Source organism: Tepidimicrobium xylanilyticum (assembly GCF_900106765.1).
GTDB classification, from domain to species: Bacteria; Bacillota; Clostridia; order Tissierellales; family Tepidimicrobiaceae; genus Tepidimicrobium; species Tepidimicrobium xylanilyticum.
In genome coordinates this window covers 1-57671 of sequence record NZ_FNNG01000015.1, presented here as the reverse complement: position 1 = coordinate 57671, position 57671 = coordinate 1, and the positions used below count along the sequence as shown (strand labels likewise).

The window sequence follows — 57671 nt, the reverse complement described above, 5'->3', positions numbered from 1 at the left end:
TGCTACTATACCCATTTCTTGTGTTAAGACTAAGTGGTTTTTCTCCATATTCATAGTCTAAATGCTCATCTAACTCTGCCATTAGCATTTTTTCTTTCTGGTCTTTTTCTTCCCATAACAAAATCCTCCTAGTTAAGTTATTTTACCTTAACCTGGAGGATTTTCATACATAAATTATTTCACAGTCTCGTAAAATTTACTCCATCTTTTTTATACTAACGTGTTTTTACAACTTGAAAACTTACTCCTGTAACTTCGTGTGGTGTTATTACATCCCAAAGTTCTTTAGTACCATCGGAATGATGTTTATAGATATGAACTTTTCTAACTTGATAACTTCTAGCAGTTCTTAATTTATACCAACCAGGCCCTGGAACATTAACGTTAACGTGCGCAACTCCTGAAGTGGATGCTTCACCTAAATTAACAGTAAAACTAACACGTTCTTTTTCTATGGTTACGCTAACATCTAATGATGGACCTGATCCATCTTTCCAGGCAAAAGAACCACCATATGGAAATTCGTAACCATCTCTTGGTTGACCACCAGCATCGCCGTAAGAGCTCATTCCATTTTTAATTGCTACCGTTTCAGTTGAATAATATGAGCGATCTGTTAACGTGATTAAGTTTTGTAAATATTCATCAATTTGTTTCTTGAAATTTTCTTCAATAACTTCATCAGGTAAGTTATAGGTTATTACTTCATTTTGAGTATCTTTTTGAGCATTTACTGTTGCTGGAGATAATCCTATTAATAGCACACTAAAAACCATCAATAGACTTAAAGATTTTTTAATTTTTTCTTTTAACATTTAAATACCTCCTTTTAAGTGTTATAATTAGTGTAACATAAGTATAATAAGAAATTTGTCGGGTTATGAATGTAGTAAAAAATTTTTTTAAGAGTCTAAGTTTAAGCTTTACTTTTGAAAAGTAGCAAAGGTTTAGAATTTGTAGAAATTGATACTTTTATAAATGGATTTGTACTTTTTGATAATTCTTTAGACAGTTTATAGATTTTAATATTTTAAAGCGTGACTATATAGCGCAAATTTGTTGTACAAATTTACTGTGTTGTATACATAAGAAGGTGAAGGAATGGATTAAGGGGAATAAAGGCTATAAAAAGCGTTATAAGGGTTTTCAGGAGTGAAGGCATATAAACCTATTGACGACAAGCAATCAAAGGGGTTTAAAAAAGCAAATTTAAAGCCAGAATAGGGAAATATTATGTCATGGTTTTATGAAAAAACAACCCCATAACTTTATTATTGCTAACACTATGACGGTATAATAGCGGTATATTATTTTTTTAATAAAGAAGGAAAAAAGCAATAAAGGTCGAATATTACAACGGGTGATAATATGACATATGATATAATTTATATGGTTTATGGTGCTAGTGATGTAGCGGAGCAGATAGGGGCAAAAGAATCAACATTAAGGAAATATAGTTTGTTATTAGAGAAGTATGGATAAGAGTTTAATAAAAACGACAGGGGACAGAGGGGATATATAGATAGCGATGTATAAGAATAATTAACAAGTTAGGATATAAAGAAGTATATTAGAATGTTTTAAAATTATGTTTATCGGCTTTGTAAACTAAACATGAAAAAATAGCACAATGTTTTATAGAATTGCTTTAAATTACTTTCAATTTCGCCTTGACGATTATAAAAGTCCGCCTTGAGATTGTCAAGGGTAAAATGAACGCGCTAAAGCGCGTCCTTGACAATCTCAAGGACGTACATTTGAAAAATATTTTGGCGAAATTAAAGCAAAATTTATGCTACAAGAAGATACTTTTTCTTCTCTCTTTCATTTAGATTTAATCCAGCAACTTGGGCTGGAGTTAAACCATTAAGAGATGAATGTGGCCTAACAAAATTATAGAAAATATAAACATGCTGATTAGGTTATTTGCTGATTCAAAAGAATTGAAACCTTGCTTTGTTTTATACCAAGCTTTAAATTGATGGTGGAAAGATTCAATTAGATTATTAGAAATATCATCTTTAAAGCTTTCGACACGAATATGTTTAACATCTTTTCCTAATACAGTTTTTACTGGGACATTGTATGCATTGTAGCGGTCACTAACAATAGCATTAGGTTTCCCTAGATCTTTAACAGAATTAAGCAAAGAAAAAGCTTGGTCTGAATTTCTGTGTGGTGAAAGATGAAACCCTAGGACAAAGCGAGTTTGTGAATCAACAATGAACCATATGTAATATTTTTTATCAGCGATTTTTATAATAGTTTCATCAGCATGCTATTCGTCGGAATTAAAATCTAACATTGGAACAAGTTCCAAAGCAATATTATTAAAATAAGGGGCAAACTTTTTACACCAATTGCTAATAGTAGTATGAGATACCTTAACATTATTTACTACTCTAAGAATTTGAGCAATATTTCTAAAAGAATTTTTACCAAGATAGAACATAGATAAAGCAGTAAAAATAATATGAACAGGATAACGCATACGTTTAAAATCAGTCTTACCAACTAATTTAGACATAGATGCAGGCAATATATTATTTGGTTTAGGAACAAACATAGAATGATTACATTTCTTATCACAACAACGATAATTAGAGTAATATTTATAATCATGATGAAGAAATGTTGCTTTACCGCAAACAGGGCAACGGGGGTATTTAGGCACCTTTTTAGACGTTGGTCTATCAGGAGCAAATTGGTGATTACATTTACGGCAAAGGTATTTTTGATAACCATCTCTATCTTTGCCATAGCGATAAAAAGAATCTTTATTATTGCATTTTGGACACTTAATTGGTAGAATTTTTTGCATGAGGACTTCATCCTTTCTGGGAGGTATTTGTTTTATGACAAAAACATTGTACCACAGAGGATTGAAGTCCTCAATTTTCATTTAAGTTTACAGAGCGAAAAAGTATGAAAGGAGGGATAATTATGAAGCGAGGGACAATTGTAGTAATATGCATGCTTTTAGTTATGTGTTTTTCAATATTTAGTAATGTAGCTTTGGCATCAGAAATACGGGATAGGAAAGAGGAAGTTATTATCGAACCAAATATTATGTTACCAAGAGATAAAACTATATATATCATTTATGCTAGTAAGGAAGAGGCTAAGGATACTTATTATTATAGGGAATATAGTGAAAATGATGAAGGTTGGTGGTCTGGCACGTTATATCTTACTAATCTAGAAAAAATTAGCGGCGGAAGATGGAGGGCAACTTATAAGGGAAAAATTTATTTTAGCTATTAAAATATAACTGATAAGTGTTTTTGAAACTATGTTTGGGGTAAGGGTGTAAAAGTACCATTACCCCATTTCTATTTTTGCTAAATTAAATTAATAATATAAAAACAAAAGTTCCGTTTTTTACTATTCGTACCGTTTTTCCTACCATTCGTGCCATTTTAAACAAATTTAAGGATAAATGTGGTATATTCTTAATAAACCAAGTTTAAATATTTGGAGGGTTTAAATGTTACATAAATTAGCAGAGGATATAAGCTTTTACCTTATAACCAATAAAGTAATAGATATAGAGGATAGGGATATTTATATCTATGGATTAGAATTACTTATTTCTACTTTATTTACATCCATTAGCATATTGATTCTAGGATTTTTAATAAGGGATTGGATTTCAGCGGTAGCATATTTATCTGTGTATTTTTTTCTGAAATCCTACACAGGAGGCTATCATGCAAAACATTATTATGAATGTTATATCTATTCAATATTTGTTTTTATTGTATTAATAATTGCAAAGAATATAATTGTACCTATTTATAGGCCAATTATCGGGTTATTTTCACTGATTTTTTCTATAATAGTCGTATTTAAATTTGCTCCCGTTACAAACAAGAACAACCCAAAGACTGAAGAGGAGATTTTAAAAAACAAGAAAATAGCTAGAAGAAGAATATTAATTTTGAGCATAATGGTAATCTTAGGATATACAGTAAAATCTAAACTGATAGACCTATGGCTTATGCTTGCTTTAACAGAGTTTTCAATTGCATATTCAATACTCAAGGCAAAGTTTTTAGATAAGAGTACTTAATCAAATATAACTTTTGGAAAGGAGATGTTGTGCTGAAAAAGGTATTAGCTATATTGGTTATATTTCTGATAATGAGCATAGTGAGCGTTCAAAATACTAGTGCCAAATTGTTATTAATAACTTAGAAATAAACAACATTAAAGGAAAGGTCTTACAACAAGAAACTGATATTCAAAAAATAAAGATTTGAACATGCGATAAATAGCAGGTTTTTCCAAGATTTTTATAAAGGTTCTATTATGCTTGTTACAAATTTAAATATTGAAAAAGATGAGATAATAGAAAAAGTAGTGTCTTTATTAAATATACATAATAAGGCTGATTATGAGAAAAATTTAAAAGAGTATTCAGATTGGGGAAAATCGAATAGCAGATACCAGTGGTAATTATTAAGTTTAATCATAGAAGCAAACTTACTGACCTATGAAAAACATTAAAACCCTCAAAAATTGAAGCCTTTTCAAAAAGAAAGGCTTATGTAAAGAAGAATTTTTAGAAAGGAGGGAACAATATGAAAAACATGAAGATAAAGGTATTAGAAAATGTTGCTAAATTATCAAAGAAAGCAGTTTCAACGGCAGAAGGAAAGCAGTCCATGTTTATATTCTTTGAACCAAAGAAGCCAGAGAAGAAGTAAGGTAAGATAAGGTAATAGGAGAGTGTGTGGGTAGTTAATTCTTCGATGTTGACGTTAGGCTGGTTATTATATAAAATTGCTATTTATTATTAAGCAATTAATTAATTTTGAAGAAATATAAGATTATCAAGGTAAAAAGTTGTATCCTACTTATTGGTCTTAATAATATTTCCGTATTCATGAGGGATATTCCAGCGTAATAAATAATTTATCCAATATAGAGAATATGAACTTATTATTGACAATACTATATTCCATTCCATTCATAGTACTAGCCTGTTTACTAGCGAAATGTTTCACTTACATGCTAAAACAAGCTGAAATAAAGGGTATTTCAGGGGTATTAGGATTTTTAACATATAATAATAGAAAAACCTCCAGTATCAATCAAGGAGGTTTTTCTATTGCCTACAAATACAGTTTATGGTAGTCTAAAATCAGAATTATCTTTAAGGAATGATAATAATGGTCTATATTGGAATTTGTGATGATGATAGATATTTTATGGATTATATCGGCAGGGAGCTAGAGAGAATTTTAAAGAAAAAAAATATAGACGCTAAAATTTATAAATTTGAAAGTGGAATGGATTTATTAGAGGCTTATGATAATGAGGACAAGCCTTTCGATATCATATTCCTTGATATAGGTATGCCAAGATTAGATGGCCTAGAGGTGGCAGAAATTATTAGAAAAAAGGATGAGGAAACCCTGTTAATATTTTTAACATCCATGGAAGAAGAAGTATATAAGGCTTTTAAATATAATACCTTTAGGTTCATCAGAAAAACCCACATAAATAAAGAATTAAAGGAAGCATTAGAAAGTTCTATTGAAAAGATAACAGATGAAAAGTGTATATTCAAAACATTAAATGGTGATTTATCCATATATACTAGTGATATACTCTATTTTGAATTTATTGATAGAAATGTATATATAAAAACCTTTGATACCAAATACAAAACAACCATTAGAAGATTTAAGGATATAGAAGATAAATTTACCTCTAAAGGTTTCATATTGATATATAGAGGTTGTATGGTGAATATAAATTATATAAAGAGCATAGGGAATCTTGATATAACTTTGGATAATGGCGAAAAACTTCCCGTTAGTAGATATAGGATGGAGGAAGTGAAAAAAAGCTTTATTAAAGTGGCAAGGAGAGGATAAAAAATGCCTCAACTAAAATTATGGATATTATATGAATATGTTCTTTGTTTAGTAGAAGTACTCCTTTTTTATGGTTTTATAAGCACCACATTGGAGAGGCATAAAAGGGTAAAAAAAGGCTGGTATTACCTATCAATTATATTATTGTCCATATTAATATTGATATTGACGGAAATTAAGATTTATTCCATGATACGAACCATATTATTGTATCTGATACTACTCTTTATATCCTATATATTATTTCAGGGGAATATAAAGGAGAAAGTGTTTTCCGTTACCATGTTTTATTTTTTCTTGATACTTAGCGATATTTTAATAGTTAGCATTTTTAGTGCTTTTATTGAGAAGGATATAAAGAATATTATAGAAACTCAAGCCTGGCATAGAATATTATTATCACAGATTTCCAAACTGCTGTTATTCATATTATTAAGGATGGCCAAAAATAATTATAAAAAGGACAATGTAGATATTCCCAGATATTATTGGTATTGGATATTATTTGTTTATTTAATATCCGGAATAAATCTTTTAGCAGTATTCAATATAAGCTTGATTCTTAATGAATTAAATTTGGGAATCCAACATCTGACGATAACAATTAGTTTAGGCTCCTTAGCAATAGTCATTATTACTTATTATATATTCATAAAGTTAAATAGCTTTTATGAGGAGAGAAATAACTATAGAATAGTAGAAATAAAAAACCAAATGCTTAAAAAGGAAATGGAAGAAAAGGAAAGAATGTATGAGGGAGTCAAAAAGCTTCAACACGATTTTAAGAACCATATAGTCTGTATAGAGAAGTTATTGGAGAAGGGGCAATTCCAATTAGCTAATGAATATGTTAAAGACCTAAAAGAAGAAGTTATTGAAACCTATACATGGATTAAAACTGGAAACGATGCGGTAGACGCCATATTGAACCTTAAGAAATCAGAGGGAGCTCAGAAGAAGATAGAAATGGATATGAAAATAAATATTCCAGATAATTTAACCATTAAACCTTTAGACTTATGTACAATTTTGGGGAATGCATTGGATAACAGCATAGAAGCCAACGAAAAACTTAAAAGTCAGGATAAAAGATATATTGACCTGAAGATTAATCCATATAAGGATTATCTATTCATTGAAATATTAAATCCATCATCCATTAATCCAATCGATGAAGATGGAAAGCTTAAGACTACCAAAAAAGATAAGGAAAACCATGGCTTCGGCATGAAAAGTATAGAAGCAGTAGTGGAAAAATATAATGGGATACTTCATTATGAATATAATGATGGAAAGTTTATATTGAATATAATGCTACCTTTATGATAAGAGTTAGGCTCATTAGTCTAACTTTTTCTATTTTTATTCATTCTATATTAGTATGAAAAGAATTATTGTACATAAAATATCATTGTGTTTAAAAGGAAGAATATTGGTAATAAATATATTGAAAATGATTATCAAAATCAGATAATGGTTTTCAAAATATGAATATGGAATTACCTACAGAAGGAGGTAAATAAATGCGTTTTGAAATTTATGATCCAACAGAAATAAAACACTATAGGGTTTTAGACCCCAATGGTGAAGTAGTAACAGAAGAAGATATTCCTCCATTTTCAGATGAGGAGTTGCTATATCTATATAAAACCATGTTGTTTTCAAGAATCATGGATGAAAGAACCCTATCCTATCAGAGACAAGGAAGAATGCTAACCTATGCACCAAATATAGGCCAAGAAGCTGCCCAAGTAGGAAGTGCCTATGCTATGGAGGATAACGATTGGTTCGTACCATCCTTTAGGGAACTAGGTGGATGGCTTGTCAAAGGAGTTCCTCTAAAGAATATCTATCTATATTGGTATGGAAACGAATGGGGCAGCCACATCCCAGAAGGTATTAAGGCACTACCCGTCTCAGTTCCCATCGCTTCCCAATTGCAACATGCTGCAGGCATTGGTATGGCCAATAATATAAAGGGTGAAAAGGATGTAGTGGTAGCCTATGTAGGAGATGGAGGAACATCTCAGGGAGATTTCCACGAAGCCTTAAACTTTGCAGCCGTATTTAAAGCTCCAGTAGTATTTGTGGTTCAAAACAACCAATATGCTATTTCCGTTCCAAGAAAGGAACAAACTGCAAGTAAAACCATTGCCCAAAAAGCCATTGCCTATGGTATGCCTGGCATATTAGTAGATGGAAACGATATATTTGCCGTCTACAATGCAAGCAAGGAAGCAGTAGATAGAGCTAGAAGGGGAGAAGGTCCAACTTTAATCGAAGCTTATACCTATCGATTAGGGGCACACACCACTTCTGACGATCCAACTAAGTATAGGGAAAATGAAGAAGTAGAAAAGTGGAAGCCAAAGGACCCAATCCTAAGATTTAAAAAATATTTACAAAAGAAGGGAATACTAACTGAGGAATGGGAGGAAAAGACCAAGAAGGAATTAGATGACCAGGTAGTATCCACCTTTGAAGAAATTGAAAATAAATCGGATACCCTAATTGAAGATATATTCAAATACCATTATGAAACCATGCCTCCACATTTAGAAGAGCAACTTGAGGAATATAAATCTTTTTTAGAAGGAGGTAAATAATATGGCTAATAAGTTAAATATAGTAGAAGCTGTAAACCAAGCCCTAATGAATGAGATGGAAAAGGATGAAACTGTAGTAGTTTATGGTGAAGACGTAGGAGTTGAAGGAGGAGTTTTTAGGGCTACCGTTAATCTCCAGAAAAAATTTGGAAAGCATAGAGTATTCGACACCCCCCTTGCAGAATCTGCCATTGTAGGAACAGGTGTAGGAATGGCTATAAATGGCTTGAAGCCAGTAGTAGAGCTGCAGTTTATGGGATTTTCCTATCCTGCCTTTAACCAGATAATATCCCATGTGGCCAGGATGAGAAATAGAAGCCGAGGCCGTTATAATCTACCAATGGTCATTAGAGCACCCTATGGAGGAGGAATAAGGGCCTTAGAACACCACTCTGAAAGTACGGAAGCACTATATGCACACATTCCAGGCCTGAAGGTGGTAATACCTTCTACCCCATATGATACAAAAGGCCTTCTTATAGCGGCCATTAGGGATCCAGACCCAGTAATATTCTTGGAGCCAAAGAGAATCTACAGGGCTTTTAGACAGGAGGTTCCAGAGGAAGCCTATGAACTACCCATTGGAAAGGCTAGGATTGTAGAAGAAGGGGAAGATGTTACCGTCATAACCTGGGGTGCCATGGTAAGGGATGTACAAAAAGCTAGTGAAATGGTGAAAGAAAAGGGGATCTATCCTGAAATAATAGATTTACGCACCATTTCTCCTATGGATAGAGAAACCTTCGTTGAATCCGTCAAGAAGACTGGCAGAGCTGTAATTGTCCATGAAGCACCTAAGACTTTAGGAGTAGGAGCAGAAATAGTATCAGTTATTAACGAAAAGGCCTTCTTGTATTTGGAAGCTCCACCTACAAGAGTAACTGGTTTCGACACCACTTTCCCCTTGCCAAGAGGAGAGATGCACTATATCCCATCTCCAGAGAGAATAGCAAAGACTATAGAAGAAGTAGTTAAGTTTTAGGGAGGAGGTAATAGTATGAAATTTGAATTTAGGTTTCCAGATATAGGTGAAGGAATTGCTGAAGGAACCCTTATGAAATGGCTGGTTAAGGAAGGGGAAGAAGTTGAAGAAGGCCAATCCCTGGCTGAAGTAGAAACCGATAAGGTTACTACAGAAATACCTTCTCCAAAAACGGGAAGGGTATTAGAGTTAAAAGCAGAAGAAGGAGATGTAATTAACGTAGGGGATGTGTTTATTACCATAGATACTTCAGGTGAAGGAGAAGCCGATGAAGTGGTTAAGGGTGAATTGGATGAAAAGGAAGAGCTAGTAGAAGAGGAAACTGCTGGAGTAGTAGGAGAGGTAATAGCATCTTCTGAGGAAATTCCTCCAAGCACAGAAGGGCAAGTTGTTCCTACCCAAGAAAAGCCTAAGAAGTCAAAGGTATTAGCCACTCCCGTTGCAAGGAAACTTGCTAAGGATTTAGGAGTCGATATTACCAAGATAAAGGGTACAGGGCCTAATGGCAGGGTAATGAAGGAAGACATCTATAGGACCAAGGAGGAAATGACCAAGGAAGTAGAAAAACCAAAATTGCCTGAAGTAGTAGAGCCAACAATATCAGGAGAGGAAGAAAGAATAGAAAGGATTCCACTAACAAGAATTAGAAAGACCATAGCAGAACAGATGAAGGCATCCAGATTTACAATCCCTCATACTACTGCCATGGATGAAATAGATATAACTAAATTATATGAATTTAGGAAGAAATATAAGGAAAAGCTAAAGGAAGAAGGCATCCATCTAACCTTCCTACCCTTTATCGTTAAGGCAGTAATTGCAGTATTAAAACAGTTACCAGAGTTTAACTCTTCCTTAGATGAGGAAAGGGAAGAGCTGATGCTTAAGCATTACTACCATATAGGAATTGCTACCGATACCGATAGGGGCTTGATGGTGCCAGTATTAAGGGATGCTGACAAGAAGAGCATAATTGAAATAGCTAAGGAAATAGAGGATTTAAGCAGCAGGGCTAAAGAAAATAAAATAGAACTCCATGAACTAAGGGGCAGCACCTTTAGCATAACCAATTATGGCTCCATTGGTGGGCACTTTGGAATTCCAATCATCAATTACCCCGAGTCGGCCATTTTAGGCGTAGGCAGAATCGTTAAAAAGCCGATTGTAAAGGACGATGAAATAGTAATTGCCAGGGTATTACCTTTATCCTTATCATATGACCATAGAATAATTGATGGAGCTAGCGGAGCAAGGTTCTTAAATATGTTAGCAGAACTACTAGAGGATCCAGAAGTGCTCCTATTAAAATCATAGAAAGGATGAAGGTGATAATATGAAATACGATGTGATAATAATAGGGGGAGGCCCTGGAGGCTATGTGGCTGCCATAAAGGCAGCCCAGCTAGGGGGTAAGGTTGCAGTAGTAGAAAAGGATAAGTTAGGGGGGGTATGCCTTAATTGGGGCTGTATTCCCACCAAAACCCTTTTAAAAACTGCTAAGCTATATAGGGATATGCTAAGGGGCAAGGAGTTTGGAATAGTTGGGATCGATGATTCAAAGGTTAAAGTAGATTGGAACCTGCTATTAAAGCGAAAAGATAGAGTTGTAGACAGATTAGTAAAGGGGATATACACACTATTTAAGAGGAATAAGATAGACCTATATGAAGGAGTAGGAACGGTTCTAGATAAGAATAGGGTTGAAGTTAATGGAGAGGTTATTACAGGGAAAAATCTAATAATAGCTACAGGAGCAAAAGAAAACTTCCCTGAAATTGAGGGGTTAAAGGAAGCTTTAGAATCTGGAAGGGTTATAAATAGCAAAGGAGCCTTACAGTTGAGGGAAATTCCTAAGGAGTTAGTTATAATTGGCGGTGGTGTAATTGCCGTTGAGTTTGCAACTCTTTTTAACACCTTGGGTTCCAACGTAACATTAATCCAGAGGTCTAAGCGAATACTATCAAGCGTAGAAGAGGAGATGGCTTTAACTCTTCAAAAACAATTAATTAAAGAAGGAATAAATATTGTAACCGATACTAAACTGAAGTCCATTACTGAAAATGGTATCTTAATTGACCATAAAAGGGAAGAAAAGCTATTTAAAGGGGATAAATACCTTATATCCCTTGGGCTTAAACCCCAGCTAAAGGGAATAGAAGGTTTAAATCTTGAATTGGACTCTAAAGGTTTTATTAAAACCAATAAAAGGTTAGAAACCAGCGTAAAGGGAGTATATGCTATTGGGGACTTAAATGGGAAATTTGCTTTAGCCCATGTGGCCTCGGCTGAGGGGATTGTAGCAGCGGAAAATATAATGGGAATAGATAGCATCATGAACTATAATATAGTTCCCACCGGCATTTATACCTTCCCTGAACTGGCATCCGTTGGGCTAACAGAAGAAGAGGCTAGAAAAAAGGGTCACGATATTACAGTAAGTAAGTTCCCGCTGGCTGCCAATGGTAAGGCCTTAGCGGAAGGAGAAGCTACAGGTTTTGTAAAAATCATATCCGATAATGAATACGGGGAAGTTATAGGAGTTCACATTATGGCTAGTAACGCCACAGATATGATTTCAGAGGCCATAGTTGCTATGCAATTGGAGTCAACGGTTTATGATATTGCCAAAGCCATCCACCCCCATCCTACCCTATCGGAAGCAGTTATGGAAGCGGCCTTTGGTTCCATAGATAGGCCTATACACATGTGATAAAGTGTAAGAAAAGTTAGGTTGACAGACCTAACTTTTCTTTTTGCTATTCGTACCGTTTTTCCTACCATTCGTACCGAATTCCACAAAATATAAGATAAATATGGTAAAATAGCAGTAAAAGGGAATAGAGTTTATATTTGAGGATTAAATTAAAAAGAAGGATAAAGGGTGATATTTTTAACAGTTTAACGATAAAGAGTTCGTGGTCTGAACGTATAGATTGTGATACTAGATACTTGCCATTATTTTTTATGGTAAATACCAATCGCTATGGTGAAGCTGATGGTGAATTTAGTGCTGAGTTAAAGTATAGAATACGTACTTATACACCAAGAGTAGGAGCATTTACTTATTACCGTAAAGCTTATGCTAACAAATCATTTAGCGTAAAGTTTTAATGAGGAGAGATAATGAAAAGAATTATAATATTAATAATTATCATTTTGTGCTTATTGAATTTTTCATTTCTTATGGAATTAAGAAAACACAATAATAGAGCAAATCAATTCCAAAAGTTTATTTTAGATAAAATAACTATATACTTACCTAGAGATTATGTTTTGCCAGTGCTATCTCAAGAGCCAATTAAACTTGAAGAACTTTATGCTGTGGATGGATATATAGATTCAACAAAAGCTTATTTTGAATATGTATTTGGAATTGAAGAAACTAATATTAGCCAGTACCTTTATAATACAAGGAATGGAATTAAAAAGCTAATTAAATTAATTGAAAATGATGGTGATACAACGGAAATAGAGAACTTGAAAAATGAACTTATAGAAATTCAAAGAGATACTTTAGATAGACACAGTAAACGGGAATATAATTGATATAAAGCAATAAGATAAAAAGTAGGATTATTTTTATTATATCAGAAGCAGCCTTTGGTTCTATAGATAAGCCTATACACATGTGATAAAGTGTAAGAAAAGTTAGGTTAAGAGACCTAACTTTTCTTATGTGCTATTCGTGCTTTTTTTCCTACCATTCGTACCGAATACAACAAAAACTAGAATAAATATGGTATGATAACTATATATTTAGCAAAAACTGAAATAAATTTGCCAAAGTTTAATTGTCTTTTTCGTTATAGATATATGAAGGGTAAATAAAGGGGAGGGAGAAATGATAAAAGATAGCAAAAAGTTGATAATAATATACATAATAGGCATAATGCTAATACTGTGGATAGGGGGATTTGTGCCAAAGCAGATTGGAAAGTTTTATGCAATAAATTATGTGAAGAAAAATTACCCTCATAAGGATTTGATTTTTCACGATATCGATTATTCTCCTATTCATGAAAGCTATTTTGTTTCATTTAAAGATTCTAATGGCAAGGTGTATAGCTTTGAACTATATCCTAGATACTTACCAGTAAGTATTCAATTTGATCCTTTCAACTTCGTAGAAGGATAAAGAAAGTTGTTCTAAAATCGTATTTTAGAACAACTTTTATTATGATATAATTATAATAATCATCATAATTTTCAAACTAAAGTAGGTGTAAATGTGAAAGATCAATATGGAAGGAAGATAAACTATTTACGCATTTCCGTAACCGACCTATGTAATTTGAGATGCATATATTGTATGCCAGAAGAAGGAATACCTAAAGTAGACCATAAGGATATATTATTTGTTGAAGAAATAGAGGGAATAGCAAAGATATTTGTAAAATTAGGAGTTAATAAAATACGGCTTACAGGAGGAGAACCTCTAGTAAGAAAGGGAATATTGGATATAGTGGAGAGAATAGGCAAATTGGAGGGAATAAGGGATTTTGCTATGACCACCAATGGCCTATTGTTAAAGGAATATGCCAAGGACTTAAAGGTCTTAGGCCTTAAGAGGGTAAATATTAGCTTGGATACCCTGGATGATAAAAAATATTCATCTATAACTAGAATTGGGAGTTTACAAAGGGTAATGAAAGGGATTGAAGCTGCAAAAGAAGTGGGGCTTACTCCAATTAAGATTAACACAGTTTTAGTAGGTGGATTTAACGATGATGAAATAGAGGATTTGGTAAGGCTAACGGAAAAGGAAGAAATCGATGTTAGGTTCATTGAATTAATGCCCATAGGGGAAGCCATAAAACTGAAAGCAGACCATTTCCTATCCAATGAAATAGTATTACAGAGGGTACCCAACTTAATAAAAATAGATGGAGAAGACCCATCCTCCCCTGCAGTCTATTATAAACTGCCCAATGGTAAGGGCAAAGTTGGGCTTATAAACCCCGTATCCTGTAAATTCTGTAAAAACTGTAATAGAGTAAGGCTAACATCCCAGGGGAAACTAAAACTATGCCTGCATTCGGATGTTGAAATAGATCTAAGGGAGGCCTTAAGAAGGGGCCAAGCCATAGAAAAAATTATAATGGATGCTATATCTAAAAAGCCTGAATCCCATAACTTAGAAGATGGAGTATATGTATCAAAGAAAATGTACCAGATAGGAGGTTAATATGAAGTTTACCCATTTTAATAAAGAAGGTAGAGCTCGTATGGTAGAGGTGGGAGAAAAGGAGGATACCAAAAGGCTGGCAGTAGCCTATGGCAGGATAAGGATGAAGGAGGAAACCATAAAGCTGATTAAAGAAGGGCTGATAGAAAAAGGGGATGTACTCTCTGTAGCCCAAATAGGCGGTATTATGGGCTCTAAGATGACTAGCCAGCTAATTCCAATGTGCCATAATATATTTATAAGCGGTTCTGACATCAACTTTAATATATTGGAAGATGCAATAGAGATAGAGGCACAAGTAAGAACTGTTGGGAAAACTGGGGTAGAAATGGAAGCCTTAACAGCCGTATCCATAGCTGCACTTACCATCTATGATATGTGTAAGGCAGTAGATAAAGATATGGTCATTGAAGAGATTAAATTGATTAAAAAATCAGGTGGCAGATCGGGAGAATATATCAGAAAAGAAGCCCAGTAGGAGGAAGACATTATGAAGAAAATTGGAATGGTTTTAGATATAAATGTTTCTGAAAAGAAAGGAGTAGTAAAAAAGCCCGTAGAAAAGGGAATATTTAAAGAGGATTATGGGCTAGAAGGAGATGCCCACGCCGGGAAATGGCATAGGCAGGTTAGCCTTTTAGGGATTGAGAGTTATAGAAAGATGAAAGATTTAGGAATAAAAGGATTAAGCCATGGAGATTTTGCAGAAAACATAACTACAGAGGGAATAATTCTACATGAACTTCCTGTTGGTACAAGATTAAGAATTGGGGAAACCATCCAAGAGGTGACTCAAATAGGAAAACAGTGTCATACAGGCTGTGCCATATCCCAACAGGTGGGGAAATGTATTATGCCTAAGGAAGGCATATTTACAAAGGTTGTAAAAGGCGGAGTAGTAAAACAGGGAGATATTATAGAGGTGCTTGAATGAAAGTTTTATCCTTGTTTATTAAGAGGAAAAAAGGTGGGAAGGTTGAAAAAATCGAAGAAGGTCAGCTTAAGGAGGGACATGGGCTAGTTAGCAATGTAAATGGAGGAGGTAGTAGAGAAATTTCAATAGCTACCCTTAGGGTAAGGAAATATTTAGAGGATAAAAGCCTTAAGGGGATTTGTAGCTATAGATTCTATGAAAATATTACCATTGGAGGTTTGAATGTAGAGGAACTTAAGCTAGGACAGAGAATTATTATAGGAGATACAATCCTTGAGATTACCTCCATAGGAAAGAAATGTTTTCCAGAATGTAATTTGTTCATATCGAATAATTTATGTCCTCTTACTAAGGATGTATTATTTACTAAGATTATAAGAGGAGGCTTTATAAAGATAGGTGATAGAGTGAATTTAATGGAGCCCACCGATTTTATATGGGTTAGGTGATTAGAATGGATTATAGGGAATATGTTAATAAGGTTATAAAGAACATACCCTTAGGGATAGCTATTACCGATGGGGAAGGGTATGTGAAAAATGTTAATAATAAGCTATTAGATATGTTTGGATACAAATATGCAAACATTGTAGCAAAACCCATATTCATCCTATTTAAGGAGCCTAACGAGATTAAGAAACTTCTTATGGATAAAAAAAGCATAATAGATGAAGAAGTGTTCATCAATGCCAAGACCAATAGGATTAGATTTACCTTATCGGCCTATCCCATATATAATGCTAATGGTGAAAAAAAGGATATTATATACATCTTTGATGTTACTAAAAAAGAGAGAAAAATGGCAGATAGGATATCGCAAAATAAAGCCATATATACCTTTGATAAGATAATATCTCAAAATGAACGTTTTATTCGACTAATTCATTTTGCCAAGGAAATATCTGATTCTAAATCCACTATCCTTATTACAGGAGAATCGGGTACAGGGAAGGAAGTATTTGCTCAATCCATTCATAATTACAGCAGCAGAAGAAATGAACCTTTTGTTGCCATCAATAGCGGTGCTATCCCTAAGAGTTTGATTGAATCGGAATTATTCGGCTATGAAGAAGGGGCCTTTACTGGAGCAAAAAAAGAAGGCCGTCCTGGGAAATTTGAATTGGCACATAGAGGAACCATATTCCTAGATGAGATTGGAGAAATGCCTTATGATATGCAGACGAGACTTTTAAGGGTAATAGAAGAGGGTACAGTTTCTCGAATTGGAGGATTAGATCAAAAAGTTGTGGATGTTAGAATAATCGCAGCAAGCAATAGGGATTTAAAAGAAGAAGTGGAAAAGGGGTACTTTAGGAAGGACCTATTTTATAGATTAAATGTTCTCCCCATAAGAATTCCTCCCTTAAGAGAAAGAAAGGATGACATACCTTTATTAGTCGATTATTTCATGGAGAAGATTTCATTAAGATTAAATAAGAAAAAAATCTCTGTATCTAAAGAAAAGATGGATGAATTAATGAACTATAATTGGCCTGGTAATGTTAGGGAATTGGAAAACTTCATTGAGCTATCAATAAATTTAGGTTATATGCCTAAACTGGAAGGGGAGAAAATTGAATTTAAACCAAAGGATATAGAGAATTATAAATATGAACATCTTATGTTAGACCATGTGGAAAAGATGCATATAATAAAGGTTCTGAAAATATTTTCCTATAATATTACCAAAACGGCAAAAGCCCTTGGCATTGGGCGGAATACCCTCTACAGGAAGATGACCAAATATGAAATAGACTGTGCCGAATCGGAACACTGTTCCATAACAGAACAATCTGATTAGAGTGAACTGTTCAAGAGTAGAACAGCTTAAATAAAAGCCTTTAACAAACGTTCATATTAGGGCTTTTATTTTTTTGGCATAAATTGTGCATATTTAAAATGATAGCAGATCAAATACTAATAAAGGGTAAGGAGGAATGAGTATGGGTGGATATATGGGGAAAATCCTTAGGGTTAATTTAACGGAAGGAACTGTGAAAGATGAACCTCTAGATTTAAAGGTTGCCCAAAAATATTTAGGCGCCAGGGGCTTAGGGGTTAAGATTATGATGGATGAAGTTACAGCAAATGTGGAGCCATTTAGCGAAGAAAATAAATTGATAATAGCAACAGGAGCATTAACTGGAGCGCCAGTTCCAACTAGTGGAAGGTATATGGTCATTACTAAATCTCCACTAACTGGGGGTATTGCTACAGCTAATTCTGGTGGATTTTGGGGTCCCAAATTCAAATCAACTGGATATGATGCAATAATATTTGAAGGCAAAGCTTATAAGCCAGTATATCTGTATATTGAGGATGATAAGGTTGAAATTAAAGATGCTTCCCATATCTGGGGTAAAAAGGTATCAGAGGTTACTGAAATCCTAAAAAAAGAACATGAAGGGGCTAACATATTATCTATAGGTCCTGCTGGGGAGAAGCTATCCTTAATTGCATCAATTATGAATGATTTAGATCGAGCAGCAGGTCGTGGCGGTGTAGGTGCAGTAATGGGCTCTAAAAACTTAAAAGCTGTAGTTGTAAAGGGAAGCAAAAAAGTACCTTTATTCGATGAAGAGAGGACTAAAAAGGTTTCAGCAGAAAAGGTGAAAATATTAAGAAATGATCCTGTTGCAGGAGAAGGATTACCTTCCTATGGGACAGCAGTCCTAGTAAATATTATAAACGAGTCGGGAGTATTTCCAGTAAAGAATTTCCAATACTCTTATACTGAAAATGCAGATTTAATTTCCGGAGAAACTCTAGCTGAAAAACATTTGGTGAAAAATGCTGCTTGCTATAGATGCCCAATAGCTTGTGGTAGGGTAGTTGAATTAGCCGATGGTTCTGTTGTTGGAGGCCCAGAATATGAGACTATATGGGCTTATGGAGGAGATTGTGATGTATATGACCTTGATGCAATAAATGAAGTTAACTATCTATGTAATGAATACGGAATAGACACTATTTCCGCCGGAGCCACTATAGCTGCAGCTATGGAACTCTACGAAAAGGGATATATAAAGGATGATGAGATAGAAGCAGATGGATTAAGCTTAAAATGGGGAGATCCAAAGGCCATAGTTGGCTGGACTAAAAAGATTGGGTTGAGGGAAGGATTTGGAGATAAATTGGCCAATGGCTCATACAGATTAGCCGAGTCCTATGGAGTCCCTGAGCTATCCATGACAGCTAAAAAACAAGAACTACCAGCCTATGATCCAAGGGGAATTCAAGGGCATGGAATAACCTATGCGACTAGCAATAGAGGTGGCTGCCACGTAAAAGGGTATATGATTAGCCCCGAAATATTGGGTTATCCTGAAAAATTGGATAGACTTACTCTAGAAGGAAAGGCTGCTTACGCTAAACTATTCCATGATTTAACAGCAGCTATCGATTCTATGGGATTATGCATATTTAGTACCTTCGGATTAGTATTACCCGATTATGTAGACATGTATAATGCAGTATGTGGGGATGTATATGATGATAACTCTTTACTTGAAGCTGGAGAAAGGATATGGAATCTCGAGAAGCTATTTAACTTACGAGAAGGAATAGATAGTTCTCAAGATACACTACCTAAGAGATTGATAGAAGAACCAATAAAAGAGGGTCCATCTAAAGGCCATGTACATCAATTAGGCAAACTACTTCCAGAGTATTATGAAGTAAGAGGTTGGGATGAAAATGGAGTACCCACTGAGGAAACTTTGGAAAGATTAGGTCTTGAAAAATATAAAAAGTATATAGGATTTGCAACTAAATAGAAAAGGCCCCAAAAAGGGCTTTTTCTATTTGAAGTGGGTTCTTCAAATTAGACCATTGATATGGAAAGGTTTATTATTATATAATAAAACAAAGGGAGTGTGGCTATGATTAAGGTTGAAGTTAGGTTGTTTGCTCACTTTAGAGAGGGAAGATGGAAAAGAAAAGTTTTAGAGTTTGAAGAGGGAACTACTCTTTCAGATATAATAAAACATTTAAACATAGATGAAAATGAAGTAAGCATGTTATTACTTAATGGAATAGATGGCCCTGCTAGTCGTAAGCCAAAGGATGGAGATGTTGTATCCCTATTTCCACCTGTAGGAGGAGGCTAGAATGTATCAAAAAGATTGCTTAGGCAATCTTTTATTATTTTCATTTCCATTTATATTTTGAAGAATAATACAATATGGTATAATGGATAAAATTGTATTGGGAGCGAATAAAATGGATTTAAAATATCTGAAAAAATATATCAATAGGTATAAAAAACAGTATTTTATAGCAACTTCCATAATATTCCTTGAAACCTTAGTGGATGTAGTTAGTCCAACTATAATGTCTCTGATTATAGATAAAGGTGTAAGGAATAGGGATATGGACTATATTTTTAAACTAGGTGGATTAATGATCTTTATTACTTTATTAGGAGCAATTTTTGCTGTTACCAGAAATATATACTCCTCTAAAGTCTCCCAAAGTTTTGGCGCTGATTTGAGGGAAGATCTCTACATTAAAATCCAAGGGTTTTCTTTTGATAATATAGATAGATTTCAAGATGCTTCTTTAATCACAAGGCTGACTAATGATGTAAACCAGGTGCAGAATTTCTCCCATGGAATGATGAGAATATTTGTAAAGGCTCCAATCCGTTTAATTGGAGCAGTAATAATGGCATTTTTACTGGATTATAAGATGGGATTAATATTAATTGGAACCATTCCCATAGGCGGAGCAGTCATAATATTGAATTTAAAATTATCCTATCCTATATTTAAGAAGATGCAAATTGCTTTAGATAAAGTTAATGGAGTTATGAGAGAATATTTAGCTGGGATTCGAGTAGTAAAGGCTTTTAATAGGTTCAATTATGAAAGGAACCGCTTTAAACAAGTTAATGATAATTTAAGGGATAGTACTCTTAAAGGAATGAGGATAGTGGCAGTTTTTAATCCCCTAGTGGGGTTGATAGCAGACATTGGGATTTTAGTTATCTTATGGGTTGGAGGAATTAGGGTTAACAATGCAAATATTGAGGTTGGCAAAGTTATGGCCTTTGTAAACTACATGTTAATGGTGCATTTTTCCCTTAGAATGATGACTAGGGTTTTGAACATGTATACAAGGGCTAGGGCATCTGCAGAAAGGATTGGTGAGGTTTTTGCTGAAAAGAATACCATTTTTGAAACTCCAAGCCCCGTTAGATTAAACAATATAAAAGGTCATGTGGAATTTGAACATGTATACTTTAAATACCACTCTAATTGGAAATATGTTTTGGAAGACATAAATTTTTCCATAAATTCAGGAGAAATGCTTGGGATAATCGGCTCTACTGGTTCTGGGAAAACTTCTTTAATCAATTTAATTCCCAGATTTTATGATGTAAATGAAGGAAAGGTAAAGATAGATGGTATAGATGTAAAGAAAATGGACTTAAATCAGTTAAGGGATAGTATTGCTATAGTGCCCCAAAAATCTCTGCTGTTTACTGGTAGCATATTGGACAATATAAAATGGGGTTATGAGGAGGCTAGTTTTGAGGAGGTAGTTAAGGTATCTAAGATTGCTCAAGCTCATGATTTCATAACTTCCTTTAATGAAGGCTATAATACCTATGTAGGTCAGGGAGGAGTAAATTTATCAGGAGGACAAAAACAGAGAATTTCAATAGCTAGAGCCTTGATAAAAAAGCCTTCCATACTTATATTAGACGATAGCACTTCTGCAGTAGATTTGATAACTGAAAAGGAGATTAGAGAAGGATTAAAGGGGTTTCTAAAGGATACTACCACCATACTTATAGCCCAAAGGATAACTACGGTAATGGATACTGACAAAATACTGGTCATGGATAATGACAGGATAGTGGGAATAGGAACTCATGAGGAACTCTTAAAAAATTGCCAAGTATATATGGACATCTACAGCTCACAGATCGGGAAGGGGGAAGTTATTTATGGATCCTAGGCGAAGAAGAGGATTAGCAGGAATTTCTGGTGGAAGAAATGCTATTTTCCCAGTAGAAAAGCCAAAGAATATGAAATATACCTTGAAAAGGCTTTTGGGTTTTTTTGAAGGAGAAAGAAAGGGGCTATTTATAACCTTCTTATTGATATTGATATCATCTGGGTTAACTTTACTTGTACCCTTCCTAATTGGAAAAGCTATAGATGCCATGGTTCCGGGGGCACAGCTTGTAGAATTTAAGGATTTAAAGGTCTATTTATTGATTTTATTACTGGTATATCTTTTTAGCAATGGCCTTGTATTTTTTCAGGAGTTTATAGTTGTAGGAATTGCCCAGAGGGTAGTACATAAGATCAGGGAAAAATTATTTGATAAGCTTCAATCCTTACCCATTTTATATTTTGAAGTCAAGACTCATGGAGAGATAATGAGTAGACTATCTAATGATGTGGATAATATAAGCACTACCATCTCCCAGTCTATCATACAGCTTATGACTTCAGTAATAAATATATTGGGTTCTTTAGTCATGATGATATATTTAAGCTGGCTCATGACTTTAGCCAGCTTAATCACTGTACCTTTGGTCTTTTTGCTGACTAAAACTATAGCTAACAAGACTAAGGCTTTATTTTTAGAACAACAAAGGGCGTTAGGGAAGTTAAATGCTCATATTGAAGAGTCTATATCTGGGATCCAAGTGGTAAAGGCCTTTAATAATGAAGAAAAGGTATTGGAAGAATTTAAAAGGCAGAACCACGTATTAAGGGATGTGGGAGTTAAAGCTCAAATCTGGTCTGGATATTTGATGCCTTTAATGAATGTTATAAGCAATATTGGGTTTGCTGTAATTTCTATATTCGGTGGCAGTTTAGCTGTAAGGGGTATTATTTCTGTGGGAATTATTGCCAGTTTTATATCCTATTCGAGGCAGTTTACCATGCCACTAAATGAATTGGCAAGTACATTTAACATGTTACAATCTGGAATAGCAGGAGCTGAAAGGGTTTTTGAGATACTGGATGAATTAGAAGAGAGGAAGGATAGAGAAGATGCTATTCAAGCAGACCATATTAAGGGAGAAGTGGAGTTTAGAAATGTTTCCTTTGAATATAAAAAGGGAGAAGAGGTTTTGAAGGATATATCATTTAAAGTTAAGCCTGGGACCAATGTAGCTTTGGTAGGGCCTACTGGAGCTGGTAAAACAACTATAGTAAATTTGCTAACGGGTTTTTATGAAATAAATAAGGGAGAAATATTAATTGATGGGATTAATATTAAGGACTATAAGAAGGATAGTTTGAGAAAAATGTTTGGAATGGTGCTTCAGGATACCTATCTATTTTCCGGAACTATAAAGGATAACATTAGATATGGTAGACTTGATGCAAGGGATGAGGAAATAGAAAAAGCTGCTAAAATGAGTAGAGCCAGTGAATTCGTTGAAAGGTTACCAAAAGGATATAATAGTATGTTGTTGGAAGGTGGCATAAATTTAAGCCAGGGGCAAAGACAGTTATTGGCTATAGCAAGGGCTATTCTTGCCAATCCTTCTATATTAATACTAGATGAAGCTACCTCTAATGTGGATACTAGGACTGAATTTCAAATACAGGAAGCCATGATAAATCTAATGAAGGGAAGAACAACATTTATAATTGCCCATAGGCTTAGCACCATTAGGGATGCAGATATTATTATAGTAATAAAGGATGGCAAAATAGTGGAAAAAGGCAATCATAATGAGCTTATAAATAAAAAAGGAGCCTATTATAAGCTTTATATGAGCCAGTATGAAGGAAACTATAAAGAAAATTGATAATAGAACAACTAACTATAAGAAAATTTAATTGGCCTCCCTTTGAACATATATAATACAATTGACTGTGTGACTAGTTAGTAGGGTAATAAATAGAATAATTATATTGGGGAGGAAAAGTTATGAACAAACGAATTACCATATTGCTTTGCCTCATATTAGCTTTTTCGCTAATAGTAGCTGGCTGTAGCAATCAAGAAACGCCATCTTCAGAAAATGGAGAAGTTGCTGAGAAAGCGGGGGAAAATGGGGATTTTAAAGCTCAAATTACCTTTAGTGGTTCTTCTACCTTAGCACCTGTAATTTCAGCAATAGCTACAGGCTTTATAGAAGAACACACAACTTGGAATAATGTAGATTCCAGTTTTCCTGAAGAAAATATAATCATATATGTTTCTGCGGGCGGTTCAGGAGCAGGAGCTAAAGCGGTTATAGAGGGAACCAGCGATTTTGGTATGTTAGCAAGGGAGATTAAGGATGAAGAAAAGGAAAAAATAAAGGATATGAATGCTTTTAAATTGGGAGTAGATGCTCTAACTATATCCGTTAATCCAGAAAATCCATTATATACTATAAAAGATGATTTGAGCTCTGAAGAGATAAAGAAGATTTTTTCAGGGGAATATAAATACTGGGATGAAATAGACAGCAGTCTGGCTCATGAAGAGATAGTCGTAGTTATAAGGGATATTGGTGGGGGAGCTCATGAAGTATTTCAAAATGCTATAATGGGAGATACTCAGGTAAGGGAAGATGCAATTCAAGCCCCTTCAATGGGTGCATTGGTGACTAAGATAATAGAAAACAAGAATGCTATTGGATATGCTTCTTTCGGAATGGTAAATCAAAATGAAGGAAAGCTAATACCATTAAAGGTGAATGGAGTTGAACCTACAAAAGAGAACATCATAAATGGTTCCTATAAAATATCTAGGCCATTAATAGTGGTTAAAAGCGGCGAATTAACTCCAGCACAACAAGCCTTTATGGATGCTATTATGTCTGAAAAAGGATCACAAATCATAGAAGAAATGGGTTATGTACCAGCAAATTAGATTCAGGGGCTAATGCCCTTGAATTTTTTTGAGGTGATTATATGCAGAGAATAGGGGAGAAAGCTTTTAAATGGATAATAAAGCTGCTTACTTTCTCATCCGTATTATTACTAGCTTTTATAGTAATATTCATATTCAATGAAAGTCTAGTATTTTTTAAGGAAGTTCCAATATGGAAATTTATTGGGGGTAGAAGCTGGAACCCATTAGGGCCACCAGAGAATTTGTCAATATTGTCAATCATAATGGGAACCATTTACGTTTCCATAGTGGGAATATGTATATCCCTGCCTTTAGGGGTTGGTATTGCAATAATATTATCATCTTATACAAATGATAGGATAAAGCGGTTTATAAAGGGGATTATAGATATTTTGGCTGGTATCCCTTCGGTAATATATGGCTTTATTGGGCTACTGGTGGTAGTTAAATTCTTTGAAATTAAATTTTCCTTTGCAGCAGGGGAATCGGTTCTGGCTGGTGGTATAGTACTTTCGGTTATGTTGCTGCCCTTTATAATTTCCACCTGTGATGAAACCATGGATAAGATATATGAAAAATACTCCCAAGCATCTCAAGCACTGGGAGTATCCAAATCCTATATGATAAGGAACATAATATTACCAGCAAGTAAAAGAGGCATTGTTGCCAGTGTAGTATTAGCCTTAGGCAGGGGAATGGGTGAAACCATGGCCACTATGATGGTTATAGGCAATGCCCCTATAATGCCTAAATTATTTGGGAAAGCTCAAACTATACCTTCTCTTATAGCCTTAGAAATGGGAATGGCAGATATAGGAAGCTTACATTATCATGCACTTTTTGCATCGGGCTTTGTTCTTATGATAATGTTACTTTTAGTAAATATACTAATATATTCTATTAAGGCAAAGATGGATATTTAAGGTAAGGACTGATATTTTATGGTTGAAAGAATTAAAAATTGTCTGTTTAAGATTTGGCTCCTATTAAGTGCTCTTATAGTATTATCAATAGTAGTTTTTCTATTCGGGTATATTTTAGTAAATGGAATTAATTCAATAAATATGGAGTTTCTATTTAGCGAACCAAGGGGCATTCCCATAGGAGCAGAAGGCGGTATATTTCCTGCTATTGTAGGTAGTTTACTCCTCATGCTAATTGCATGTGTATTTTCTTCAATACTTGCTATTTCAACTGCAATATATGTAGTATTCTATTGCAAGTCGGATAAGATTAAGAGGCTTATCCATTTAATAATACAGTGTATGTCAGGAGTTCCTTCCATAGTTTTGGGACTGTTTGGATATGCTTTATTGGTATTGTACTTAGGATTTGGAAGGTCTTTATTATCTGGGGGAATAACTTTGGGAATTATGATATTCCCCTTTATCCAGATAAGGGTGGAAAAGACGTTAACAGAAGTGGACAAGGCCGTAATTACTTCCTCCTATGCCCTTGGAGTATCGGAAGTATATACACTGTTTAAAATAATACTTCCCATGTGTAGGGCAGATATAATATCTGCAATTACTTTAGCAGGAGGTTTTGCAATGGGGGCTGCTTCACCTATTATATTAACTGCTGCTGTAATGTTTGCACCTATACCTGAATCTTTATTTTCACCAGTAATGGCTCTTCCCTTCCACCTATATATTTTGACTGGAGAGGGCATATCTTTAGAAAAAGCCTATGGGACTGCATTGGTCCTTATGTTACTCCTTCTTATTATAAATATAATATCTATAATGCTAAATTTAAAGAGAAAGGAATATAGATAGATGAATGTACTTGAAATTAAAAATCTATCGGTTAGATATGGGGATAAGGTAGTAATAAAGGATCTTTCCATGGACATTAAGAGGAATAAGATAACAGCCATAATAGGGCCTTCTGGCTGTGGAAAGTCCACTTTGCTAACTACTATAAATCTATTGTTAGAGGAAAATGGTGGGCAGTTTACAGGACAAATACTCTTTAATGGGAAGGACATACTGTCCTACGAAAAGAAGGATGTTAGAAGGATGATAGGAATGGTATTTCAAAGGCCTATTCCTTTCCCTTTTTCTATATATAAAAATTTAACCTATGCTCCCATGTATTACGGCATAAGGGATAAGGATAAGTTAAACAATATAGTAGAAAACACTTTAAAAAAGGTGGGCCTTTATGATGAGTTAAAGGGTGATTTTAATATGCTTGCTACCAAATTGTCTGGAGGGCAACAACAAAGGCTTTGTATAGGGAGGGCTCTTACCGCAGAGCCAGAAATATTATTATTAGATGAGCCTTGTTCAGCTTTGGATGTTAAAAATACTGCAAATATAGAGAAATTGTTGAAAGATCTATCCAAAGACTATACCATAATTATAGTAACCCATAACCTTTCTCAGGCTAAACGGATATCTGATTATGCTGCCTTCATACTGGATGGAGAAGTGGTAGAATATGATGAAACGGAAAAAATATTTTCAAATCCAAAGGATAGGAGAACTAAAGAATATGTTGAGGGAATATTTGGCTGATTGGAGGTAATATACTATGCTAATATATGAAATACCAGGTAGAAGTACTATAAAAGTAGAAAATGTAGTGTTAGATTATAATGGAACTATAGCAGTGGATGGAAGGATAATAGATGGAGTGAGGGAGCTATTATTGAAGTTAAAGGATTATGTTAATATATATATTTTAACTGCGGACACCTATGGAACTGTAGAGAGGGAATGCAGTGGTTTAGATGTAAAGGTTTTGACCTTTCCCAAGGAAAACGCAGGGGCATCTAAAAGGGATATAGTAAGGAAATTAGACGGTAGTAAAACCCTCTGTGTAGGCAATGGCTATAACGATATTCCCATGTTTCAAGAATCCATTTTATCCATAGCCGTTATAGAAGGAGAAGGGGCTTCAGGCAAGCTTCTAAGCCATGCAGATATAGTGGTTAGATCCATTTTGGAGGGCTTAGGAATAATATTAAATGGAGGCAAGATGAAAGCAACACTTAGAAATTAACAGATATAAAATATTATTTTAATAGGCAGATGGGTATACTTATAGGGCAGAGCATGCAAAATTCTACTCTATTCGAGGAGGTGTACCCATGACTGAATTTGCTGTTCAAATTGATGCTAGAAAATATGAGCCAAAAGATAAACATCCTACAATCTTTAGGGCCTTTGAAGGGTTAAAAAGGCAGAAAAGATGGAGCTAATAAACGATTACGATCCAAAGCCTTTGTATTATTAGATGTCAGCAGAAAACAAGGGAGAATTTGAGTGGGAATATTTAGAAGAAGGCCCTGAAATCTGGAGAGTATCTATAAAGAAGTTGATTTGAGTATGCGTGTGAATGAACTACTTGATATTGAGGTAGTTCCTTTTTTTATCAAATATGAGGAGATGAAAAAAATGATAGGCAATTTAATTTTTATTATTTTATTTTTCTTATTAAGTTTTTTTGGATTAGGACCAGTATTAATGGCAGATGGGACATCTAGGGAAAGAATGATTACATTGGTTGTAGTTTTATTGCTCTATGGAATATTAATTTATATATTCTATCGTTGGAAGAGGAGAAATAGACCTAGGGGGTAGTACCTGAAAAATTATAAGAGGGTCAGCTAATTTAGATGGCCTTATTTTGTGTTTCATGTTTTTTAATTGCCAATTAACATATAAATTGTCAGGATAGTATTTTTTTAAGCTTGGTAACGCAAGTTACAGAAAAAATATTATAATAGATGTAACATATTCTTAGTAAGGTTTTTAGGAGGTTAGAGATGAATAAATATTTTAGTATAAAGGACAAGGTATATGATATAACGGAAAAGTATCCCGAAACCATAGATGTTTTCGTAAGCCAAGGCTTTACCCAATTGGTCAATGAAAAGATGAGAAAGCTTATGGGTAAGACAATTACCTTAGAAATGGCACTGAAGACTAAAAAGGTAAATGTAGAGCTATTCACCCAAAAATTGATTGAAGTAATAGAACAGAATAGAAAATCGATAGATGATAGTTTAACTTTACAAGAGGAAAAAAAGGAAGCAGACGTAAGGATAAGTGGAGTTCTTCCCTGTCCAGTAAGAATTCCTCTAATGGACAGCTTTAACAAATGGATGGAGGAAGAGGGAAAGAGTTTAAATGTTAGCCTGGCCCATGAATTGAAGGCTGCCTCTTCTGGTGTCGATTGGTTAAAGGATGAAATAGAAAGGGCGGAAACGGAAGAATCTCTTTCGGACATATTCATATCGGCAGGATTTGACTTATTTTTTGATAATAGCTTGATGAAGAGATTTAAGGATAAAGGCATCTTTGAGGATATAACGGGATTGGAAAGATTAAATGAGGATTTCCAAAATGAAAATATAGACCTGCAAGACCCTGATAGGGAATACTCCATAATTGGAGTGGTGCCAGCAGTATTCTTAATAAATAAGGAAGAAGTAGAAGGAGATAAAATCCCTACCAGCTGGGCCGATTTATTAGAACCAGAGTTTGAAAACAGGGTTAGTCTTCCTATTAGCGATTTCGATTTATTCAATGCAATTCTATTAAATATCTATAAGCTATATGGGGAGGAAGGAATAAAGAAATTAGGAAAATCCCTATTTAGGGGAATGCATCCTTCAGAAATGGTAAAGTCCCATATGAAGTCAAAAAGACCTGCTATTACCATCATGCCCTATTTCTTTACTAAGATGACAAGAGAAGGAGGGCCCATGCAGGCAATTTGGCCAGAAGATGGGGCCATTATAAGCCCTATATTCTTGTTATCCAAGAAATCTAAAAAGGATATATTAAAGCCCTTCGTACAATTTTTTGCTTCCAAGGAGGTAGGGGAGATTCTATCCCATAATGGCAGGTTCCCAAGCACTAACCCGGAAGTGGATAACGGCATCTCGGAGGATAAAAGGTTTATATGGCTAGGCTGGGATTTTATCAAGGAAAATGATATAGGAAAATTGATAGAAGAATGTGAAAGGATATTTAATGAATCCATTTAGGAGGAAGGTATATGAATTTAGTTACAGTTTCAGGTCCACCCTCATCGGGGAAGACCTCGGTCATATTAAAGGTTATAGAAGCGTTAAAAGAAAGGGATATCAGCGTTGGAGTGGTAAAGTTTGACTGCCTCTATACAGACGATGATATATTATATGAAAGGGCAGGGGTTCCTGTTAAAAAGGGCTTATCCGGTTCCCTTTGTCCCGACCACTACTTCGTATCTAATATTGAAGAAGTAGTTCAGTGGGGGATAAGAGAGGATTTAGATTTTCTAATTACCGAATCTGCTGGATTATGTAATAGGTGTTCCCCCTATATAAAGGACATAAAGTCCATCTGTGTCATAGATAACCTATCAGGAATTAATACCCCTAAGAAGATAGGACCTATGCTTAAGGCGGCAGATATTGTAGTAATAACAAAGGGGGATATAGTATCCCAGGCGGAAAGGGAGGTATTTGCATCCAGAGTGAACTCCGTCAACCCCAAAGCAATTACCATGCATGTAAATGGTTTAACTGGACAAGGAGCTTTTGAGCTAAGTACCCTGTTATACGATGAAATGGAAGATGTAGAAACGGTTCAAGGAAGGAAACTTAGATTTCCTATGCCTTCTGCCTTATGTTCCTATTGTTTAGGAGAAACCAGAATAGGGGAAGCTTACCAATTAGGAAATGTAAGAAAGATTAAACTAGGTGATGAAGATGAATAATATTAAAAATATGACCATAGGGCAATTGCGGCAAAAATACCCATTTATAATAAATTATTTTGAAGAGAATAGATTGAATGTGGAAGGCTTTGAGGATAAAACCTTTGTAGAATATTTAGACCATTTTACAGAAGAAGAAAAGGAAGAATGGGCCATAGATACCCATAAGCTTTTAGAGGACTTATCTTCTTATATAATCCAGATGATAGGGTTTCTAGGCTTAGAAGATGATAACAGGATTGAATCCCTGACCATATTGCCGGGGACAGACAAGGATGGAAAAAAAGAAGGATTTCATGAACTTACCATCCATAAATCGGAGATAGTATCCATAGTAGGGCCTACAGGTTCTGGCAAGAGTAGGCTTTTAGCCGATATCGAATGGACAGCCCAAAAGGATACTCCAACGGGCAGGACTATACTAATAAATGGTGAAATACCCGATAAAAAATGGAGATTTTCCTCTAACAATAAGCTAGTAGCCCAGCTTTCTCAAAATATGAACTTTGTAATGGATTTAACGGTAGAGGAGTTTATTAGGCTCCATGCAGAAAGTAGGATGGTAGAGAATATAGAAAGGGTAGTTGAGGAGATAATAGAAGCAGCCAATAATTTAGCAGGAGAAAAATTCGAACTAAATACCCCTATAACCAGCCTTAGCGGTGGACAATCCAGAGCTTTGATGATAGCCGATACGGCTATCCTAAGCTCTTCGCCCATAGTATTGATAGACGAAATAGAAAATGCAGGAATAGATAGGAAGAAAGCATTGAATTTACTAGTTTCCAGCGATAAAATCGTCCTAATGGCAACCCACGACCCCATTTTAGCCCTTATGGCAGATAAGAGGATTGTAATAAAAAACGGGGGAATAGAAAGGGTTATTGGAACTAGCCAAGAGGAAAAGGAAGTATTAATACAGCTAGAAAAGATGGATAGCATAATTCAAAATATGAGGAACGACTTAAGAAAAGGCCTTACTATTACTAAGGAAAAGTTTTTAATAGATAATCAATAGAAAGGGTGGTAATCATGCATGAAGGTTGTTCAGGAAGCTTTGAAAATGGCAAACAAGTGGTAGATAAAATTAGGATGATGGGTTTTGCTAATCAGCCTATGGTAATGCCTCTTAACATTAAGTGTGAAGAGTGCGGGGAAGAATTCATAATGGAAACCCATGAAGGAAAATGTCCTAAATGCCATATGGTATATGGAGTTACCCCCTGCCATGCCTTTGATCCAAATAATGTAATGGCAGCAGGGAAAAACTATTAGGCTTGCGCCAATTGTGAATTTTAAATTGAAAATTAGGGAATGGCTTCTTTGCCATTCCCTTTACTATTCAAAACATGTATTGAGAATTATTTTCAATAATTTTTGTTTCTGTAACATAGGTTACCGATTCAGTAGGAATTAAATATTAAAATATAATCATCAATGAAAAACGAGGGGGTTTTATTTATGTCAATGTTTTGTTTTCAATGTCAAGAAACAGTTGGCGGAAAGGGTTGTACAAAAGTGGGAGTTTGCGGTAAGACTGCAGACCTTGCAAATCTACAAGACTTGATGATCTACACCTTAAAAGGAATTTCAGAATTGGGAGTTAAAGCCGACGAAATAGGCTATGAAATGCCTGGACTTGATAGATTTATCATGAGTGGTTTATTTATGACCATTACCAATGCAAACTTTGATAAGGAAAGATTTTTAAAAGAAATTAAAAGAGGCCTTAGACTAAGGGAACAATTAAGGAAAGCCCTACAGGAAAGAGGAGTAGACTTAAGAGATTTAAAGGATGCTGCTACTTTCTCCGTTAACTCCGATGATGATATAGTATTTAAAGCTAACAACGATAAGGAAAGGGTAGGAGTATTAGCCACAAAAGATGAAGATATCCGTTCTTTGAGAGAATTAATTACTTATGGATTAAAGGGAATGGCAGCTTATGCAGAACATGCCGATAATCTAGGATACAATGATCCAGAGATTGCTAAATTCATGAGGAAAGCTTTAGCAGCTACATTAGACGATAGTTTAACTGTAGAAGATTTAATTAACTTAACAATGGAAACGGGAGAATATGGTGTTAAAGTAATGGCTTTACTAGATGAAGCCAATACATCAACTTATGGCAATCCAGAAATTACAGAAGTAGAAATTGGGGTAAGAAACAATCCAGCAATACTCATATCAGGCCACGATTTAAGGGATTTAGAAGACCTATTAGAACAAACTAAGGGTACTGGAGTAGATGTATATACCCATGGTGAGATGCTGCCAGCTCACTATTATCCAGCCTTTAAGAAATACGATCATTTTGTAGGTAACTATGGAAATGCTTGGTGGAAGCAAAAAGAAGAGTTTGAAAAATTCAACGGACCAATTCTATTTACAACTAACTGTTTAGTACCACCAAAGGAATCTTATGCAGATAGAGTATATACTACAGGTTCAACAGGATATCCAGGATTCAAACATATTCCAGATAGAGAAGATGGAAAAGCAAAGGATTTTTCAGAAATAATCGAACATGCTAAGAGATTACCAGCTCCAACTGAAATAGAAAGTGGAAAGATTATTGGTGGCTTTGGGCATGCCCAAGTATTTAAATTAGCTGATAAGGTTGTAGAAGCAGTAAAATCTGGAGCAATTAAGAAGTTTTTCGTAATGGCAGGCTGTGATGGAAGGATGAAACAGAGAAACTACTACACAGAATTTGCTAAGGCTCTACCAAAGGATACGGTAATACTAACAGCAGGATGTGCTAAGTATAAGTATAATAAATTGAACCTAGGAGATATAAACGGAATTCCAAGAGTATTAGATGCTGGCCAATGTAATAACTCCTACTCCTTAGCCTTAATAGCATTGAAACTAAAAGAGATATTCAATCTAAATGATATAAATGAGCTGCCAATTGCATATAATATTGCTTGGTACGAACAAAAAGCCGTAATAGTATTATTAGCGCTGCTGTACCTAGGAGTTAAAAATATCCACCTAGGACCAACCCTACCAGCTTTCCTATCTCCAAATGTAGCTAAGGTATTGGTAGAAAACTTCGGAATTGGAACTATATCAAATGTTGAAGACGATATAAAGATGTTCATGGAAGCTTAATAAAAAACAATAAAATATAAAAATTTACGTGAAAGGGTATCATCTAAAAAATAGATACTTTTGACTGAAGATTTGATGAATACTTATTATTACTTCAAAATCTAGACATGGTACTAATCGAACTTAAAACAATTGGAGATGTCCCTTTAAGCATAAATTCCATAAACCCTTACAGAACTGTTATGGTTTTTGTAAGGGTTTTGTAATGTCTAAAGTATAAGATATATTGAAATGGAATCATATGAATATATGAAGAAAGGAGAATATATATGAGTGCGATATTGATATGATACCTCCAAAGTAGACAATCTAATTAATTTAAATTAGATTGTCTACTTTGGAGGTTTTTTAATGATAAATATTCGTGATGTTTTATTAAACTATACTTCTGTTGGTTTAATGTTCATATGATTTTACCATTCGTACCGTTTTTCCTACCATTCATACCATATCAAACAAAACGTAGTTAAAATATGGTATTTTAATATTAGATAATATTTTATTCTTTCAAAAAAGGGTATTTGGGGTGGTTTTATGACTAGAATAATGATTGTTGAAGGCGAACTATTAATATCCGAGGAATTAACAGCTATAATAAATTCTATAGATAGCAACATAGAGACGACCATGACCAGTGATGCAAAAGAAGCTATAAGCTCTGCTAGAAATAGTTACTATGACATTTTTTTAGTCGATGTTCAATTATCGGGTTATTCAGGGTTCGAATTGGCTAAAGAAATAAGAAATATATATAAGTATAAATTAACTCCTATTATATTTATCACAGCCATTCCTTCGAAAGAATTGTTGGCTTTCAAGGAAATACTTTGTTATGACTACATAATAAAACCTTTAAAAGAAGATAAAGTAAGATCTGTATTAGAAACTACAATCAATTATGTCATGACGAAAAAAGAATCTTATCTTAAATTAATCCAAAAAGGACATTCTTACCTTGTGGAACAGGGTGGAATCCTTTATATAGAATCTAGAAATAAAAAAATATATGTAATAACCATGGAAGAAGAAATAGAACTATCCTCCTATACACTAAAAGAATTATTAGAAAAGTTAAGTGCTGATTTTATCCGCTGCCATAAAGGATACATAATTAATATTAAGCATATAGAAAAAATTGATAAAAGCAATAACGATATCTATATTAAACATATAAAAAAAACTATTCCAGTAGGGAGGAAGTATAAAGACTATCTTAGGGGTAGGGGGCTATGGGTTTAAAAGAATTGCTATGATGGATCGACAGTTATTGGAAGACATACTAAGGAATTCCAAACATTGAGGATACTATTTATTAAGTTATATATTTTATGAATAGAGAGGAAGCTTTATATAAGAATTACAAGCAATTATTATAATTATTACCGAATAAAGGCACATGTAAACACAAAAAAAAGGATAAGCATTAACTAAGACTCAATTTAAAGATACATCAGTTGAAAAAGAGCTATATCAATCATCTAATAGCAGAGTTTCGGGACGTTGGATTACAGTTGAAACAGGATAAAATTCTCTAAAAGTTATATCAATCTTTTTTCTAGAAGATTTAACTTGAAATAGTTTACTAAGCAGTCATAAATATAGTAAAGAACAATGATGAAAGTTTTATCAATTCTTGTTAAAATTGTATGGGCAATTATAATATTTTTAAAGCCTAATCCATTAATTTGAAGGGAATAGTGGTAAAAAATGACAAAAAATAATGTTAGCTGACTTTGTAAGCTGGGGGAGATTGACAATGATATATGTAATTAATAATAGTAATGATCCATTTTTTAATCACGCTGCTGAAGAATATTTAATGAATAATTTTGATAATGAAGTATTTATGCTATGGGTAAATAAACCATCTATATTAATCGGTAGAAATCAAAACACTATATCTGAGATAAATCTAGATTATGTAAAAGAAAGTGATATAGCAGTAGTCAGAAGGCTTTCTGGTGGAGGTACAGTTTATAATGATTTTGGCAATATAAATTTTACTTTTATTACCTATAGAGATTTAGGTGTAAAAAATGGTTTTGAAAAATTTGCATTACCAATAGTAGAAGCACTCAGGTCTTTAGGGATAGATGCCCAATTTACAGGGAGGAATGACATAACTATAGAGGGAAAGAAAGTTTCCGGAAATGCCCAATATTATAAAAGAGACAAGTTACTTCATCATGGGACTCTTTTATATAATGCTGATATTACAAAACTTTCTTTGGCCCTTAAAAGCAAATCTATAAAATTTGTTGATAAGTCAGTAAAATCAGTAAATTCTAGGGTTACAAATATTGCAAAATATATGAAGGAAAGTATGGACTTATTGGTGTTCAAGGAATACTTAAAAGCATATGTAATGAAAACTTATAATATAGAAACCGTATATGAGTTCAGTGATAAAGATTTAAAAGAAATTCACAGGATAGCAAAGAATAGATTTGAAACTTGGGAGTGGAATTATGGAAAAAGTCCAAATTATAAATATTTAAATTCAGTTAAATATCCCAGTGGAGTTATAGAATATTATTTAGATGTTGAAAATGGGAAAATATCAAATGTTTCCATCTATGGCGATTTTTTTGGTGAAAAGAATATAGCTGAATTAGAGGAAAAGTTGCTTGGAGTTAAATATAATATGAAAGATTTGCAAGATAGATTACAAAATGTAAATATAGATGAATATATTCTTGGTATATCAGTTGAAGAATTTATCAAGGGACTGCTTGGTGTAAAGTAAAAATGGAGGTGTAGTAATGCATTTAAAAAAACCAGAGTGGATTAGAGTAAAGATACAAGGTAGTAGCACAATGAGTAAGGTAAACTCTCTAATATCAAGTCTTTCTCTAAATACAGTATGCAATGAAGCAAATTGTCCTAATAGAATGGAATGTTATGAAAGAGGAACTGCTGCATTTATGATATTAGGTAGAAATTGCACTAGAAACTGTACTTTTTGCAATGTAACTAGACGAAAACCTGATAAAGTAGATCCAATGGAGCCTGAGAATGTTGCTAAGGCTGTAGTCAAGCTAAAATTAAAGCATGCAGTTATTACATCGGTGACTAGAGATGATCTTGCGGATCAAGGAGCTAACCAATTTGCAAGAGTCGTAGAACAGATAAGAAAATTGGCTCCCCATGTAAGTATAGAGCTTTTAATCCCAGATATGCAAGGGAACAAAGAACTAATCGATATTATATTAAATTCAGAACCAAATATATTGAATCACAATGTGGAAACTGTCCCTGAGATATATGATAAGGTTAGGCCTATGGCAGTGTTTGAAAGGTCCATAGAGCTTTTGGATTATGTGAAGAAAACTAGGCCTCACATAAAAACTAAGTCTGGGATGATGTTAGGGTTAGGTGAAACTAAGGAACAAGTGTTGAATGTGTTTAAAAGATTGAGGGAAGTAGATTGTGACATGCTTACACTAGGTCAATATCTACAACCGACTAAAGCGCATATACCGGTGGTAGAATATGTTACACCAGAACAATTTGAAGAATATAAGGAAATAGCCTTATCTTTAGGATTTAAGAAAGTAGCTTCGGCACCTCTTGTTAGAAGCTCTTATCATGCTGAAGATTTTTAATTATAGAATTAGATTGTGAACAATAGTTTAAGTATTTATTCATTTTTAGCATTTGCTCTAGTTAATTGGATAGTAGATGCAGTAAAGTCAAGAGTTAATAATTAACTGAATTAATGCTAATTTAGCTACAAATTCAATATCTTTAATAATATTGAAAACTAGATCCATCAATACCAGGTAGTTTTTTACTTCTCTTGTTGGTTGGGGAAAAGGGATGTGGAGATGAAACTTGCTATGATTTGTTTTTAAAAAATGGCCGTGATACAAAATATGAAGTGGAAACAGATTTAGACTATATACACTTATTAATAAGTTGTAGCCCATAACAATTATATACCTAGTATTATAAAAGTATTAATTTGAATTGAATATACATATTCGATTTGCTATAATTAAATCCAAAGTAGCTTCTTAATTTTATGTAAAATATATAATTGATGGGAGTGTATTAGTTGGGGGATGTAAATATACCTAAGACACCTAGGGGTCAAGAAACCATGGACAAAATATGTAGGGCCTCTGAGGAATTGTTTAGCCAAAAGGGATATTACAATACATCAATAACGGATATTGCCCAAAGAGCTGAAGTGGCACCTGGTACAGTGTACATATATTTTAAGGATAAGAAGAGCATCTTTAAATACTTACTGGAAGACTTAAACCGTACTATCAGAAAAGAAATTGCTATTGCGACTAAGGACTGTAAGAGTAGGTATGAGGAAGAAAAAATAGGCTTTAGGGTATTCTTTGATTTTGCACGAAAACACATAGGCCTATATAAGATCATATGGGAATCCCAATTTGTAGATGGAGAGCTTTTTAAAGAATACTACGATAATTTTGCCAGTAGGTATATGAAGAGGATTAAATTGGCTCAAAAAAATGGTGAAATAACTGATATAGACCCTGAGATATTAGTTTATTGCTTAATAGGTATAACCAAATAGAAAATAAGTTTGGAATAAAACAAAAGCATAGGGCAGGAAAAGATGAACTAGTTTCAGATATGGCTATTAAGGCCTGTCAAAAGATATTGGAGAACTTTGACCCAATGGATTTAGATTTAGTAGTATATTGCGGCAGCGAACATAAGGATTATTATCTAATGAATATGGCTGCAAAAATTCAATATGCAATTGGTGCTAAAAATGCAAATTCTTTTGAAATACATTCCTTATATTCTGCAGGTGTTATCTCTTTGCAGATATTGAAGAATATAATGTTAAGTAATTCAGATATAAATAATGTATTATTAGTATCCTCTTCAAAGGAAACCTCCTTAATAAATTATAAAAACGAAAGGTCCAGATTTATGTTTAACTTTGGAGATGGAGCTGTTGCAGTCTTATTACAGAAAGGGTATTCAAAAAATATAATATTGGAAACCCATATGATAACGGATGGAAGCTTTGCTGATGATGTAGCAGTTTATAACATAGGAAATAATATAGTAGATTTTAAATTAACAAATGATGGGCCTGTAATGCTGGATGTAAAGGATCCTCAATCTATGAAAGAAAGGTTAGACCCTATAACCTTGGATAATTTTATATCCGTAATTACTAAATCTATTGAAAAAAGCGGATATACCGTTGAAGATATAGATTTTATAGCTCCAATTTTTATGAAAAGATCTATATTGCTGAATATTTTAGAACAGTTTAACTTAACAGAAGAAAATTCTTTTGTATTAGAAGACTATGGCCATTGCCAGTCTGCTGATGCCTTTATAAGTATTGTTGAAGGCAGGAGGCTAAATAGGATAAAGGACGGAGATTTAGTAGTGATGCTAGGGGCTGGTACAGGATATACTTGGGCAGCAACAACTATAAAATGGAGTGAATATGATGAGGTTAGCTAATAAGGTAGCCATTATTACCGGTGGCGGTAGTGGGATAGGAAGAGAGACTGCAATTAAATTTGCTAAGTAAGGAGCTAAAGTAGCTGTTTGGGATTTGAACTTAATTGAGGTTGAAAAAACCGTTAATGAAATAAAGAATAATGGCGGTGTAGGAAAAGCTTATGAAGTTGATGTTACTGATAGAAAACAGGAAGGAGAAGCTGTGGAAGATGTATTAGAAGAATTTTCAAAGATAGATATATTAGTAAATAATACAGTGATAACTATGGATTCTATTTTAATCAAGATGACAGAGGAACAGTGGGATAGAGTAATAGACGTGATCTTAAAGGAGTGTTTAACTGTGGTCAGATACTAGCAAAGTATATGGCAGAAAGGGAAAGTGGTGTAATTCTTAATGCTGCTAGTGTAGTAGGATTATATGGTAATTTTGGACAGACCAATTATACAGCATCTAAATGGGGAGTAATAGGAATGACTAAGACTTGGGCAAAGGAACTGGGAAGGAAGAATGTAAGGGTAAATGCCGTAGCACCCGGTTTTATCTCAACTCCTATGATAGAGAAGATGCCAGAAAAGTAATTCACATGATGAAAGATAAGGCCTTATTGAAGAGATTAGGCACTCCAGATGAAGTAGCCAATGCATATCTATTTTTAGCTTCCGATGAAGCAAGCTTTATTACTGGAACGGTTCTTAGCGTTGATGGTGGAGTTGTGTTATAGAATTACAGCCATTAAGAAGGAGATGATATTAGTAATCATCTCCTTTTTTTATTAATTTTTATTATAATTAACTCTACATTGATGAAAATATCTAATTTAACTTATTTAATGATTGATGATATACTACCTAATGGTGCAAATAGTAAGTAGCTTAAAATGATTTGATTATCAATTAGATTGAACTGGATAGAAAGGAAAGTTTATATGGGAAATTATATTAAAAAACGTACTATAACTGGAGTATTAACCATAGTTTTTTCCTTTTGTTTGACATTTTTTCTAACAAGATGTGCACCGGGTAATCCTGTAAAGGTTTTAGCAGGGGCGGACAACCCCAATCCTGAACTTATTGAACACCTTACTATAAGATATGGTTTAGATAAGTCACTCCCGGTGCAATTTGTAAACTACGTGAAGGATGTATTTAAGGGGGATTTGGGATATTCATATATTAGTAATCGCCCTGTAACAACATTAATAGCAGAGAAGATATTTCCTACAATTTTACTTTCTTCAACAGCAACTTTATTATCAGTTGTTATAGGAACTATTTTAGGAATCTATGCTGCTAGAAGAGCAGGTTCTATATTAGATAGAGTTATGTGTGGTATATCTTATGTTTTTGATTCACTACCAGGGTTTTGGCTGGGATTAATACTTATACTTATATTTGCCTCTGGTTTAGGTTTGCTGCCAACATCTGGTATGTATGATGTAAGGGAAGATTATGAAGGGTTGCCAAAGGTTCTAGATATTATGAGACATATGATATTACCCGTTAGTGCTTTGCTAATAATACAAACTCCTGCGTATTTTAGAGTTGCGAGATCTTCAGTTATACAAACTATGTCTGAAGATTTTGTTTTGACCTTAAGAGCTACTGGAATGAGTGAAAACAAGATATTTAATAAATATATACTTAGAAATGCCATAATTCCTACAGTAACTATATTCAGTTCAGATTTAGCTTTCATGGTAGGAGGGGTTACATTTGTTGAAATCGTTTTTGCATGGCCAGGTATGGGGCGGCTTATTATGGAGGCAATTACAAGAAGGGATTATCCATTATTAACAGGCATATATTTGATGATTTCAATATCTATCTGTATAGTTATGTTAATTACTGATATTGTTTATGCTTTTATAGATCCTAGAATTAGACTTAGATGATTTAGACAAGGAAGTGTTCATGTGAAGGAACTAAAAATTGGACTAGTAATGTTGACAATATTGATTTTAGTGGCGATATTTGCTCCCTATATTGCTACAAAGGACCCATATTTACTAAATGATGATTTGATTGCAGAACCTTCAGCTAAGTATATATTTGGCACTGATGGATTAGGTAGAGATGTATTCAGTATGGTGATATATGGTACTAGAACTTCATTAAAAATAGGTATATTTGTTGCTGCTGTATCCTCAACTATTGGAATATTGATAGGGGGCGTAGCTGGATATATAGGTGGTAAAGTAGATAGGATTATTTCTGAGATTATAAATATATTTTTAATGTTGCCTACGTTTTTTATCACTTTAATCACTATTGCCATCTATGGCAGTAGTTTAAGAAATATAATTATTGTAATGGCTCTAACCAGTTGGACAGGCACTGCCAGATTAATGCGTTCTCAAGCAATATCTTTAAGGGAAAGAACTTTTATTAAAAGTGCCCAAACTATTGGGGAATCAAGTATTAGCATATTATTCAAGCATATTATACCCAATGGCATTTTTCCGATCATAACCAATTCCACTATGATAGTCTCTTCAGCCATACTATCAGAAGCAGGTTTATCTTTTTTAGGATTAGGCGATCCAAATGTTGTTAGCTGGGGTAAAATAATTGCTCATGGCAAGACTTATCTTCCCAGGAGTTGGTGGATATGTACTTTTCCGGGCTTAGCTATTGTATTCACTGTATTATCCTTTTATTTGATTGGTGAAGGGGCTCATAAACTTCTAAATCCTAAAATACGGACGAAAGGCTAAGGTAGTTAAAATGACATTATTAAAGATGCAACATTTAAATATTACTTATAAAACTCAAGAAAAAGCAATTAAAGCTGTAAGGGATTTCGATTTAAATATAGAATTGCAGGATTCAATGGGGATAGTTGGTGAATCTGGTTCTGGAAAGTCTACTTTAGCTATGGCGGTTTTACAATTATTACCCAAAGACATAACAGATATTTCAGGAGAGATAATATTCAATGGAATAGATCTATTAAAATTGAATTCTGAAGAATTGAAAGGAATAAAGTGGAAAGAAATTGCCTATGTCTTTCAAAAATCGATGAACTCATTAAGTCCAGTACATAAAATAGGATACCAATTAAGCGATGTTTACAAAGTACATGAACCAAATGCTAATAAAAGGCAGATAAGGGAAAGGGTATGCGAGTTATTTGAACTTGTTAATTTGCCTAGTAGGGTTTATGATCTATACCCGCATGAACTATCAGGAGGAATGATGCAAAGGGTGAGCATTGCTCTTAGCCTAATATATTATCCAAAAGTATTAATACTAGATGAGTCTACAACAGCTCTTGATGTTGTAACCCAAAGGCAGATATTAGAAGAAATTATGAAACTCCAAGAAAAATTAAACTTAACAAGAATAATGATAACTCATGATGTCTCCATAGTAGCTTCAACCTGCAATAAAATTGCAGTAATGTATGCAGGCTATTTACTTGAATCTGGTTATGTAACCGATGTTTTACATTCACCTAAGCATCCATATACTGAAGAACTTTTGAATTCTTATCCATCCTTAAGGGGAGAGAAGGGTTATTTAAAAGGAATTCCAGGATATCTTCCAGATTTAAGTCAGGAACATAAGGGATGCATTTTTGCTGATAGATGTAGAAAAGCTATGGAGAAATGCTTTTATAATAGACCGGAAATGGTAGAATTTTCTAATCAATGGAAAGTTGCTTGTCACCTAGCTGGGAGTGAGTATAGTGAGTAGCTTATTAGAAATAAAGGATTTAACCAAATATTATGTGAAGAAAAAAGCTAAAAATATATCTAGAAACAAGAAAAAAAGGCAAATAATAAAAGCAGTAGATGGAGTGAGTTTTTCCCTTGAGAGTGGAAAAGTGATGGGGATAATTGGTGAGTCAGGATGTGGTAAGTCTACTCTAGGGAGACTATTGATTGCTCTTGAGGAACCTACCAGTGGTATAGTTAAATTTCAAGGAAAATCTATCTCCAGCAGAATTAAGGAGGATCGATTAAAATTTAGAAGGGATTGTCAAATGATTTTTCAAAATCCCTTTGATACTTTTGACCCTAGAAACAATATTAAAAGGATTTTAACTTCTGCTTTAAAGATACATAATATAGGAAGTTCTAAAGAAGAAAGATTAGATATTTGTATAAAGTATATGGAAAATGCTGGTGTGATCCCAGCAAAAGATTATCTTAACAGATATCCTCATGAATTATCTGGCGGGCAACTTCAAAGAATATCAATTATTAGGTCCATGCTATTGAATCCTAAACTAATTATTGCAGATGAACCTGTGTCCATGCTTGATGTATCAGTGAGGGCAGATATAATAAATTTGCTTCTTGAAATTACAGAAAAACAAAAAGCCGGTTTAATCTTTATATCTCATGATATTGCTACTACTAGCTATATATCGGATAGTATAGCAGTAATGTATCTAGGTAGGATAGTTGAAATTGGGAGAACCTATGATATCATCAATAATTCAAAACATCCATATACAAAGGTGCTAATTTCAAATTGTATGTCTATAGATCCTTTTGAAAATAGTAAAGTAATAAAAATAAAGGGAGAACCAGTAACACCTATGGATGCAGGTGAAGGGTGCTATTTTGCTCCTAGATGCTATAAGGTATCAGAAAAATGCAAAGAATCATATCCTCCTATGATAAAGGTAGGAGAAGGACATTATGCATCATGTTTTTATTTATTTGATGGAGAAAGCTACCTTTTTACTCAATAAAGAAACACATGAAAGGAGGGAAATAGAGGGAATATTATACCAAGTATTACATAAAGCATTATAAAATAAAACATTATAAATATATAGATTCATAATTGGAGGGGAAATGAATGAAAAAATTAAGAAAAATATCATTATTATTAGCTATAGCCTTGATTCTAGGAGTGTTTATAATAGGCTGTACTAATAAAGCTGATGAAGTAGGAAATAATGATGGGGTTGATGAAGTAGTAAAAACGGGAGAAGCAGGAGATGATAGGGCCAAGGAAGGAGGAACGTTTGTTGTATCCATGGGAAGAGAGCCACAGACATATAATCCTAATGCTTATAATGATGATGGCGCATATATAGTTATTCAAAATATTTTTAATAAGCTGGTTAAAATAAATGGTTATGATGAGATTGTTCCAGATCTTGCAAAAGAATGGGAGTTTTCAGAAGACGGAACAGAAATAACTTTCTACCTTCATGAAAATGTGAAATGGCATGACGGAGAAGACTTTAGTTCTGAAGATGTTAAATGGACCTTTGAACAAATTCTTAAAGAGAAGGGGTTTGCTTCTGGTTCTTTGTCGGATATTGAAGGAATTATATGCCCTGATGAGAATACAGTAGTTATGAAGTTAAGTTCACCTAATTCAGGTATTCTTGGATATATTGCATGGTTTGGAACATATATAATGCCAAAACATATATATGAGGGTACCGATTGGTTAGAGAATCCAGCAAATCATAAACCAATAGGTACTGGACCATTTAAATTTGTTGAGCACAAAAGTGGTGAGAGTGTAACTATAGTTCGAAATGATGATTACTGGGGAGACAAGCCATATTTAGATAAGGTAGTATTTAGGATAATTCCTGAGCAAAGTACAGCTTATCAAGCATGGTTAAATGGAGAAATTGACCACACTCTAAATGGGGTACCTGCTACTGAACTTAGCAGATTTGAAAATGATGATAACTATTTAATATATGATAAACTTTGGCCAAATAGAGGATATATACTTTTTAATATGAAGGAAGGTAAATTTTCCGATTTAAAAGTAAGACAAGCAGTAGCCTATGGCATAGATAGGGATGAAATATTTACAAAAGCTCTTAAGGGAATTGGGTTAAAGGCTGAATACTTTATATCTCCACTTTATGAATGGGCTTTAAATAAGGATGTAAAGCTTCCAGAAAGAGATATAGAAAAAGCAAGGGCATTATTAGAAGAAGCAGGATATACAGCCGATGAAAATGGGATATATTTTACTACTACAATAGATACCTATCCTGGATTTGATGATATTGTTGAAGTATTGCAATCTAATTTTAGAGAATTTGGCATAGATTTGCAACATAATGCAATGGACGATCCGACTTATGATGAAAAGGTTTGGTTTGGTCGTGATTTTGAAATAACAATGCTTGGCGGATACCAGGGTCCAGACATATCGGCTATTGGCAATCGATTTGGTGCAGGTAGTGTAATGAACTTGGGAGATTACAATAACCCAAGAGTGGAAGAATTGTTAAAGGAAGGTGTAATCTTTTCTGCAAAGGAAGACAGAGCAGTTGTATACAAAGAGATACAAGAATTGTTAGCTGAAGACCTGCCAGCAATTTTCCTATATGAAAAAGGAGCAAAAATAGTTGTAAATTCTTATGTAAAAGGATATCCAGCGTCAGCTGAAGCTGTAGAAAAAGCCTCAGAATCAGAGTTTACTTATGTTTGGTTGGATAAATAAACAAAATCAAGCCTAATTAGGCTTGATTTTGTTTATTTATCCAACTTTACTGTAGAGACAACCTAATAGGTCTGTGGTCAGATATGTCGATGGGTAATACACTACTTTTTATATTACAATTTGCAAAGCCTCTTATAAAGAAAAAATCAATTTTTGGATTGCTATTATCATGGAAGCAGTTAAAAGTACAAATCCCTAGGGGGCCAACATCTATCATAGGGAAGCATTGATTTAGCATTATATAATAGGTATTAGAACCCTCTTTATCATTTAGGTCGCCACCAAGGATTATTCTTTTATTAAAAAACTTATAATCCTTTAGAACGTTCTTTATTGTTTTTGCTTGAAAAGATTGATCCCCTTGTAACCCTAAGTGGAATGTACCTATATACATGGGCAAATTTTCCACATAGACCTTTGTAAGAAGAAAACTGCGATCTTCTTTGCTATTTATTCTAGGTAAAGGGATTTTTAAAATAGTTGTCATGGGATAATAACTGAGAATTGCATTGCCGTAATATCCAGGTTTCATTTTCCTTGAAACAATATATTCATAGTTCCAAAGCTTTCCAGTTATCGATCTAAGCTTGTTTGCAATATATGAGGCTTGATGGATTTTTATACCAGAACGCAGAGTATATGCATCTACCTCCTGAAGGCATGCTATTGAAACTTTGGAATCCTTAATAATATCAACAATCCTATCCAAATTTTCAGTTTTTGGAAGAGGATAACTACCATCTTTATTTTGTCCTACTTTAATATTCCATGCGAGTATATTCATGCTCATTATTTACACCTTAAATTTTATTTTCAATTCTATTCTATGCAGAGAAGTAGTTCTTGTACATGAAGAATTTCCATTCTTATATATGATAGTATAATGTATGAACAAAGCCTTAATTCTTTTAAGGGTTTTATACTTTGTTTATTTATAAAAAATGTCGTTTATACCGATAAGAGTGCTGTTTGTCCAAAATTATTGTATTGAAGAAAGTTGTATGATAGCATATTAATAGAAATTATTGGTAGTAGATTTTTAGGTAGAAAAAATGAATACTTTAGCTATATTGGTATTCCAATAATGTATAATAGCTGAATTTCTCAAGTGAAATAAAGAATGTTGTTCTATTACATATATTTTTAATGTGAAGTAAAAATATAAAAAAATTTTAAAGAGAAATCTAAGTTGTAGTAATCTAATTTTTATATATGAAAATAAATGTTTAGCAAAATATATTATTATAAAATTGGCGTTGTGTTTTAATTATTAGTATAACATAAAGGGAGGGATTCCATTGGTTTAATTGATTTATATTGTAATTGCTGAACTGTTATTTTTAAAAAATTTAAACAAGGGGTGTGGGAATAAGTGAAAAACAAAAAATTAATTATTATCATAATAGCGGTCATGGTGTTAACAACAAGTGTTGTATTTGCAGGAACTATACCTAGAGCATTATATGATCATAAAAATACAACATCAAGCCTTAAGTATCTTGGAAGGGGTCGCCATACTTTAGAGGCACAAGCGGTAAATAGTTCTGGAACTGCATATGCAATGAAGGTTATTAAGTTGTGGCCAGACAAGGCAGTGGCTTCTGTCTATGTTTCAGGAAACAAAAAAGCAACAGATACTTTTGAAGCTCAAGATAAGACTGATGATGGAGTAAACCAATCATATTATATTAAGTGGGAACCGGTTGGATTTGGGAAAGCATATATATCAATATATGATTAAATTTTTCAACAAAGTGGGGTATACCCCACTTTGTTGAAATTATTGATAGAGGAAGTGAATTACATGAAATTATCAAAATTTTATTTTAAAATATATTTGAAAAATATAATATTCATTTTTATATTGCTGTCTGTAGGTTTTTTTTCCTTTTATAATAGGGAAACCTTAATTATATCCATTCTAGAATTTACAGTAGGATCTACATATGCTTTATTTTGTACTACTGCGGGGCTGATGATACTTGGTGCATATATTTCAGGGAAAGATTATGAAATAATAGATGTATTGGAAACAAATAAGTATAAGGCTTATTTGTCCAATATAATAACAGGTATTAAAATTATTACTTTACTTCTGTTAATACCAGGAATAATGATATTATTGTATTCTAATATATTAAATATTAATTATTATCAAATTAAAGAAATGCTGCATTTCATTATAATATGGTATGTTTCTAACATTTTTACATTAGTATTAGGAGCAACTATTGGCTTTTTTGTTAAAAGCCTTCTAAGATATATAATATGCATATTTCTATTTTTACCTCTAACGTCAGGATTGAAACCTGTAAATTTACTGAAATATAGGCTGTTAAATATATTTGAAGATAAGATAACTGCTCCAGTAAACTATGGGTCACCAGTAATATTCAATTTATTTTATGCACTAGATAAATTATTTATAGTTTCGATAATTTTATTTATGCTTGTAGTTACATATTTAAAAGCTAAGAAAAAGCCTTATAAAAACTACATTTTTGTAATATTTATTTTAGTCTTAGTTGAATTTCTCATAATTCAAGGTTCAGCTAAATCAAGAACCGTAATTTTTAATAGTATGGACTATGTAGAAAATGCAGAAAAAGAAATTAATACAAGTTATTCCATAAGCAACTATAATATGAATATAAATTTGAACAATAAATTTAGCAATAGATGTTCAATTGAGCTAGTTAAAGAAGCAGATAAGTTGGAATTTTATTTAAGTGAAATATTTAAAATAGAGGAGATTTTAGTTAATGGAAAACAGGTGAAATATTCAAGAGATAAGGACTTGGTAAGTATAGAAGATTTAGATATTCAAGATGAGGATTTGATTTTAGATATATATTATTCTGGAAGGGTTTATATAGAAAATGGCTTAGGCACTAATATATGCTATGTTAGCAGTAGAGATATTTCATTAATGGACAATGTTTTTTATTGGTATCCTGTTATAGCTAGTAAAAATGAGTCTTGTAATTTTAATATAGTTGTAAATAGCAAAACTAAGATATATAGTAATTTACCAATACTCAATATGAAAAAGAAAGAGGGCAAATTCTATGTATCCACTTTAAAAGGTTATAGCAAGGGGGTTAATATATTTTCCGGCAACCTTGTGGAAACTAAACATGGAGATATAAATGTAATATATCCAAGGGGACTAGATGAGGAAAGGATAGTATCTTTTGTTGAGGAGGAATTAAATAGCGATATCTTTTCAAAATTAGATATTTCTAAACTAAGGCAAATTATAATTACTCCTTATGACAATATTCCTATTAGAGTATATGGAGATACCGTTATGATGCCATCAAGGTTTATTTAATGAATGTATGAGGGGGAGTAAGATGGGAAATAGGCTAAGTGTAAGCAATATAAAATTTTATTATTTCAATAAGGAGGTTCTTTCTGGTATTACATTTGAACATGATGACAATGGAATAATTGCCTTGTTAGGGCCTAATGGGGCCGGGAAAACTACTTTGATGAGAATATTAGTTGGTTTAAAAAAAGCCAAGACTGGTAATGTATATTATAATGGGGAAGACCTATTAAATAACCGTAATAAACTTATAAAAGCTGTAGGTTATTTACCACAGAATTTTGAAATCTATAGCAATGTATCAGGACTAGATTTTCTATCCTATGTATGTGATGTTAAAATGTTAAACGAAAAGGAAAAAAAGGACAACATAGAATTTGTAGTTGAAAAATTCAATTTAGAAAGAGTAATAAAAAAGAGGTTTGGAAGTTATTCAGGAGGCTATAAAAGAAGGCTTGGAATTGCTCAAGCAATGATCGGTAACCCCCAATTTATTATAATTGATGAGCCAACAGCTGGCCTTGATCCAGAGCAGAGATTTGAATTTAGACAATATCTAACCAATATTGGGAAGGATAAAATAGTTCTAATTTCTACCCATATAGTAGAAGATATAGCTTTTTATTGTAGTAAAGTTATAATTTTAAATGAAGGAAAGATTACTTTCGATGGTACACCAGATGAACTGATTGGATTAGTAGATGGTAAAATTTATGGTGGTACAATTAATGTAGAAGAGTACGGTACACTTAAAGGACAATTAAATATAATAGAACAATCAGGCATGGAAGATGGGAAAATCAGTTTAAAAGTTATATGTGAGGACAAAGCTCCTCATGGATTTAAAAAAATAAAACCAACTTTGGAGAATGCATATGTGTACTTTCAGAAGGGATAAAATAAATTTAAAAAGAACTATTAGTATAACTGATAAAAACAAATATGTATTTAAATCCATCTTGATAATATCCATATTCCTTATTTTAATGAGCATTTTAAATAGTGGGTGGACTTCGCCTTATGGATTGTCCATCGGTCAATGGTATGCAAGAAGCGGTCTGTTATGGAAAGATAAGTTTTTTGAGGCATATGTTCCTTTATTGACCTCTATCATTATTTCTACTGGATTTTATAGAGATTATGAAAGCAATATATATGAGATAATGACCTACTATAATAAGGGAAAATATAATATTAGTGTATTTATAAGATGGGCTTTGTATACAGTTTTGATGTTAATAACAACTTTTATTGCAATAATTATTCAATATATAGCTTGTTTAGAATCTCCTATATCAATTTTAATATTAGTAGCAAGGTTTTTCCCACCAGTATTATTTATGAGTTCATTATCTTTGGCAATAACGGTTATTTTTAAAAACCCTCTATTAGCGAGTATAGTGACAACAATATATGTAATATTAGATGTTTTTTCAACTGGCAGGTTATTTAAGATATTTACTTTAATGGGGAATTCGTTTGTTTTAAGTACGCCAAGTGCTTTCTATATAAATAGATTTACTCTTGTAATGTTTTCGATAATCTTTGCCTATGTTACTTCTAAGAAGTCCATAGAAGTATAGCAGGTATTATAAGCTGACTACAATCATATATGGGTAGTGAAATGATTTAATTGACATGTTTTTTTTTACAATTTCTTTAGGCCATTCAGCTACTAATAGTTTGTAGTGGATAATATATTATAAGCAGAACAGTATATTGCTTTTATGATATAATATTGAAAATAGATGATGATATATTGAGCTTAAATACAAAATTTAAAGGAAGCAACAATGGCTGAAAGAAATTTTGATAAACTATTAGGTATAAGTACTGTTGGAATTTTTAAAAAGGTATTTATAATATATTAGAATCACTAGAGAAGGATAGCCATCTAGCAGATATTATACTTTATTATCCAATGCCTAAATATAAACAATTTCTTAAAAGTCAAGATTCATTTAGAATACTAAATAAAATTAGAGTACTAGGAGCAGATGATATAAGAGAAAAGTTCATCATTTATAGGTATGGGTAAGAGCTATTATCCCGATTTTTGTTTGTTTTCCCAGACAATATTACATCAAGGGTCTTTCCTTTTTTCATTTTTCTTATGACAAATGTGTTATTTCATATCATATTTAAGAATGAGATCAACTTTTACCTTGGTCATATTTTATTCTAGGAGAATGTAAAATTCTATTTAAGAATTAAAGTATTAAAATATCCCCATTTATAAAAGGTGGGGATGTTTTTCTATTTATGGACATATTATAAAAAGTTAATATATCTACTCCGAGGTTTGGTAAAATTCACGTCAGACTTATGGTATAGTATCTGCAACATCTTAAATTGTCACTTACAGTTATAGGTATAAATAACATATTATCAAAAAATGTCGTTCATACCGGTAAGAGTGTTGTTTGTCCAAATCTATTGTAATGTACAAAATGGTATGATAACCTTTTTATAAAAAGTACTAATAGTATGGTAAGTATTAGAGAGAAGGTGTTTTAATTGAGGTGGTGGTATTAATTAATATATAGCTTTAGTTTTATAGTTTGAATCACAGTGAGATTTGGTGGAAAAATATTAAGTATCTATCCTGAAAAGATAACTATATAATAATTAAACATTATTAAAATAGAGATTATCAAAGTAGAAGCGTATATTACAATGAAAGGGAGGAGAATAGAGATGAAAAGGAGAGTAGTATTATTTTGCATAGTTACACTATTAATTATTTCTGCAATCCCAGTATTTGCAAATGGTACTATTTATAGTTTCCATGATGGGAAATCGGGCAGAGGCTTTATGATTGTGAAAGCAGAAGATGTTCTACCAGATGATTCGGCTTTTTATCCAGCTAAGGTAGATGATAGATATATTTACAACAAAGATGGAGAAAGAGTAGGTTATTGGCTAGCGGGAAAAAGAAGCGGAGAGGTGATTTCAGAGTACAAACCATATATTGGAGAAGGTAAGGCTTCTGTAAAGAATGGACTGGGAGTGGTTGATGACGGTGGTTGGGTTACAGTCGGTGATTGGAGTAGAGCGGCAGCAAAATGGACAATTAGGGGAATAAATAAAGCATATTATGATTACAGATAGTTTATCAGGAGAGAACATAGAAAATCTTTGATAAATAAAATGAGATAGTATTTCGTACGCTTCTACTTTGATATAGATTCTAAAAGAAAAAATTTTTTTAGGTTTCTTCTTATAGAAAACATCAATTATAAAAGGGGAGAGTTTGTATTTGAAGAGGATTCTTAATTTGTTGATGTTAATTTTAGGTACTTTATTCTTATTTATAATTATAGAGTTTTCAGAATTACATTATGTAAACAAGTTAATGTACAAAAACAGTTCAGCATTTACATTGATATGCGACCAAAGTATTCACTCCGAGGAAGAGATTCTTTACCATTTGAATAAAATTAGTGAGGAAGAAAATATATATTTAGCTAAATATACTATGGTAAATTCTGATGATATATATATTTATTCAACGGATACGACATTAGACGGAAAAGTCAGTTTAAGTTCTGGAAAGTTTCCTCAAGATGGTTCCGAGACATATATCTGTGATAAATATTATGATGCCCCTAACCAAATTGGAACATTTAAAGCTTTTTTAAAAGAGGATACAATAAGAATATATCCAATCAACAATTTGTCAAAGGTAGGTGGATATGGTGGTTTATATTATATAGGTACAACAGATCAGGAAATTTTAAATAGGGTAGTTGAATATTTAAATAATTATTTAGGCAAGACAGAAATCTTTGAGGTTTACAATCCAAACCTATTAGAATATTTTTTGGATATTTTAAGTGAAAATTTTATGTTAATAGGATTTACAGCATTGCTTTTTGTTGTACTATTCATCTTTAGTTGTATACGATTTGCCATTTCTCAGTGTAAAAATATTACTATTTTAAAGTTGTGGGGATACAGTGTAAGGAGAATATTTTTATTTTATTTAGAGGGATTTAAATTTTCGATATTGTTAAATTTCGGAATTCTATCAATGGGGGTCACCATATATTTGAAAAGCATTGGAAGAGTTAATTATCTTTCCGAATTTTTATTTGCAATTATGTTATTTCTAGGAATTATGTTATTGTTTTTGCTTGTTGTGGTTTTATTAGTCTCGTCTTTTCAAGGGAAATATTATAGTAAGTATGAATTGCTGAAAAATAGGAAGACTTTTAATATTGTATATAAATTACAGCTTGCATTAAAGTGTATTATTTTAATCTTTATAATATTTATTTTTACATTTTCCAAAGAGATAAATGACAAGTTAAATAAATTTTATTATGGAAATGAATACTGGAGCTATGCTGAAAACATTTATGGAACTCGGGCGTGGTTTCTAACTGAAGATCCAGTAGCCTTTAGAGAATATGAATTGAAGTCCAAAGAATTTTATAGAGAATTAGAAGATGAAATGAATATGTTTTTTATTAGAGCTTTTAATTATCACAAGTTATCATCTGGAGTATATATTTATGATGCTAATACAGATGGGGAAATTGAACTTCTTTCACCTTCAGGAAAGTCGATAATGGTAAATGAAAATTATTTGAAAAGACATCCTATAAAGGATATACATGGTGAAGATGTTGTAAATAGAATAATTAAAGATGAATTAATACAAAATATTTTAGTTCCAATTTCATTAAAAGAGCATGAAGATTTTATTAAGGACAAGTTTATTGAAGGATTTTATTTTTTAAAAGTAAGGGTTGCTGACATATACAATGAGAAGATGAACATGCCCCCTGAAGAAACAAAGATTGAAGACTTGGATATCAATATCATTTATGTTCCTGATAATTTAAGATACTTTACATATGATCCTGATGTAGAAGGAGAATATGGTAACTGTGTTGAAAACCCCATTGTAGTGATAGATACTTTGAACTTAGATCCTTCTAACTATTATTCATACTTAACTAATTGTTGCTATATTGAAGGTGATATTAAATCCACTGAAAAATTCATTTCAATTTCAGAGAAATATGGATTAACTAATATATTCAATACTCTATCACCTATTTATGATTTACGTGCAGAAGAAATAAGAAATCTGAGAAACCTTACTCGTATAACAGAGATACTACAATTTATATTGATTATAGGCTTTGGAGTATCTACTATTTTATTTAATCTATCCTATTATGAAAGTAAAAAATATAAATTATATTTAAAATATTTATTTGGATATAGTTTTGCTAGGAGAAGCATGCATGTTATATTAATTAACACAGCTGCAATAGGAATAATACTGACATATTATAGTGTGCCGTTTATATTTATGCTTTTAATATTGTTAGCAGATTTGCTGGCTATGATTCTGCTTTCTGCGTTAATAAGTAGAAAGTCCATAAGTTACATGATGAAAGGAGGGCATTAGAGTGATAGAATTATTAAACATTTCTAAATCATTTGGAGACAAACTTATCTTCGAAGATGTAAATCTTACAATAAAAAAAGGTGAATTTGTTATAATTACAGGAGAAAGTGGAAGCGGTAAAACAACTCTTCTGAATATAATGTCTTTAATGGAACAACCTGATAAAGGAAACATATTTATAGAAGGTACTAAAATTAATAGTTTAAAAGGAAAACAGAGGTTTTTTAGAGAAAAGGCAGGGTTTATATTTCAAAACTATGCCTTAATGGAAGAAGAGACAGTTTTTAATAATATAAAGATATCATTAGCATATAAGAAGTGCAAGGATAAAGGAGCTGTTATTAAAGACTCTTTGAATAAGGTTGGTTTAGATAATTATCAAAACAAAAAAATTTATCAATTAAGTGGTGGGGAACAGCAAAGAGTATCTTTGGCAAGGTTGCTAGCTAAAGATTCCCAATATATATTTGCAGATGAGCCTACTGGCAATTTAGATGGAGATAACAGTAGAAAGGTTTATGAGATTTTAAAAGAACTCAATAAAAAGGGTAAGACAGTAATTTTAGTAACACATGATGAAAGAATTGCCAATATTGAAGGATGTAAAAAGTTAGTTATAAAAAATCGTAAGATTATTGCATGAGCGGAGATGGTATTTTAGGATCCTATACAAGGGTTAGTTAATATTCATAAACCCAGCAAAGGCTGATTTTCTAATATCCACACAATTATATAGGTCTAGTTTTTGAAGGAGGATAACTACTATCTTTATTTTGCCCTACTTTAATATTCCATGCGAGTATATTCATGTTTTCCTTTACACCCTAAATTTTATTGTCAATACTATTTTATGCATAGGAGTAGTTCTTATATATGAAGATTTTCCATTCCTGTATAGGATAGTATACTGTGCGAACAAAGCCTTAATTCTTTTAAGGGTTCTATACTTTGTTTATTTATAAAAAATGTCGTTTATACCGATAAGAGTGCTGTTTGTTCCAAATTATTGTATTGAAGAAAGTTGTATGATAGCTTATTAATAGAGATCATTGGCTAGGCGGGTAAGTGGCTAAGGTCTAACAGAGAAGCTACAAAAACTTTTAAAGCTATAGTTGAACTTGAAGATGGAACAAAACAATCATATTATATCAGTTATTAAAGTATTAGAAGCAGAGTATCTGAAAGGCAGGGGAGGAGAGTGTTAGAGGATACTGGGAATAATATTTTAGAAGTAATACCTGAATATATGATGATATCGCTTATTTCATCCAAAATAAAAGCATTGGTGGTAGGCGGAGGGACAGCAGGTTTTATAAAGGCAAAATCCTTTGCTAACAGGGGCTGTAAGGTGGTCGTGGTATCAAAAGAGTTTTGTAGTCAATTTGAACAATTAAGCGGCCTCAAGAATTTAGAGCTGATTAAAGAGTCTTATGATACCAGATTTATTCAAGATAAACATTTGATTGTAATTGCTACCAATGATCAATGCTTGAATCAAAGGATTAAAGAGGAATGTGACAAAAATCATAAGATTTATTTGAACTGTGATGATTTTAAGCAAGGATTATTTGTCACTCCGGTACAGAAAAGAACAGATTATATACATATTGCCTTACATACGATTCTTGGTAGTCCAAAAACCTCTAAATTTTTGTTAAATCGGATGAAAGAAGAAATAAATCAATATGATGAATTTGTATCTTTTCTTTGTGCGTTTAGAAATACAATCGGAGATGAACCGGATAAAAATGAAATCATGGATTTTATGAATACAAAAGATTTCTATGAGTTTTATCAGGCAGGCAAACATCTTTTAATTTTGAAGATGTTTTATCCTGAAATAGCATTAATTACAACCAAAAAGGAGATGGGATATTAGACTCAACATTGAAGAATGTTGTCGTCCAATAATGAGAGAGGACTAAATTGCCTGTTAGGGTAAATTTGTTTAAACAGAAGGAAGTGGAAAGATGGGGAAAGTATATTTAATTGGTGCAGGACCTGGAGATGAAGAATTGCTAACACTAAAAGCGGCACGAATTTTATCAACATGTACTGCTGTGATGTATGACAGATTAGTAAACAGCAGTATACTGCGGCATTTAAATAATAATTGTGAAATCTATTACTGCGGCAAGGAGCCGGGATGCCATTATAAAACTCAGGAAGAAATCAATGAAATGCTGGTGTCCCTTGCAAAGAAAGGTCATATTGTGGGAAGAATCAAGGGAGGAGACCCTTTTGTATTCGGTAGAGGTGGGGAGGAGATACTCCATTTGAGGAAAGAGAATATTGAGTTTGAAGTGATTCCTGGAATTACTTCAGCCCTTTCAGTGTTAAACTATGCTGGGATACCAGTTACTCATCGCAAGATTGCACAGAGCTTTCATGTATTTACTGGGAAAAGTGCAGAAGAATTGAATATTGACTGGAATTCCATTGCAACATTGAAGGGGACCTTAATTTTTCTGATGGGACTTGGGAACTTACAGCATATTTCTTTTAAATTAATAGAAAGCGGTATGGAGCCAAATTGCCCATGTGCAGTGATTATGCGTGGGACTACGGCAAAACAAAGAAAAGTTGTCGGAACCCTCCAGAATATTGTAGAAAAGGTTAAGGAGTCAGGTTTACAATCACCCTGCATTATAGTTGTAGGGAATGTGGTGAATTTTCAGAAGCAATTTGCTTGGTATGAAAAAAAGCCATTGTTTGGTAAGAATATATGTGTTACTCGTTCGAAAGGGCAAGCCAGACAGCTCCGTGAAAAATTGCTGGACATGGGGGCTGAAGTAACTGAAATAAATAGTATACAGATAAAAAATAGGGATGAAAAATTGAATTCATACCTTCAGCATCTAGAACAATATAACTATGTAGTATTTACCAGTGTAAATGGAGTCAACATATTTTTTAACAAGCTATTGACGGAAGGGATTGATATCAGGAAAATTAAAGCGTCGTTTGCAGCCATAGGTGCTGCGACAGCAGAAGCCATAAGAAGTAAAGGAGTCATTCCAGAGATAATTGCAGAGCAGTTTGTAGCAGAAGCTTTATTTGATAAGCTTACTAAGTACGTGAAGCCGGGGGACCGTATTTTAATTCCCCGTTCCAAAAATGCAAGACCTTATCTTCGTGAAGCTTTAACGGAATTTGGATGCCAGGTGGATGAAGTTCATATCTATGAAGTCATTCTAGGGGAACTAAAGGATGAGAGGGGTTTTGATGAGGTAGACATAGTACTGTTTACCAGCCCATCTACCGTAGAAAATACTATTGCCATGGTTGGAATTGAAAAGGTAAAAAGCAAAGAGTGTATAGCAATAGGACCTATTACTCAAAAAGCATTAATAGAAAAAAATATTCCATGTAAAGTTTGTGATCAATATTCTGTGGAAGGAATTATTAAAAAATTGTTGGAGATAAGGGGGGAATAGAAAATATTTGAAAATATTGGTAGTGTAAAATAATTTGTGCTTTTAGGAAATAAAATTCTCTTTTCTGGCAAGAATCTAAATAAGACCAAAACTAGAAAGGAGAATTTTTTATGGCAACTTTACCAAAGGAAGTTTTAAGAAATATGATAGTAGATGGAGATTTAAAAACAGTAAATGATCTCCACACATATCTTAAAGAAATGTTTAAAGATGCACTACAAGAGATGTTAGAGGCAGAATTAGAGGTAGAATTAGGATATGTAAAAGGAGATAAAAAGAACAAAAATACAGATAATCGTAGAAATGGTACTACGAAAAAGACTGTAA

Annotated in this window: 54 protein-coding genes and 3 pseudogenes (1 of these 57 running past the window's edge); 53 read left to right on the top strand and 4 right to left on the bottom strand. The window is 33.2% G+C overall.

The annotated features are described in order from the left end of the window. The 3 genes and pseudogenes from BLV68_RS13085 to BLV68_RS13075 all read right to left on the bottom strand — a co-directional run. A pseudogene (locus BLV68_RS13085) lies at positions 1-82 on the bottom strand (IS256 family transposase) (it extends 1013 nt beyond the left edge of the window). A gap of 133 nt (positions 83-215) precedes the next feature. Then, positions 216-815, bottom strand: coding sequence for a hypothetical protein (locus BLV68_RS13080; RefSeq protein ID WP_093754561.1), 600 nt, complete (start codon positions 813-815; stop codon positions 216-218). Between the two features lie 975 nt (positions 816-1790). Beyond that, positions 1791-2821 (bottom strand): annotated as a pseudogene (locus BLV68_RS13075) (IS6 family transposase). A 122-nt stretch (positions 2822-2943) separates the two neighbouring features. Here BLV68_RS13075 and BLV68_RS13070 point away from each other — a divergent pair. The 43 genes and pseudogenes from BLV68_RS13070 (at position 2944) to BLV68_RS12860 (ending at position 45151) form a co-directional block, all read left to right on the top strand. After that, positions 2944-3264: a hypothetical protein gene (locus BLV68_RS13070; protein ID WP_093754559.1), complete on the top strand. Its 321-nt coding sequence runs from the start codon at positions 2944-2946 to the stop codon at positions 3262-3264. 223 nt (positions 3265-3487) lie between these two features. Next, complete coding sequence (locus BLV68_RS13065; protein ID WP_093754557.1) at positions 3488-4072, top strand: accessory gene regulator ArgB-like protein; 585 nt, start codon at positions 3488-3490, stop codon at positions 4070-4072. 239 nt (positions 4073-4311) lie between these two features. Beyond that, positions 4312-4458 (top strand): hypothetical protein, encoded by a 147-nt coding sequence (locus BLV68_RS15510; RefSeq protein WP_159428702.1) that lies wholly within the window; start codon positions 4312-4314, stop codon positions 4456-4458. Between the two features lie 125 nt (positions 4459-4583). Next, on the top strand, positions 4584-4709 hold the full coding sequence (locus BLV68_RS15285) for an AgrD family cyclic lactone autoinducer peptide (RefSeq protein ID WP_143035288.1): 126 nt from the start codon (positions 4584-4586) through the stop codon (positions 4707-4709). A gap of 465 nt (positions 4710-5174) precedes the next feature. Continuing rightward, positions 5175-5885, top strand: coding sequence for a LytR/AlgR family response regulator transcription factor (locus BLV68_RS13060; protein WP_159428701.1), 711 nt, complete (start codon positions 5175-5177; stop codon positions 5883-5885). A 3-nt stretch (positions 5886-5888) separates the two neighbouring features. Next, entirely contained in the window at positions 5889-7211 is a 1323-nt protein-coding gene (locus tag BLV68_RS13055) for an ATP-binding protein (RefSeq protein WP_093754552.1), read from the top strand. Between the two features lie 197 nt (positions 7212-7408). After that, complete coding sequence (gene pdhA / locus BLV68_RS13050; protein WP_093754550.1) at positions 7409-8491, top strand: pyruvate dehydrogenase (acetyl-transferring) E1 component subunit alpha; 1083 nt, start codon at positions 7409-7411, stop codon at positions 8489-8491. 1 nt (position 8492) lies between these two features. Beyond that, positions 8493-9473 carry an alpha-ketoacid dehydrogenase subunit beta gene (locus BLV68_RS13045; RefSeq protein WP_093754548.1) on the top strand — a complete coding sequence of 327 codons (981 nt, stop codon included), beginning with the start codon at positions 8493-8495 and terminating at the stop codon, positions 9471-9473. A gap of 15 nt (positions 9474-9488) precedes the next feature. Next, positions 9489-10787: a dihydrolipoamide acetyltransferase family protein gene (locus tag BLV68_RS13040; protein ID WP_093754546.1), complete on the top strand. Its 1299-nt coding sequence runs from the start codon at positions 9489-9491 to the stop codon at positions 10785-10787. Between the two features lie 19 nt (positions 10788-10806). Next, entirely contained in the window at positions 10807-12183 is a 1377-nt protein-coding gene (gene lpdA / locus BLV68_RS13035) for a dihydrolipoyl dehydrogenase (protein WP_093754544.1), read from the top strand. Between the two features lie 413 nt (positions 12184-12596). After that, positions 12597-13019, top strand: coding sequence for a hypothetical protein (locus BLV68_RS13025; protein WP_093754540.1), 423 nt, complete (start codon positions 12597-12599; stop codon positions 13017-13019). A gap of 295 nt (positions 13020-13314) precedes the next feature. Further along, on the top strand, positions 13315-13608 hold the full coding sequence (locus tag BLV68_RS13020; RefSeq protein ID WP_093754538.1) for a hypothetical protein: 294 nt from the start codon (positions 13315-13317) through the stop codon (positions 13606-13608). Between the two features lie 93 nt (positions 13609-13701). Next, positions 13702-14658, top strand: a complete 957-nt coding sequence (moaA, locus tag BLV68_RS13015; protein WP_093754536.1) for a GTP 3',8-cyclase MoaA — start codon at positions 13702-13704, stop codon at positions 14656-14658. Position 14659: 1 nt separating this feature from the next. Continuing rightward, the gene (gene moaC / locus BLV68_RS13010) at positions 14660-15136 is read left to right on the top strand and encodes a cyclic pyranopterin monophosphate synthase MoaC (protein ID WP_093754534.1); all 477 of its coding nucleotides are present in this window, start codon (positions 14660-14662) and stop codon (positions 15134-15136) included. Positions 15137-15148: 12 nt separating this feature from the next. Further along, complete coding sequence (locus BLV68_RS13005) at positions 15149-15592, top strand: MOSC domain-containing protein (RefSeq protein WP_200773792.1); 444 nt, start codon at positions 15149-15151, stop codon at positions 15590-15592. After that, complete coding sequence (locus BLV68_RS13000) at positions 15589-16041, top strand: hypothetical protein (RefSeq protein ID WP_093754532.1); 453 nt, start codon at positions 15589-15591, stop codon at positions 16039-16041. The genes BLV68_RS13005 and BLV68_RS13000 overlap by 4 nt, the downstream gene beginning before the upstream one ends. Before the next feature lie 5 nt (positions 16042-16046). Further along, entirely contained in the window at positions 16047-17393 is a 1347-nt protein-coding gene (locus tag BLV68_RS12995; protein ID WP_234949928.1) for a sigma-54 interaction domain-containing protein, read from the top strand. Between the two features lie 142 nt (positions 17394-17535). Further along, on the top strand, positions 17536-19368 hold the full coding sequence (locus tag BLV68_RS12990; protein WP_093754528.1) for an aldehyde ferredoxin oxidoreductase family protein: 1833 nt from the start codon (positions 17536-17538) through the stop codon (positions 19366-19368). Positions 19369-19473: 105 nt separating this feature from the next. Continuing rightward, positions 19474-19701 (top strand): MoaD/ThiS family protein, encoded by a 228-nt coding sequence (locus tag BLV68_RS12985; protein ID WP_093754526.1) that lies wholly within the window; start codon positions 19474-19476, stop codon positions 19699-19701. A gap of 112 nt (positions 19702-19813) precedes the next feature. Further along, positions 19814-21556 carry an ABC transporter ATP-binding protein gene (locus tag BLV68_RS12980; protein ID WP_093754524.1) on the top strand — a complete coding sequence of 581 codons (1743 nt, stop codon included), beginning with the start codon at positions 19814-19816 and terminating at the stop codon, positions 21554-21556. Next, positions 21546-23375: an ABC transporter ATP-binding protein gene (locus BLV68_RS12975; protein WP_093754522.1), complete on the top strand. Its 1830-nt coding sequence runs from the start codon at positions 21546-21548 to the stop codon at positions 23373-23375. Before BLV68_RS12980 ends, BLV68_RS12975 begins: the two co-directional genes overlap by 11 nt. Positions 23376-23497: 122 nt before the next feature. Then, entirely contained in the window at positions 23498-24430 is a 933-nt protein-coding gene (locus BLV68_RS12970; protein WP_093754520.1) for a phosphate ABC transporter substrate-binding protein, read from the top strand. Between the two features lie 41 nt (positions 24431-24471). Further along, positions 24472-25335 carry a phosphate ABC transporter permease subunit PstC gene (pstC, locus tag BLV68_RS12965; RefSeq protein ID WP_093754518.1) on the top strand — a complete coding sequence of 288 codons (864 nt, stop codon included), beginning with the start codon at positions 24472-24474 and terminating at the stop codon, positions 25333-25335. Between the two features lie 18 nt (positions 25336-25353). Then, positions 25354-26190 carry a PstA family ABC transporter permease gene (locus BLV68_RS12960; protein ID WP_093754516.1) on the top strand — a complete coding sequence of 279 codons (837 nt, stop codon included), beginning with the start codon at positions 25354-25356 and terminating at the stop codon, positions 26188-26190. Further along, a complete protein-coding gene (locus BLV68_RS12955) occupies positions 26191-26934 on the top strand; it encodes a phosphate ABC transporter ATP-binding protein (RefSeq protein WP_093754514.1) in 744 nt (247 codons plus the stop codon). 16 nt (positions 26935-26950) lie between these two features. Beyond that, positions 26951-27421 carry an HAD family hydrolase gene (locus BLV68_RS12950; protein WP_093754512.1) on the top strand — a complete coding sequence of 157 codons (471 nt, stop codon included), beginning with the start codon at positions 26951-26953 and terminating at the stop codon, positions 27419-27421. 395 nt (positions 27422-27816) lie between these two features. Continuing rightward, a complete protein-coding gene (locus BLV68_RS12940; RefSeq protein ID WP_159428700.1) occupies positions 27817-28002 on the top strand; it encodes a DUF6954 family protein in 186 nt (61 codons plus the stop codon). Between the two features lie 185 nt (positions 28003-28187). Next, a complete protein-coding gene (locus tag BLV68_RS12935; RefSeq protein WP_093754508.1) occupies positions 28188-29414 on the top strand; it encodes an ABC transporter substrate-binding protein in 1227 nt (408 codons plus the stop codon). Between the two features lie 11 nt (positions 29415-29425). After that, complete coding sequence (locus BLV68_RS12930; RefSeq protein WP_093754506.1) at positions 29426-30127, top strand: GTP-binding protein; 702 nt, start codon at positions 29426-29428, stop codon at positions 30125-30127. Further along, positions 30120-31145, top strand: coding sequence for an ATP-binding cassette domain-containing protein (locus tag BLV68_RS12925; RefSeq protein WP_200773790.1), 1026 nt, complete (start codon positions 30120-30122; stop codon positions 31143-31145). The genes BLV68_RS12930 and BLV68_RS12925 overlap by 8 nt, the downstream gene beginning before the upstream one ends. 14 nt (positions 31146-31159) lie before the next feature. Continuing rightward, positions 31160-31402 carry a hypothetical protein gene (locus tag BLV68_RS12920; RefSeq protein WP_093754502.1) on the top strand — a complete coding sequence of 81 codons (243 nt, stop codon included), beginning with the start codon at positions 31160-31162 and terminating at the stop codon, positions 31400-31402. 186 nt (positions 31403-31588) lie between these two features. Continuing rightward, positions 31589-33247, top strand: a complete 1659-nt coding sequence (gene hcp, locus BLV68_RS12915; RefSeq protein WP_093754500.1) for a hydroxylamine reductase — start codon at positions 31589-31591, stop codon at positions 33245-33247. A 534-nt stretch (positions 33248-33781) separates the two neighbouring features. Beyond that, entirely contained in the window at positions 33782-34486 is a 705-nt protein-coding gene (locus BLV68_RS12910; RefSeq protein WP_093754498.1) for a LytR/AlgR family response regulator transcription factor, read from the top strand. A 517-nt stretch (positions 34487-35003) separates the two neighbouring features. Then, a complete protein-coding gene (locus BLV68_RS12905; protein ID WP_093754496.1) occupies positions 35004-35993 on the top strand; it encodes a lipoate--protein ligase in 990 nt (329 codons plus the stop codon). A 16-nt stretch (positions 35994-36009) separates the two neighbouring features. Further along, positions 36010-36852 carry a lipoyl synthase gene (gene lipA / locus BLV68_RS12900; RefSeq protein WP_093754494.1) on the top strand — a complete coding sequence of 281 codons (843 nt, stop codon included), beginning with the start codon at positions 36010-36012 and terminating at the stop codon, positions 36850-36852. Between the two features lie 452 nt (positions 36853-37304). Then, on the top strand, positions 37305-37799 hold the full coding sequence (locus BLV68_RS12895) for a TetR/AcrR family transcriptional regulator (RefSeq protein ID WP_093754492.1): 495 nt from the start codon (positions 37305-37307) through the stop codon (positions 37797-37799). After that, complete coding sequence (locus BLV68_RS12890) at positions 37775-38713, top strand: 3-oxoacyl-ACP synthase (protein WP_159428699.1); 939 nt, start codon at positions 37775-37777, stop codon at positions 38711-38713. The genes BLV68_RS12895 and BLV68_RS12890 overlap by 25 nt, the downstream gene beginning before the upstream one ends. Positions 38714-38807: 94 nt before the next feature. Next, positions 38808-39438 (top strand): annotated as a pseudogene (locus BLV68_RS16355) (SDR family oxidoreductase). A gap of 204 nt (positions 39439-39642) precedes the next feature. Then, entirely contained in the window at positions 39643-40608 is a 966-nt protein-coding gene (locus BLV68_RS12880; protein WP_093754488.1) for an ABC transporter permease, read from the top strand. 21 nt (positions 40609-40629) lie between these two features. Then, on the top strand, positions 40630-41430 hold the full coding sequence (locus tag BLV68_RS12875) for an ABC transporter permease (RefSeq protein ID WP_234949924.1): 801 nt from the start codon (positions 40630-40632) through the stop codon (positions 41428-41430). Positions 41431-41440: 10 nt separating this feature from the next. Further along, positions 41441-42412 (top strand): ABC transporter ATP-binding protein, encoded by a 972-nt coding sequence (locus BLV68_RS12870; RefSeq protein WP_093754486.1) that lies wholly within the window; start codon positions 41441-41443, stop codon positions 42410-42412. After that, entirely contained in the window at positions 42405-43418 is a 1014-nt protein-coding gene (locus BLV68_RS12865; RefSeq protein ID WP_093754484.1) for an ABC transporter ATP-binding protein, read from the top strand. Before BLV68_RS12870 ends, BLV68_RS12865 begins: the two co-directional genes overlap by 8 nt. Before the next feature lie 110 nt (positions 43419-43528). Further along, the gene (locus BLV68_RS12860; protein ID WP_093754482.1) at positions 43529-45151 is read left to right on the top strand and encodes an ABC transporter substrate-binding protein; all 1623 of its coding nucleotides are present in this window, start codon (positions 43529-43531) and stop codon (positions 45149-45151) included. A 46-nt stretch (positions 45152-45197) separates the two neighbouring features. On the opposite strand, the gene BLV68_RS12855 is transcribed toward BLV68_RS12860, so the two are convergent. Then, positions 45198-45941, bottom strand: a complete 744-nt coding sequence (locus tag BLV68_RS12855; RefSeq protein ID WP_093754480.1) for an endonuclease/exonuclease/phosphatase family protein — start codon at positions 45939-45941, stop codon at positions 45198-45200. Positions 45942-46523: 582 nt separating this feature from the next. Between BLV68_RS12855 and BLV68_RS12850 the strand changes: the two genes are divergently transcribed. The 10 genes from BLV68_RS12850 to BLV68_RS12800 all read left to right on the top strand — a co-directional run. Then, a complete protein-coding gene (locus tag BLV68_RS12850) occupies positions 46524-46892 on the top strand; it encodes a hypothetical protein (RefSeq protein WP_093754478.1) in 369 nt (122 codons plus the stop codon). Positions 46893-46955: 63 nt separating this feature from the next. After that, entirely contained in the window at positions 46956-48485 is a 1530-nt protein-coding gene (locus BLV68_RS12845) for a hypothetical protein (protein WP_093754476.1), read from the top strand. 22 nt (positions 48486-48507) lie between these two features. Continuing rightward, positions 48508-49380, top strand: a complete 873-nt coding sequence (locus BLV68_RS12840; RefSeq protein WP_093754474.1) for an ATP-binding cassette domain-containing protein — start codon at positions 48508-48510, stop codon at positions 49378-49380. Beyond that, positions 49358-50065 carry a hypothetical protein gene (locus tag BLV68_RS12835; RefSeq protein WP_093754472.1) on the top strand — a complete coding sequence of 236 codons (708 nt, stop codon included), beginning with the start codon at positions 49358-49360 and terminating at the stop codon, positions 50063-50065. The genes BLV68_RS12840 and BLV68_RS12835 overlap by 23 nt, the downstream gene beginning before the upstream one ends. Positions 50066-51179: 1114 nt before the next feature. Next, positions 51180-51593 (top strand): hypothetical protein, encoded by a 414-nt coding sequence (locus BLV68_RS12825; protein ID WP_093754470.1) that lies wholly within the window; start codon positions 51180-51182, stop codon positions 51591-51593. Between the two features lie 148 nt (positions 51594-51741). Beyond that, entirely contained in the window at positions 51742-53907 is a 2166-nt protein-coding gene (locus BLV68_RS12820) for a hypothetical protein (RefSeq protein ID WP_093754468.1), read from the top strand. 1 nt (position 53908) lies between these two features. Then, entirely contained in the window at positions 53909-54550 is a 642-nt protein-coding gene (locus BLV68_RS12815; RefSeq protein ID WP_093754466.1) for an ABC transporter ATP-binding protein, read from the top strand. 555 nt (positions 54551-55105) lie between these two features. After that, entirely contained in the window at positions 55106-55786 is a 681-nt protein-coding gene (locus BLV68_RS12810) for an NAD(P)-dependent oxidoreductase (RefSeq protein WP_093754464.1), read from the top strand. 91 nt (positions 55787-55877) lie between these two features. Further along, positions 55878-57344, top strand: coding sequence for a uroporphyrinogen-III C-methyltransferase (cobA, locus tag BLV68_RS12805; protein ID WP_093754462.1), 1467 nt, complete (start codon positions 55878-55880; stop codon positions 57342-57344). A gap of 110 nt (positions 57345-57454) precedes the next feature. Next, positions 57455-57671: transposase (locus BLV68_RS12800; RefSeq protein ID WP_200773788.1), on the top strand; the 217-nt coding region annotated here is incomplete at its 3' end.

Coding starts and splice junctions, on each gene's coding strand:
- BLV68_RS13080 (WP_093754561.1), bottom strand. CDS start 815: ATGTTAAAAGAAAAAATTAAAAAATCTTTAAGTCTATTGATGGTTTTT.
- BLV68_RS13070 (WP_093754559.1), top strand. CDS start 2,944: ATGAAGCGAGGGACAATTGTAGTAATATGCATGCTTTTAGTTATGTGT.
- BLV68_RS13065 (WP_093754557.1), top strand. CDS start 3,488: ATGTTACATAAATTAGCAGAGGATATAAGCTTTTACCTTATAACCAAT.
- BLV68_RS15510 (WP_159428702.1), top strand. CDS start 4,312: ATGCTTGTTACAAATTTAAATATTGAAAAAGATGAGATAATAGAAAAA.
- BLV68_RS15285 (WP_143035288.1), top strand. CDS start 4,584: ATGAAAAACATGAAGATAAAGGTATTAGAAAATGTTGCTAAATTATCA.
- BLV68_RS13060 (WP_159428701.1), top strand. CDS start 5,175: ATGGTCTATATTGGAATTTGTGATGATGATAGATATTTTATGGATTAT.
- BLV68_RS13055 (WP_093754552.1), top strand. CDS start 5,889: ATGCCTCAACTAAAATTATGGATATTATATGAATATGTTCTTTGTTTA.
- pdhA (WP_093754550.1), top strand. CDS start 7,409: ATGCGTTTTGAAATTTATGATCCAACAGAAATAAAACACTATAGGGTT.
- BLV68_RS13045 (WP_093754548.1), top strand. CDS start 8,493: ATGGCTAATAAGTTAAATATAGTAGAAGCTGTAAACCAAGCCCTAATG.
- BLV68_RS13040 (WP_093754546.1), top strand. CDS start 9,489: ATGAAATTTGAATTTAGGTTTCCAGATATAGGTGAAGGAATTGCTGAA.
- lpdA (WP_093754544.1), top strand. CDS start 10,807: ATGAAATACGATGTGATAATAATAGGGGGAGGCCCTGGAGGCTATGTG.
- BLV68_RS13025 (WP_093754540.1), top strand. CDS start 12,597: ATGAAAAGAATTATAATATTAATAATTATCATTTTGTGCTTATTGAAT.
- BLV68_RS13020 (WP_093754538.1), top strand. CDS start 13,315: ATGATAAAAGATAGCAAAAAGTTGATAATAATATACATAATAGGCATA.
- moaC (WP_093754534.1), top strand. CDS start 14,660: ATGAAGTTTACCCATTTTAATAAAGAAGGTAGAGCTCGTATGGTAGAG.
- BLV68_RS13005 (WP_200773792.1), top strand. CDS start 15,149: ATGAAGAAAATTGGAATGGTTTTAGATATAAATGTTTCTGAAAAGAAA.
- BLV68_RS13000 (WP_093754532.1), top strand. CDS start 15,589: ATGAAAGTTTTATCCTTGTTTATTAAGAGGAAAAAAGGTGGGAAGGTT.
- BLV68_RS12995 (WP_234949928.1), top strand. CDS start 16,047: ATGGATTATAGGGAATATGTTAATAAGGTTATAAAGAACATACCCTTA.
- BLV68_RS12990 (WP_093754528.1), top strand. CDS start 17,536: ATGGGTGGATATATGGGGAAAATCCTTAGGGTTAATTTAACGGAAGGA.
- BLV68_RS12985 (WP_093754526.1), top strand. CDS start 19,474: ATGATTAAGGTTGAAGTTAGGTTGTTTGCTCACTTTAGAGAGGGAAGA.
- BLV68_RS12980 (WP_093754524.1), top strand. CDS start 19,814: ATGGATTTAAAATATCTGAAAAAATATATCAATAGGTATAAAAAACAG.
- BLV68_RS12975 (WP_093754522.1), top strand. CDS start 21,546: ATGGATCCTAGGCGAAGAAGAGGATTAGCAGGAATTTCTGGTGGAAGA.
- BLV68_RS12970 (WP_093754520.1), top strand. CDS start 23,498: ATGAACAAACGAATTACCATATTGCTTTGCCTCATATTAGCTTTTTCG.
- pstC (WP_093754518.1), top strand. CDS start 24,472: ATGCAGAGAATAGGGGAGAAAGCTTTTAAATGGATAATAAAGCTGCTT.
- BLV68_RS12960 (WP_093754516.1), top strand. CDS start 25,354: ATGGTTGAAAGAATTAAAAATTGTCTGTTTAAGATTTGGCTCCTATTA.
- BLV68_RS12955 (WP_093754514.1), top strand. CDS start 26,191: ATGAATGTACTTGAAATTAAAAATCTATCGGTTAGATATGGGGATAAG.
- BLV68_RS12950 (WP_093754512.1), top strand. CDS start 26,951: ATGCTAATATATGAAATACCAGGTAGAAGTACTATAAAAGTAGAAAAT.
- BLV68_RS12940 (WP_159428700.1), top strand. CDS start 27,817: ATGATAGGCAATTTAATTTTTATTATTTTATTTTTCTTATTAAGTTTT.
- BLV68_RS12935 (WP_093754508.1), top strand. CDS start 28,188: ATGAATAAATATTTTAGTATAAAGGACAAGGTATATGATATAACGGAA.
- BLV68_RS12930 (WP_093754506.1), top strand. CDS start 29,426: ATGAATTTAGTTACAGTTTCAGGTCCACCCTCATCGGGGAAGACCTCG.
- BLV68_RS12925 (WP_200773790.1), top strand. CDS start 30,120: ATGAATAATATTAAAAATATGACCATAGGGCAATTGCGGCAAAAATAC.
- BLV68_RS12920 (WP_093754502.1), top strand. CDS start 31,160: ATGCATGAAGGTTGTTCAGGAAGCTTTGAAAATGGCAAACAAGTGGTA.
- hcp (WP_093754500.1), top strand. CDS start 31,589: ATGTCAATGTTTTGTTTTCAATGTCAAGAAACAGTTGGCGGAAAGGGT.
- BLV68_RS12910 (WP_093754498.1), top strand. CDS start 33,782: ATGACTAGAATAATGATTGTTGAAGGCGAACTATTAATATCCGAGGAA.
- BLV68_RS12905 (WP_093754496.1), top strand. CDS start 35,004: ATGATATATGTAATTAATAATAGTAATGATCCATTTTTTAATCACGCT.
- lipA (WP_093754494.1), top strand. CDS start 36,010: ATGCATTTAAAAAAACCAGAGTGGATTAGAGTAAAGATACAAGGTAGT.
- BLV68_RS12880 (WP_093754488.1), top strand. CDS start 39,643: ATGGGAAATTATATTAAAAAACGTACTATAACTGGAGTATTAACCATA.
- BLV68_RS12870 (WP_093754486.1), top strand. CDS start 41,441: ATGACATTATTAAAGATGCAACATTTAAATATTACTTATAAAACTCAA.
- BLV68_RS12860 (WP_093754482.1), top strand. CDS start 43,529: ATGAAAAAATTAAGAAAAATATCATTATTATTAGCTATAGCCTTGATT.
- BLV68_RS12855 (WP_093754480.1), bottom strand. CDS start 45,941: ATGAGCATGAATATACTCGCATGGAATATTAAAGTAGGACAAAATAAA.
- BLV68_RS12845 (WP_093754476.1), top strand. CDS start 46,956: ATGAAATTATCAAAATTTTATTTTAAAATATATTTGAAAAATATAATA.
- BLV68_RS12840 (WP_093754474.1), top strand. CDS start 48,508: ATGGGAAATAGGCTAAGTGTAAGCAATATAAAATTTTATTATTTCAAT.
- BLV68_RS12835 (WP_093754472.1), top strand. CDS start 49,358: ATGTGTACTTTCAGAAGGGATAAAATAAATTTAAAAAGAACTATTAGT.
- BLV68_RS12825 (WP_093754470.1), top strand. CDS start 51,180: ATGAAAAGGAGAGTAGTATTATTTTGCATAGTTACACTATTAATTATT.
- cobA (WP_093754462.1), top strand. CDS start 55,878: ATGGGGAAAGTATATTTAATTGGTGCAGGACCTGGAGATGAAGAATTG.